General features: G+C 75.0%; 51 protein-coding genes and 1 tRNA gene. 24 read left to right on the top strand and 28 right to left on the bottom strand.

Translation table 11 applies throughout. From position 1 onward, the window contains the following. The first annotated feature begins 143 nt into the window (after positions 1–143). Positions 144–2,297: an ATP-binding domain-containing protein gene (locus tag AB0469_RS26575; RefSeq protein WP_366454064.1), complete on the top strand. Its 2,154-nt coding sequence runs from the start codon at positions 144–146 to the stop codon at positions 2,295–2,297. Between the two features lie 58 nt (positions 2,298–2,355). On the opposite strand, the gene AB0469_RS26580 is transcribed toward AB0469_RS26575, so the two are convergent. Continuing rightward, entirely contained in the window at positions 2,356–3,027 is a 672-nt protein-coding gene (locus tag AB0469_RS26580; RefSeq protein ID WP_366453963.1) for a hypothetical protein, read from the bottom strand. A 47-nt stretch (positions 3,028–3,074) separates the two neighbouring features. Here AB0469_RS26580 and AB0469_RS26585 point away from each other — a divergent pair, with 47 nt between their 5' ends. Next, positions 3,075–3,263: a DUF5703 family protein gene (locus AB0469_RS26585; RefSeq protein ID WP_045950166.1), complete on the top strand. Its 189-nt coding sequence runs from the start codon at positions 3,075–3,077 to the stop codon at positions 3,261–3,263. A gap of 96 nt (positions 3,264–3,359) precedes the next feature. Here AB0469_RS26585 and AB0469_RS26590 read toward each other — a convergent pair whose 3' ends face one another. The 3 genes from AB0469_RS26590 to AB0469_RS26600 all read right to left on the bottom strand — a co-directional run bounded on the left by AB0469_RS26590 (position 3,360) and on the right by AB0469_RS26600 (position 6,021). Beyond that, positions 3,360–4,175 (bottom strand): chaplin, encoded by an 816-nt coding sequence (locus AB0469_RS26590; RefSeq protein ID WP_366453964.1) that lies wholly within the window; start codon positions 4,173–4,175, stop codon positions 3,360–3,362. Between the two features lie 150 nt (positions 4,176–4,325). Next, a complete protein-coding gene (gene chpH / locus AB0469_RS26595; protein ID WP_366453965.1) occupies positions 4,326–4,559 on the bottom strand; it encodes a chaplin ChpH in 234 nt (77 codons plus the stop codon). Between the two features lie 136 nt (positions 4,560–4,695). After that, on the bottom strand, positions 4,696–6,021 hold the full coding sequence (locus AB0469_RS26600; protein ID WP_366453966.1) for a M20/M25/M40 family metallo-hydrolase: 1,326 nt from the start codon (positions 6,019–6,021) through the stop codon (positions 4,696–4,698). A 167-nt stretch (positions 6,022–6,188) separates the two neighbouring features. On the opposite strand from AB0469_RS26600, the gene AB0469_RS26605 reads away from it, so the two are divergent. Further along, positions 6,189–6,273 (top strand) — tRNA-Leu (locus tag AB0469_RS26605). A gap of 116 nt (positions 6,274–6,389) precedes the next feature. Here the strand turns inward: AB0469_RS26605 and AB0469_RS26610 are convergent. From AB0469_RS26610 to AB0469_RS26625, 4 genes are all read right to left on the bottom strand, one after another. Next, positions 6,390–7,829 (bottom strand): amino acid permease, encoded by a 1,440-nt coding sequence (locus AB0469_RS26610; RefSeq protein ID WP_366453967.1) that lies wholly within the window; start codon positions 7,827–7,829, stop codon positions 6,390–6,392. A 221-nt stretch (positions 7,830–8,050) separates the two neighbouring features. After that, positions 8,051–9,601: an APC family permease gene (locus AB0469_RS26615; protein WP_366453968.1), complete on the bottom strand. Its 1,551-nt coding sequence runs from the start codon at positions 9,599–9,601 to the stop codon at positions 8,051–8,053. A 39-nt stretch (positions 9,602–9,640) separates the two neighbouring features. Next, positions 9,641–10,588, bottom strand: coding sequence for a hypothetical protein (locus AB0469_RS26620; RefSeq protein WP_366453969.1), 948 nt, complete (start codon positions 10,586–10,588; stop codon positions 9,641–9,643). A 541-nt stretch (positions 10,589–11,129) separates the two neighbouring features. Beyond that, positions 11,130–12,785: an FAD-binding dehydrogenase gene (locus AB0469_RS26625; RefSeq protein WP_366453970.1), complete on the bottom strand. Its 1,656-nt coding sequence runs from the start codon at positions 12,783–12,785 to the stop codon at positions 11,130–11,132. A gap of 85 nt (positions 12,786–12,870) precedes the next feature. Between AB0469_RS26625 and AB0469_RS26630 the strand changes: the two genes are divergently transcribed. The 6 genes from AB0469_RS26630 to AB0469_RS26655 all read left to right on the top strand — a co-directional run bounded on the left by AB0469_RS26630 (position 12,871) and on the right by AB0469_RS26655 (position 17,505). Next, complete coding sequence (locus AB0469_RS26630) at positions 12,871–13,413, top strand: NUDIX domain-containing protein (protein WP_366453971.1); 543 nt, start codon at positions 12,871–12,873, stop codon at positions 13,411–13,413. Between the two features lie 20 nt (positions 13,414–13,433). Continuing rightward, the gene (locus AB0469_RS26635) at positions 13,434–13,832 is read left to right on the top strand and encodes a DUF202 domain-containing protein (protein ID WP_366453972.1); all 399 of its coding nucleotides are present in this window, start codon (positions 13,434–13,436) and stop codon (positions 13,830–13,832) included. After that, the gene (locus tag AB0469_RS26640) at positions 13,829–14,149 is read left to right on the top strand and encodes a DUF202 domain-containing protein (RefSeq protein ID WP_366453973.1); all 321 of its coding nucleotides are present in this window, start codon (positions 13,829–13,831) and stop codon (positions 14,147–14,149) included. The genes AB0469_RS26635 and AB0469_RS26640 overlap by 4 nt, the downstream gene beginning before the upstream one ends. Positions 14,150–14,234: 85 nt before the next feature. Continuing rightward, positions 14,235–15,143: an MBL fold metallo-hydrolase gene (locus AB0469_RS26645; RefSeq protein ID WP_366453974.1), complete on the top strand. Its 909-nt coding sequence runs from the start codon at positions 14,235–14,237 to the stop codon at positions 15,141–15,143. A 109-nt stretch (positions 15,144–15,252) separates the two neighbouring features. Continuing rightward, positions 15,253–16,278, top strand: coding sequence for a phosphotransferase family protein (locus AB0469_RS26650; RefSeq protein WP_366453975.1), 1,026 nt, complete (start codon positions 15,253–15,255; stop codon positions 16,276–16,278). A 12-nt stretch (positions 16,279–16,290) separates the two neighbouring features. Continuing rightward, complete coding sequence (locus tag AB0469_RS26655) at positions 16,291–17,505, top strand: acyl-CoA dehydrogenase family protein (protein WP_366453976.1); 1,215 nt, start codon at positions 16,291–16,293, stop codon at positions 17,503–17,505. 25 nt (positions 17,506–17,530) lie between these two features. Here AB0469_RS26655 and AB0469_RS26660 read toward each other — a convergent pair whose 3' ends face one another. Next, a complete protein-coding gene (locus AB0469_RS26660; protein WP_366453977.1) occupies positions 17,531–17,971 on the bottom strand; it encodes a MerR family transcriptional regulator in 441 nt (146 codons plus the stop codon). A gap of 79 nt (positions 17,972–18,050) precedes the next feature. Between AB0469_RS26660 and AB0469_RS26665 the strand changes: the two genes are divergently transcribed. Next, entirely contained in the window at positions 18,051–19,181 is a 1,131-nt protein-coding gene (locus tag AB0469_RS26665; RefSeq protein ID WP_366453978.1) for an alkene reductase, read from the top strand. Here AB0469_RS26665 and AB0469_RS26670 read toward each other — a convergent pair. The 3 genes from AB0469_RS26670 to AB0469_RS26680 are packed head-to-tail and all read right to left on the bottom strand — an operon-like array spanning position 19,178 to position 22,305. Beyond that, positions 19,178–19,789, bottom strand: coding sequence for a TetR/AcrR family transcriptional regulator (locus tag AB0469_RS26670; protein ID WP_366453979.1), 612 nt, complete (start codon positions 19,787–19,789; stop codon positions 19,178–19,180). The genes AB0469_RS26665 and AB0469_RS26670 overlap by 4 nt on opposite strands. Positions 19,790–19,825: 36 nt before the next feature. After that, on the bottom strand, positions 19,826–21,535 hold the full coding sequence (locus AB0469_RS26675) for an AMP-binding protein (protein WP_366453980.1): 1,710 nt from the start codon (positions 21,533–21,535) through the stop codon (positions 19,826–19,828). Continuing rightward, positions 21,532–22,305 (bottom strand): SDR family oxidoreductase, encoded by a 774-nt coding sequence (locus AB0469_RS26680; protein WP_366453981.1) that lies wholly within the window; start codon positions 22,303–22,305, stop codon positions 21,532–21,534. Before AB0469_RS26680 ends, AB0469_RS26675 begins: the two co-directional genes overlap by 4 nt. A 100-nt stretch (positions 22,306–22,405) precedes the next feature. On the opposite strand from AB0469_RS26680, the gene AB0469_RS26685 reads away from it, so the two are divergent. The 4 genes from AB0469_RS26685 to AB0469_RS26700 all read left to right on the top strand — a co-directional run bounded on the left by AB0469_RS26685 (position 22,406) and on the right by AB0469_RS26700 (position 26,746). Beyond that, on the top strand, positions 22,406–23,653 hold the full coding sequence (locus AB0469_RS26685) for a DUF1343 domain-containing protein (protein WP_366453982.1): 1,248 nt from the start codon (positions 22,406–22,408) through the stop codon (positions 23,651–23,653). A gap of 145 nt (positions 23,654–23,798) precedes the next feature. Then, the gene (locus tag AB0469_RS26690) at positions 23,799–25,118 is read left to right on the top strand and encodes a serine-threonine protein kinase (protein ID WP_366453983.1); all 1,320 of its coding nucleotides are present in this window, start codon (positions 23,799–23,801) and stop codon (positions 25,116–25,118) included. 159 nt (positions 25,119–25,277) lie between these two features. After that, the gene (locus AB0469_RS26695) at positions 25,278–25,877 is read left to right on the top strand and encodes a hypothetical protein (protein WP_366453984.1); all 600 of its coding nucleotides are present in this window, start codon (positions 25,278–25,280) and stop codon (positions 25,875–25,877) included. Next, positions 25,874–26,746, top strand: coding sequence for a 3-keto-5-aminohexanoate cleavage protein (locus tag AB0469_RS26700; protein ID WP_366453985.1), 873 nt, complete (start codon positions 25,874–25,876; stop codon positions 26,744–26,746). The genes AB0469_RS26695 and AB0469_RS26700 overlap by 4 nt, the downstream gene beginning before the upstream one ends. Here the strand turns inward: AB0469_RS26700 and soxR are convergent. Next, positions 26,721–27,170 carry a redox-sensitive transcriptional activator SoxR gene (gene soxR / locus AB0469_RS26705; RefSeq protein ID WP_366453987.1) on the bottom strand — a complete coding sequence of 150 codons (450 nt, stop codon included), beginning with the start codon at positions 27,168–27,170 and terminating at the stop codon, positions 26,721–26,723. The two genes, AB0469_RS26700 and soxR, sit on opposite strands and share 26 nt — an antisense overlap. Positions 27,171–27,282: 112 nt before the next feature. On the opposite strand from soxR, the gene AB0469_RS26710 reads away from it, so the two are divergent. Further along, on the top strand, positions 27,283–27,744 hold the full coding sequence (locus AB0469_RS26710) for a MaoC family dehydratase (protein WP_366453988.1): 462 nt from the start codon (positions 27,283–27,285) through the stop codon (positions 27,742–27,744). Here the strand turns inward: AB0469_RS26710 and AB0469_RS26715 are convergent. Both AB0469_RS26715 and AB0469_RS26720 read right to left on the bottom strand, forming a co-directional pair. Next, on the bottom strand, positions 27,735–28,379 hold the full coding sequence (locus tag AB0469_RS26715; protein ID WP_366453989.1) for a TetR/AcrR family transcriptional regulator: 645 nt from the start codon (positions 28,377–28,379) through the stop codon (positions 27,735–27,737). The genes AB0469_RS26710 and AB0469_RS26715 overlap by 10 nt on opposite strands. 82 nt (positions 28,380–28,461) lie before the next feature. Next, positions 28,462–29,616 carry an acyl-CoA dehydrogenase family protein gene (locus AB0469_RS26720; RefSeq protein WP_366453990.1) on the bottom strand — a complete coding sequence of 385 codons (1,155 nt, stop codon included), beginning with the start codon at positions 29,614–29,616 and terminating at the stop codon, positions 28,462–28,464. 76 nt (positions 29,617–29,692) lie between these two features. Between AB0469_RS26720 and AB0469_RS26725 the strand changes: the two genes are divergently transcribed. Beyond that, positions 29,693–30,376: a TetR/AcrR family transcriptional regulator gene (locus AB0469_RS26725; protein ID WP_366453991.1), complete on the top strand. Its 684-nt coding sequence runs from the start codon at positions 29,693–29,695 to the stop codon at positions 30,374–30,376. Between the two features lie 266 nt (positions 30,377–30,642). Here the strand turns inward: AB0469_RS26725 and AB0469_RS26730 are convergent, their stop codons facing one another. The 8 genes from AB0469_RS26730 to AB0469_RS26765 form a co-directional block, all read right to left on the bottom strand. Continuing rightward, positions 30,643–31,722: a Zn-dependent alcohol dehydrogenase gene (locus tag AB0469_RS26730; RefSeq protein WP_366453992.1), complete on the bottom strand. Its 1,080-nt coding sequence runs from the start codon at positions 31,720–31,722 to the stop codon at positions 30,643–30,645. Positions 31,723–31,790: 68 nt separating this feature from the next. Then, entirely contained in the window at positions 31,791–33,203 is a 1,413-nt protein-coding gene (locus AB0469_RS26735) for an aldehyde dehydrogenase family protein (protein ID WP_366453993.1), read from the bottom strand. Between the two features lie 106 nt (positions 33,204–33,309). Beyond that, entirely contained in the window at positions 33,310–34,770 is a 1,461-nt protein-coding gene (locus tag AB0469_RS26740; RefSeq protein WP_366453994.1) for a citrate:proton symporter, read from the bottom strand. A 73-nt stretch (positions 34,771–34,843) separates the two neighbouring features. Next, on the bottom strand, positions 34,844–37,087 hold the full coding sequence (locus AB0469_RS26745) for a molybdopterin oxidoreductase family protein (protein WP_366453995.1): 2,244 nt from the start codon (positions 37,085–37,087) through the stop codon (positions 34,844–34,846). A 153-nt stretch (positions 37,088–37,240) separates the two neighbouring features. Beyond that, positions 37,241–37,861 (bottom strand): TetR/AcrR family transcriptional regulator, encoded by a 621-nt coding sequence (locus AB0469_RS26750; RefSeq protein ID WP_366454065.1) that lies wholly within the window; start codon positions 37,859–37,861, stop codon positions 37,241–37,243. A gap of 20 nt (positions 37,862–37,881) precedes the next feature. Next, on the bottom strand, positions 37,882–39,186 hold the full coding sequence (locus AB0469_RS26755) for a hypothetical protein (protein ID WP_366454066.1): 1,305 nt from the start codon (positions 39,184–39,186) through the stop codon (positions 37,882–37,884). Between the two features lie 275 nt (positions 39,187–39,461). Continuing rightward, entirely contained in the window at positions 39,462–40,280 is an 819-nt protein-coding gene (locus tag AB0469_RS26760) for a hypothetical protein (protein WP_366454067.1), read from the bottom strand. Positions 40,281–40,372: 92 nt separating this feature from the next. Then, positions 40,373–42,520, bottom strand: a complete 2,148-nt coding sequence (locus tag AB0469_RS26765) for a right-handed parallel beta-helix repeat-containing protein (protein WP_366453996.1) — start codon at positions 42,518–42,520, stop codon at positions 40,373–40,375. A gap of 281 nt (positions 42,521–42,801) precedes the next feature. Here AB0469_RS26765 and hmgA point away from each other — a divergent pair, with 281 nt between their 5' ends. Then, complete coding sequence (gene hmgA, locus AB0469_RS26770) at positions 42,802–44,115, top strand: homogentisate 1,2-dioxygenase (RefSeq protein ID WP_366453997.1); 1,314 nt, start codon at positions 42,802–42,804, stop codon at positions 44,113–44,115. Positions 44,116–44,186: 71 nt separating this feature from the next. After that, a complete protein-coding gene (locus AB0469_RS26775; protein ID WP_366453998.1) occupies positions 44,187–44,936 on the top strand; it encodes a GntR family transcriptional regulator in 750 nt (249 codons plus the stop codon). A 21-nt stretch (positions 44,937–44,957) separates the two neighbouring features. Here AB0469_RS26775 and AB0469_RS26780 read toward each other — a convergent pair whose 3' ends face one another. Further along, on the bottom strand, positions 44,958–45,128 hold the full coding sequence (locus tag AB0469_RS26780) for a hypothetical protein (RefSeq protein WP_366453999.1): 171 nt from the start codon (positions 45,126–45,128) through the stop codon (positions 44,958–44,960). Positions 45,129–45,278: 150 nt separating this feature from the next. Here AB0469_RS26780 and AB0469_RS26785 point away from each other — a divergent pair, with 150 nt between their 5' ends. Next, positions 45,279–46,400: a type ISP restriction/modification enzyme gene (locus tag AB0469_RS26785; protein WP_366454068.1), complete on the top strand. Its 1,122-nt coding sequence runs from the start codon at positions 45,279–45,281 to the stop codon at positions 46,398–46,400. Between the two features lie 144 nt (positions 46,401–46,544). On the opposite strand, the gene AB0469_RS26790 is transcribed toward AB0469_RS26785, so the two are convergent. Continuing rightward, complete coding sequence (locus tag AB0469_RS26790) at positions 46,545–47,270, bottom strand: TetR/AcrR family transcriptional regulator C-terminal domain-containing protein (RefSeq protein WP_366454000.1); 726 nt, start codon at positions 47,268–47,270, stop codon at positions 46,545–46,547. A gap of 82 nt (positions 47,271–47,352) precedes the next feature. Between AB0469_RS26790 and AB0469_RS26795 the strand changes: the two genes are divergently transcribed. The 3 genes from AB0469_RS26795 to AB0469_RS26805 all read left to right on the top strand — a co-directional run bounded on the left by AB0469_RS26795 (position 47,353) and on the right by AB0469_RS26805 (position 50,376). After that, positions 47,353–48,327 (top strand): ATP-binding cassette domain-containing protein, encoded by a 975-nt coding sequence (locus AB0469_RS26795; protein ID WP_366454001.1) that lies wholly within the window; start codon positions 47,353–47,355, stop codon positions 48,325–48,327. After that, positions 48,324–49,112, top strand: coding sequence for an ABC transporter permease (locus tag AB0469_RS26800; protein ID WP_366454002.1), 789 nt, complete (start codon positions 48,324–48,326; stop codon positions 49,110–49,112). The genes AB0469_RS26795 and AB0469_RS26800 overlap by 4 nt, the downstream gene beginning before the upstream one ends. 67 nt (positions 49,113–49,179) lie before the next feature. Beyond that, entirely contained in the window at positions 49,180–50,376 is a 1,197-nt protein-coding gene (locus AB0469_RS26805) for a CaiB/BaiF CoA-transferase family protein (protein ID WP_366454003.1), read from the top strand. Positions 50,377–50,493: 117 nt separating this feature from the next. Here AB0469_RS26805 and AB0469_RS26810 read toward each other — a convergent pair whose 3' ends face one another. Then, a complete protein-coding gene (locus AB0469_RS26810; RefSeq protein ID WP_366454004.1) occupies positions 50,494–50,763 on the bottom strand; it encodes a hypothetical protein in 270 nt (89 codons plus the stop codon). 271 nt (positions 50,764–51,034) lie between these two features. Between AB0469_RS26810 and AB0469_RS26815 the strand changes: the two genes are divergently transcribed. Further along, entirely contained in the window at positions 51,035–52,717 is a 1,683-nt protein-coding gene (locus AB0469_RS26815; RefSeq protein ID WP_366454005.1) for a serine/threonine-protein kinase, read from the top strand. On the opposite strand, the gene AB0469_RS26820 is transcribed toward AB0469_RS26815, so the two are convergent. Further along, positions 52,687–53,487: an SGNH/GDSL hydrolase family protein gene (locus AB0469_RS26820; RefSeq protein WP_366454069.1), complete on the bottom strand. Its 801-nt coding sequence runs from the start codon at positions 53,485–53,487 to the stop codon at positions 52,687–52,689. The two genes, AB0469_RS26815 and AB0469_RS26820, sit on opposite strands and share 31 nt — an antisense overlap. A 197-nt stretch (positions 53,488–53,684) precedes the next feature. On the opposite strand from AB0469_RS26820, the gene AB0469_RS26825 reads away from it, so the two are divergent. Continuing rightward, on the top strand, positions 53,685–54,788 hold the full coding sequence (locus AB0469_RS26825; RefSeq protein WP_366454006.1) for a DUF5925 domain-containing protein: 1,104 nt from the start codon (positions 53,685–53,687) through the stop codon (positions 54,786–54,788). A gap of 210 nt (positions 54,789–54,998) precedes the next feature. Here AB0469_RS26825 and AB0469_RS26830 read toward each other — a convergent pair whose 3' ends face one another. Then, on the bottom strand, positions 54,999–55,388 hold the full coding sequence (locus AB0469_RS26830) for a GntR family transcriptional regulator (protein ID WP_366454007.1): 390 nt from the start codon (positions 55,386–55,388) through the stop codon (positions 54,999–55,001). Between the last annotated feature and the right edge of the window lie 13 nt (positions 55,389–55,401).

Below are 55,401 nucleotides of genomic sequence, written 5' to 3' on the forward strand. Positions count from 1 at the left end.
TGCCCGGCGAGACCGGGCCGGAGCCCCACGACGGCACGGACGGCGCGGACGGGCCGGGCACCGAGGGCGGCACGCCCGCCGAAGCCGGGACCGAGCCTGAGAACGACGTGTCCGACGCGAGCGAGGACGAGGCCCGGGACGGCATGCCCGGCGAGACCGGGCCGGAGCCCCACGACGGCACGGACGGCGCGGACGGGCCGGGCACCGAGGGCGGCACGCCCGCCGAAGCCGGGACCGAGGCCGAAGCCGGCGAGGCCGGGGCGGGCACCGAAGGCGGCCCGGCCGACGAAGCCGGGGACGGCGGGGCCGGAGTCGGGGACGGCGGGGCCGGAGTGGTGGCTTCGGGTTCAGGGGACGCCGGGGGCGAGGACGCGGCGCCCTCGGTCAGCGAGGCGCAGGCCGAGCTCGCCGCGCAGCGGGTCGAGCGGGAGCGGATCGCGCGCCGCAGGGCCGAGCGGGAGCACCCCGTCGACGCCGGCGGCAAGCTCAGCGGCACGGCCGCCGACCTGCTGGCCGCCGTACGGGCCGTGGAGAGCGGGGCCAAGGCGCCCGCGCTCACCTTCGACGAGGCTCCGTCCGCCCCGCGCCGGGCCGCCCCCGCTCCCCCGCCGGCGCCCCGCCCCCGGGCCGCCGAGCGCCCCGTCGGGGACGTCGGGGCGGTGCGGGCCGTCCTGGCGCGCGGCGGTGCCCCGGAGGCCCTGGCCGGACCGGCCGCCGAGGCCCTCGGGGAGGGCGCGGCCGAGCGGCTGTCCGAGGACCCCTGGCGGCTGCTGGCCGTCCCCGGGGTGCGCCCGACGCAGGCGGACGGTTTCGCGCAGGCCCTGCTGGGCCCCGCGGCCGGCCCCGGCGACGAGCGCCGCGGCGCGGCCCTGCTGGACTGGCTGCTGGCCCAGGCGGCCGAGCGGGGCCACACCGCCCTGGAGGCCCCGGTGCTGGAGAAGGCCCTGGCCCAGTACGGGGTGCCGGCCCCCGGCGCGGCCCTGGAGGCGGCGATCGGCGACGGCGCGGTGCTGGTGTTCCACGAACCGCTGGGCGAGCCCGTCGCCGAGGACGAGGAGCAGCCCGTCCGCGTGCTCGTCGGCCTGGAGGAGCACGCCCTGGCCGAGGAGAGCCTGGCCGACGGCCTGGCCCGGCTGGCGGCCACCTTCACGGGCCCCGCCGACTGGTCCCGGGCGGCCTCCGGGCCCGGCGCCGAGCTGGTCCGGGCGGTCGCCGCGGCCGGCCTGGTCACCCACACGGGCGGCGAGGCGGCCCGCGCCGAACCGCTGGCGCTGCTGGAGGCCGCCCGCGGCCTGGGCCTGCGCGCCGTACTGGCCGCGCACTCCCCCGCGCCGGGCGCCGTCGCCGTGGCGGAGCTGCTCGCGGGGACCGGGGCTCCCGGCCGGGACGCCGACGGCCGCTTCGAGCTGGACCTGCTCGTCGTCCTGGACGCCCCGCAGCTGGACGTGGAGACGGCCGCGGCCCTGGTGGAGTCGGTGCCGGACGGGGCCCGGCTGGTGCTCTCCGGGGATCCCGGGGTGCTCGGCTCGGCGGGTCCCGGCCGGGTCTTCGCCGACGTGCTGGCGGCCCGCGCCTTCCCCCACGTCGTGTCCCGGACCCCGGACCCCGGCCCGATCGGCGAGCTGGTCTCGGGGATCGGCGTCGGGGAGCTGAACCAGGTGGACGCCCCCGGCAAGGAGGTGGTGATCGTGCCGGTGCGGGACGCGGGCGAGGCCGTGCACCGCACCGTGCAGCTGGTGGCCGACTCGGTGCCGCGCGCCTTCGGCGTGCCCGCGGAGGCCGTGCAGGTCGTCACCCCGGGCCACGGCGGCCCGGCGGGGACCCGGGCGCTGAACGCGGCCCTCAAGGAGCGCCTCAACCCCGGACCGGGCCGCTTCGGCGGCTTCGACCCGGGCGACCGGGTGGTCCACGTACCCGCGCCCGGAAGGGCCCTGCCGGCCCGGGTGGTGTCGGCCGACGCCGAGGGGCTGCACCTGGACGCGGCCGGCGCGCGGATCGTCGTACCGAAGGACCGGGTGGAGTCGCGGGTGCGGCACGGCTGGGCGGTGACGGCGCACCAGGCCGTCGGCTCGCGCTGGCCGGCGGTGGTCGTCGTACTGCCGGGGGACGCGGCGCAGGCCCTGTCCCGGGACTGGGTGTACACGGCGTTCGGGCGGGCCGAACGGCACCTGTCCGTGGTGCACGGCGTCGAGCAGGCGCTGGCGCACGCGGTGGCCCAGGTGCCGCCCAAGCCGCGCACGACCCGTCTGACGGGCCTGCTGCGGGCCCTGGCGGCCGCCCAGCACGAGCAGGCGTAGGGGAAGGGGACGCGCCAGCCGCCCGCGCCCCGTGCGGGCACGGGCGGCTGGCGCGTCCTCAGGCCGGGGTCAGCCCGGACGGAGCGGCGGGGCGCTCCTCTCCGTCGGCGTCGTCGTCCTCGAAGTAGTCCCCGTCCTCGTCGAAGACGGAGCTCACGTCGAACCGGTGCAGGACGTCCTGCGGATCGGTCTGCCCGAAGGGCGAGCCGAGCCAGTCCCCCGGTTCCGCGGCTTCCTCCAACGCGGCGATCCAGAGGGTGGAGTCGCCCTCCTCCAGGCCGAACTCCTTGGACCGGGAGGCGATCTCGTCGGCCTCGTACTCCCCGAAGAGCACCCCGAGCGCCCCGCCCGTGCCGCCGTCGTCGATGAGTTCGGCGTCGCGGTCGTGCGCGGCGACGCGCTCGGCCTGGGCGATCAGCCGGGCCGGTTCGACGACGGCGTAGTCGCGGCGGATGAGCACGCTGAACGCGGCGGGCTCGGCGGGTCCGGTGTAGCGGGCCCCGGTCTCGGGGGTGGGGATCTCGAAGGGGGTCACCTCGTCGTAGCGGTCGTAGAGGAGTTCGTCGTACTCCTCGGCGGCGGCGGCGAGTTCGTTGAACGCGGCGTAGACGGCCGGGTCCTCGTCCCCGATCCTGCTCTCGACCGCGGCGAGGTGACGGTCGAGAGCGGCCTTGACCGCCTCGGCGGCGGCGCGTACCTCGGCAACAGTGGGCAGAGCGGCATCAGACATAGTGCAGACGCTATCCGTAGCGGGCCGGTGCCCGCACAATAGATGCGATGCCGGAATACGAATTCGTCGACGTGTACGTGCCCCGCGGGACCCCCCGCAAGGAGGCGACCCGCCTGCTGACCGACCATGCGGAGTACGGGCATTGGGAGCTCGACCGCCTGACCCTGTACCGGGACGGCAGCCGCCGCGCGCGGCTGCGCCGCCGGATCATCCGCCAGGTCAGAGCGACCTGGTGACCGCGGCGCCGGCGGACGCGGCCGGCGGCTCGGGCCGCGGGCCGTGAACGCGGCCGCGCGGGCCCCGGTGGCCGGGGCCCGCGCGGTGGGGGTGCGTCAGGCGGCGTTGCGCGCGCGCCGGTAGAGCACGGTGCCGGCCAGCAGCAGTCCGCCCGCCAGCGGGAGTCCGGCCGTCATGGCACCGCCGGCGCCGGTCTCGGCGAGCCCCGCGCCCGGCGTACCGGTGGAGCGGCCGGCCGGGGTGGTGGTGCCGCTCGTGCCGGAGCCGGCGGTACCCGGGGTACCGGTGCCGGGCGTGCCCGTGCCCGTGCCGGGGCCGCCCGGGGTGCCCGGGGTGTGCCCGCCCGGGGTGCCCGGTGTCTGACCGCCCGGCGTGCCGGGGTTCCCGCCGCCCGGGGTGCCCGTCCCCGGGTTCCCGGGCGTGTGCCCGCCGGGGGTGCCGGGGTTCCCGCCGCCCGGGGTGTGCCCGCCCGGAGTGCCGGGGTTCCCGCCCCCCGGGGTGTGCCCGCCCGGAGTGCCGGGGTTGCCCGGGGTGCCGCCGCCGGGGTGCCCGGGGTGGTCCGGCTCGTCGTCGTCGCAGTCCTCGTCGCCCCCACCGGGGTTGCCGGGGTGGCCCGGGGTGCCCGGGTGTCCGGGGTGGCCCGGGTGCTGCGGCCCGGCCGAAGCGTTGGCGCAGCGGTTCCCGAAGGCGGGGTTCAGACCGCCCACCACCGTCACGCTGTTGCCGCAGGCGTTCACCGGCACGTCCACCGGCGCCTGCACGTTGTTCCCGGACAGGAGGCCCGGGGAGTTCGCGGCGTGCCCGGAGGCACCGGAGTCCGCCTGGGCGTAGCCGCCGCCGAGTGCGAGGACGCCCCCCGCCGCCGCCATCGTGATCAGCGTCTTCCTCGTGACCTGTACCGGTCGTCGCATCTGTTCTCGTCCCCTGGTGTGTGCGTTCGCGCGGCGCACAGGCTGTACGGGCTCCCCCGCCTGCCACGCCGGCCCGTCTGGATCCGGGCCCTGATGCCCGGCGGCCCCGGAGCGCTGGATTGCGCTCCGGGGCCAGAACTTTCAGAAGCGTCAGGCGTTGACGCAGGTGTTGCCGAAGGCCGGGTTCAGCAGCGCGATCACGTTCACGGTGTTGCCGCAGACGTTGACCGGCACGTGCACGGGAACCTGGACGACGTTGCCGGACAGGACACCGGGGGAGCCGATGGCCGCACCCTGGGCGCCCGCGTCGGCGGCGGCGAGACCGGCACCCGCGAGAACGAGACCACCGGTGGCAGCCGCAGCGGCGACAACCTTCTTGAGCATTGTTCCTCCTAGTAGGCAATGCGGTCCCAGCCGCGGACCGCACCACCTGTAACGAGGAGGGATCACCGGGGCTACGAGCGTATGAGCGCATTCACTCTTCTCAGTGGAATGCGCACACCTTCCCGATTCCCCGGAGTTAGGCGTTGTCGATGAAGCGGTCGAGCACCCGTACGCCGAACTTGAGGCCGTCGACCGGGACCCGCTCGTCCACGCCGTGGAACATGCCCGCGAAGTCCAGCTCCGGCGGCAGCTGGAGCGGCGCGAAGCCGAAGCAGCGGATGCCGAGGTCGTCGAAGGACTTGGCGTCCGTGCCGCCGGAGAGCATGTACGGGACGGCGCGCGCGATCGGGTCCTCGGCCCTGAGGGCGCCCTGCATGGCGTCCACGAGCCGGCCGTCGAAGTCCGTCTCCAGGGCCTTGTCCGCGTGCACGTCCTCCCGCTTCACGCGCGGGCCGAGGATCCGGTCGAGGTCCGCGAAGAACTCGTCCTCGTAGCCCGGCAGGAAACGGCCGTCCACGTGCGCGGTGGCCTGGCCGGGGATGACGTTGACCTTGTAGCCGGCGCCGAGCATCGTCGGGGCGGCCGAGTTGCGCAGCGTCGCCCCGACCATCTTGGCGATCCCGCCGAGCTTGGCGAGGGTGGCGTCCATGTCCTCGGGGTCGAGCGGGGTTCCGAGCGCGTCCGAGAGTTCGTCGAGGAAGGACCGGACGGTCTTGGTGACGCGGACCGGCCAGGTGTGGCGGCCGAGGCGTCCGACGGCCTCGCACAGCTCCGTGATCGCGTTGTCGTTGTTGGTCATGGAGCCGTGGCCCGCGGTGCCCTCCACCGTGAGCCGCATCCAGTGCATGCCCTTCTGGGCGGTCTCGACCAGGTAGAGGCGGAGGTTCTCGTTCACGGTGAAGGAGAAGCCGCCCACCTCGCCGATGGCCTCGGTGACGCCCTCGAAGAGCCCCGGGTGCTTGTCCACGAGGTGCCGGGCGCCGTACGTGCCGCCCGCCTCCTCGTCCGCGAGGAACGCGAGCACGATGTCGCGGGGGGGCTTGCGCCCGCTGCGCATGCGGTCGCGGACGACGGCCAGCGTCATCGCGTCCATGTCCTTCATGTCGACCGCGCCGCGGCCCCAGACGCAGCCGTCGGCGATCTCGCCCGAGAAGGGGTCGTACGTCCAGTCGGCGGCGTTGGCGGGGACCACGTCGGTGTGCCCGTGGATCAGCAGCGCCGGCCGCGAGGGGTCCTCGCCCTCGATGCGCGCCACGGTCGAGGCGCGGCCCTTGTGCGATTCGAAGATCTGGGGCTCCAGCCCGACCTCGGCGAGCTTCTCGGCGACCCACTCGGCCGCCTTGCGCTCGCCGGGGCCCGAGTGGTCCCCGTAGTTGCTGGTGTCGATCCGGATGAGGTCCCGGCAGAGGTCGACGACCTCGTCCTGGCCCGAGACGGTCTTGCCCGCGCCCGATGCGCTCACGCTGTTTCCTCCCGTAGATCACGTACCGGCTGGCTCCCATCCTCCCGCCCGGGGGCGCTCTCCCCAAGGGCCGTCCACCGGCCGGAGGGGGTGTGATCGGGGACCCCGGACTGTTTGGTAATGTTTTCCACGTCGGAACGGCCGCGAGGCCGGGACGCACACACCCGGTCCGGGTGGCGGAATGGCAGACGCGCTAGCTTGAGGTGCTAGTGCCCTTTATCGGGCGTGGGGGTTCAAGTCCCCCCTCGGACACACGGTGAGAAGGACCCCGCTTCGGCGGGGTCTTTCTTCGTTTCCCCGGGGAACGGCGAAGGGCCCCCGGGCGGGCCGGAGCCCGTCCCGGGGGCCCCTGGGGCCCGTGGAGGACGTCAGTCGCGCGCGGCGGCGATCTCGTTCACCCGGCGGCGGACCAGGAACCAGCCGCCGACCAGGGCCGCGGCGATGCCCGGGAGAATCATCACCGTGGTGCGGCCGACACCCCCGTCGCACCACATCAGCACCAGGACGGCCACCAGGAAGACCAGGGTGACGATCTGCGTGTACGGCGCCCAGGGCAGCTTGTACCCGGGGCGCTCGACGAGGCCGTCCTGCGCGCGGCGCCAGAAGAACAGCGAGCAGATCATGACCATGGCCCAGGTGCCGAGGATGCCGATGGAGGCCAGGTTGAGGACGATCTCGAAGGCCTCGCCGGGCATCCAGTAGTTCAGACCGACGCCGGCGACGCCGAAGGCGGCGGTGAACAGGACGCCGCCGTAGGGGACCTTGCCCTTGTTCATGACGCCGGTGAACTTCGGGGCGGAGCCGGAGAGCGCCATCGAGCGCAGGATCCGGCCGGTGGAGTAGAGGCCGGAGTTCAGGCTGGACAGGGCAGCCGTCAGGACGACCAGGTTCATGATGCCCGCGGCACCGGGCACGCCCAGCTTGTCGAAGACCGTGACGAAGGGGCTCTGGTCGCCCGAGTACTCCGTGTACGGGAGCAGCAGGGCGAGCAGGACCACGGAGCCGACGTAGAAGAGGCCCACGCGCCACATGATCGAGTTGATCGCCTTCGGCATGATCTTCTCGGGGTTCTCGGTCTCGCCGGCGGCGACGCCGCAGAGCTCGACGGAGGCGTACGCGAAGACCACGCCCTGGATGACCAGGAGCATCGGGAGCACGCCGGACGGGAAGATGCCGCCGTGGTCGGTGATGTTGGCCAGGCCCGGGGTGTTGCCGCCGATGTCGTGGCTGGTGGCGACGAGGTAGATGCCGACGATCAGGAAGATCGCCAGGGCGGCGACCTTGACCAGGGAGAACCAGAACTCCATCTCGCCGAAGTACTTCACCGAGATCAGGTTCGCGGTGAGGACCACGGCCAGGGCGATGAAGGCGAGCACCCACTGGGGGATGTCGGTGAACATCGACCAGAAGTGCGCGTAGGTCGCGGCGGCGGTGATGTCGGCCACGGTGGTGGTCGACCAGTTGAGGAAGTACAGCCAGCCCGCCGTGTAGGCGCCCTTCTCCCCCATGAACTCGCGCGCGTACGAGACGAAGGCGCCGGAGGAGGGGCGGTAGAGGACGAGCTCGCCGAGGGCCCGGACGACGAAGAAGGCGAAGACGCCGCACACCGCGTAGGCGATGGCGAGGGACGGGCCGGCACCGGCGAGGCGGCCGCCGGCACCGAGGAACAGGCCGGTGCCTATCGCCCCGCCGATCGCGATCATGTTGATGTGGCGGGACTTGAGGTCCTTGCTGTACCCCTCGTCACCTGCGTCGACATGGCGGGAGGACGCCTCGGCGGGGGCCTCGGTCAAGGTGCGGTCACTCATATACGACTTCGCCTTCGTGGGTCGGACAGGCAGGTCCGGGGGCCGCGCGCGGGGGAGCTGGGTGGTGTCCCCCCGTATCGCGGTTCCGGTGATTTTGTCGCCATAGGAGACCACGAGCCTCCGCAACCGCAAAAATCGGCCACCGAACGCGGAAGCCCCCGGTGACCATGGAAACGGTCTCCGGGGGCTTCGGGAGGGTACGGATATGAGGCTCGGCGCCGTCAGGCGCCCGGATCGGCCTCGGCGGCCTGGTCGAGGCGGAAGGCCTCGTTGCCCAGCCCGATCCGGGCGTGTGCCTCGGGCCGGCGGGCCTTGAGCACCAGCCCGTGGACCAGCCCGGCCACCGCGGCCGCGCCGATGATCGCGGGCAGCGCCCAGCTGAGCGCGGAGCCCTTCTCGGCGCCGACCAGGACGGCGAAGTCCTTGACGGTGTAGACGGCGATGCCGACCAGGGCCAGGCCGGCCAGGCCCGCCGCGACGAGCCTCCAGATCTGGGCGCCGGCGGCACCCCGGCGGACGAAGAAGGCGATGACGGCGAAGGAGGACGCGGCCATCAGGACGGTCACGCCGAGGGCGCCGACGCTGCCCATCCAGGTGAACAGGTGCAGGACGGGGGCGGTGGGGTCACCGGCCGGGGAGCCGTCGGTGAGGGCGAAGGCGAGGACGACGAGGGCGGCGACCACGGTCTGGAGCAGGGATCCGGTGGCGGGGGCTCCGGTGCCGGGGTTGGTGCGGCCGAAGCGGGCGGGGAGCAGGCCCTCGCGGCCCATGGCGAAGGCGTAGCGGGCGACGACGTTGTGGAAGCTGAGCATGGCGGCGAGCATGCCGGTGACGAAGAGCACGTGCAGGACGTCGGTGAAGCCGGCGCCGAGGCGGCTGCGGGTGAGGTCGAAGAGCAGGGCGGGGCCGGCGTCGGCGGCCGCCCTGGTGATCTGTGCAGGCCCGGTGGCGACGCTGAGGGCCCAGGCGCTGAGGGCGAAGAAGAGCGCGACGAAGCCGACGGCGAGGAACATCACCCGGGAGACGACGATGTGCGGCTTGCTGGTCTCTTCGGCGTAGACCGGGGACTGCTCGAAGCCGACGAAGGCGGCGATGCAGAAGCACAGGGCGGTGCCCAGGCCGGCGCCGCCGAGGCCGGCGGGGTCGAAGGCGCTCAGGGAGAGGCCTTCGGGGCCGGGCTTGCCGAGGGCGGCGAGGTCGAAGACGACGACGAGGGCGCACTCGATGAGCAGCAGGACGCCGAGCACCTTGGCGTTGAGGTCGATCTTCAGCCAGCCGAGGGCGCCGGTGGCGGCGACGGCGAGCAGGGCGGGGATCCACCAGGCGATCCCGGTGTGCAGGTAGGTGGAGAGGAGTCCGGAGATCTCGAAGCCGAGGATGCCGTAGACGCCGACCTGCATGGCGCTGTAGGCGACGAGGGCGACGAGCGAGGCGCAGGCTCCGGCGGTGGGCCCGAGGCCTCGGGCTATGTAGGCGTAGAAGGCGCCGGCGTTGTGGACGTGGCGGCTCATCTCGGCGTAGCCGATGCCGAAGAGGGCCAGGACGACGCCGAGGATCACGAAGAGCAGCGGCTGGCCGACGATGCCCATGACCCCGAAGATCGTGGGCATGACCCCGGCGACGACCATCAGGGGGGCACTGGCGGCCAGGACGGAGAGCAGCAGCCCGGCGGTGCCGAGGCGGCCCGCGCGCAGGGCGCGGTCCTGGCCCTTGAAGGTGCGGATCTCGGCCTCGGTGGCGGCGGCCGTCACGGTGGATCTGCCCGTCGGCATGGCAGGGTCCTTTCGGGGGCGACTGGTCGGGGGCGGGGGTCAGGCCGTGCCGAGCGCGGCGCTGCGCGCGGCGAGGAAGGCCTTGGTGGGGTCGCGGTCCGGATAGGACCAGGGGGCGCGGGTGGCGTGGGCGCCGATGCGGTGGAAGAGGGCGGCGGCTTCGGCGGGGCGCCCTTCGCAGAGCTTGGCGTGGGCGAGGAAGTTGAGGTCGACCCGGTTGCGCGGGTGGTCCTCGCGCTCCCACTCCAGCCACCAGTCGAAGGCGGAGCGCAGCACCTGGCGGGCGCGGCGGCCGGTCCAGTGCTCGACGGCGTCCTCGGGGGCGGAGCGGCCCCGGGCGGCGGCGAGGACGCGGTAGCGCTCGGCGTGGGCGATGACGGGGAGCACGGCGAGCGGGGAGTCGGCAGGGGCCTCCTCGGCGGCCCAGGCGGCGAAGTCGTAGACCTCGTGGAGCGGGTCGCGGCCGGCGGCGGGGTCGCGTTCGGCGAGCCGGGCGACCATGAGGTGGTGGGCGTGGTGGTGCTCGCGGTGGCGGGCCCGGACCTGGTCGAAATGGCGGCTGAAGTCCTCGTCGGGGCCGAAGGCGCGGGAGAGCATGAGCAGGCCGAGCCAGGGGGTGGGGTCGGCCGGGAGCAGGGCGGCGGCGCGGCGGCAGGCCTCGTCGGCGGCCCGGGGGGTGCCCTTGCCGCGCAGGGCGGCGTGGACGGCGGCGCAGGCGAGGAGGGTGGCGGCGTCGGCGCTGCCGGGTTCGGCGAGGAGCCACTCGCGGGCCCAGGCGAGGGCGGAGGGGGTCTCGGCGAGGACGGTGACGCGGTGGCCGCGGCGGTCCCAGTCGTCGCCGGTGGCCGCCAGCAGGCTGCGCGCCCTGGCCCACCGGCCCTGGGTGAACTGGCCGCGCACGGCGACGAGCTCGGTGTCGCAGAGGGCCGGGTCGAAGAGCTGGGCGTCCCGCTTGCGGGCGCGGCCGAGGGGCGGCGGCGGGGACATCCGCGAGTTCCCTCCAGGGCGCGGGCGCGGGTGGACGACGTACGGGGTGGACGGCGTACGGGGGTACGGGTGGACGGCGTACGGAGGTGCGGGTGCGGACGTGCGCGTGCGTGCATGCGGTGCGGGCGGTGCCGGTGGTGATGGTGCGCGCGGCGTGCGGGGCGCGGCCCGATCGCTCCGGTGGTCAGTCCGGATGATCACTCACAGCAAACCGGTACGCACAGCTCCGAGTCAAGGTCCGGACCGCCGCGTGGCCGGAATCAACTGGTGTGCGAAGCGGGCAAGTTGGGGCGCATGCGGCGGTTCGAAATACGGGTGTGGGGGGTGGGGCCGGTGCACAGGGTGGCGCCGTGACGGGCCCTGACCGCCTGGTGGCGGCGGTGTCGCGCGGGACGATCCCCCTGCGCCCGCCCTTCCTCCCCCGTCCGTCGCCGGGAGGGCCCCCGGTTCCCGGGACTCCGCCCCCGGCCCCTCCACGGGCGCCCGGCGCCCGTCGCCTCGAACGCCCGCGGGGCTGAAACCAGCCCCGCGCGGCCGGGGATCAGGACACCGCGCGGGCCGCCGCGCGGCCCGCGGCCCGGCCCGAGAAGAGACAGCCGCCCAGGAAGGTGCCCTCCAGGGCGCGGTAGCCGTGGACGCCCCCGCCGCCGAAGCCCGCCGCCTCGCCCGCCGCGTACACCCCGGGCAGCGGTTCGCCGGAGGGGGTCAGGACGCGGGAGGACAGGTCGGTCTCCAGGCCGCCGAGGGACTTGCGGGTCAGGACCGAGAGGCGGACGGCGATCAGCGGGCCGGCCTTCGGGTCCAGGATCCGGTGCGGGGCGGCGGTGCGGATCAGCCGGTCGCCGAGGTACCGGCGGGCCCCGTGGATGGCCGTGACCTGGAGGTCCTTGGTGAAGGGGTTGGCGATCTCCCGGTCGCGGGCGGTGATCTCGCGGCGGACGGTGGCCTCGTCGAGCAGGTCCAGGCCGGTGACCTCGTTCATCCCGCGGACCAGGGCCGGCAGGTCTCGTTCGACGACGAAGTCGGCGCCGCGGTCCATGAAGGCCTTGACCGGCCCGGGTACGGCCTGCCGGGCGCGGTTGACCACCTCGCGGACGGAGCGGCCCGTCAGGTCGGGGTTCTGCTCGGAGCCGGAGAGGCCGAACTCCTTGCCGATGATGCGCTGGTTGAGCACGAACCAGGTGTGGTCGTGCCCGGTGCGCATGATGTGGTCGAGCGTGCCGAGCGTGTCGAAGCCGGGGAAGAGGGGTACGGGCAGCCGCCGGCCCGTGGCGTCCAGCCACAGGGAGGACGGGCCCGGCAGGATGCGGATGCCGTGGCGGGCCCAGATCGGGTCCCAGTTCCCGATGCCCTCGGTGTAGTGCCACATCCGGTCCTTGTTGATGTGGCTGGCCCCCGCCTTCTCCGCGATCCCGAGCATCAGCCCGTCCACGTGGGCCGGGACCCCGGAGAGCATCCGGGCGGGCGGGGTGCCCAGGCGGGCCGGCCACTGGGCGCGCACCAGGTCGTGGTTGCCTCCGATGCCCCCGGTGGTGACGATCACCGCCTGGGCCCGCAGGCTGAAGGAGCCGGTGCTCTCGCGGCCGCTGGCGGTGCCCCGTACGGCGTCCGAGGGCGCCAGGACCTCGCCGGTGACGGTGTCCACCGCGCCGGCGGTCGACGCCAGGCCGGTGACCCGGTGGCGGAAGCGCAGGCTCACCAGGCCGCGGGCGGCCCCGGCGCGGACCCGCCGCTCGAAGGGCTCGACCAGGCCGGGTCCGGTGCCCCAGGTGATGTGGAAGCGGGGGACGGAGTTGCCGTGGCCGTTGGCGTCGTAGCCGCCGCGCTCCGCCCAGCCGACGACGGGGAAGAAGCGCACCCCCTGGGCGTGCAGCCACGGCCGCTTCTCGCCGGCCGCGAAGTCGACGTAGGCCTCGGCCCAGCGGCGCGGCCAGGCGTCCTCCTCCCGGTCGAAGCCGGCGGTTCCCAGCCAGTCCTGGAGGGCGAGGGCGCGGTTGTCCCGGATCCGCATCCGGCGCTGTTCGGGCGAGTCCACGAAGAACAGCCCGCCGAAGGACCAGTGCGCCTGGCCGCCGATCGACTGCTCGGGCTCCTGGTCGAGGAGGATCACCCTGCGTCCCGCGTCGACGAGCTCGGCGGTGGCGGCGAGGCCCGCGAGGCCCGCTCCGATCACGATCACGTCGGCGTCGTAGCCCATGCGTCTGCCCGTCCTCCGGTCGGTGGTGGGGCAGATCCTTGGCTACGGAGCGGTAACCCGTCAACAGCGGTGGTTGGATGGACGGGTGGGTGCCGCAGATGAAGTACTGGACGTGGTGGACCGCGACGACCGGGTGACCGGGCGGGCCCCGCGGGGCGAGGTGTACGCCCGGGGACTCCTCCACCGGTGCGTGTTCGTGCAGGTCACGGACGAGCTCGGGCGGGTCTTCGTGCACCGCCGGACCGCCTCGAAACTGGTGTTCCCGGCGCACTACGACATGTTCGTGGGCGGGGTGCTGGGAGCCGGGGAGGACTACCCCGGGGCCGCGCTGCGGGAGGCCGAGGAGGAGCTGGGGGTGAGCGGGCTGGAGCAGCCTGCGCCGCTGTTCAAGTTCCTCTACGAGGGTCCCGGCGGAGCCTGGTGGTCGTACGTGCACGAGGTGCGGTGCGCGCTGCCGGTGGCCCCCCAGGAGTCCGAGGTCGGCTGGCACGCCTGGCTGCCGCCCGGGGAGCTGGAGCGGCGGGTCTCGGACGGGGGGTGGCCGTGGGTGCCGGACGGGCTGGAGGCGTACCGGCGGCTGCGCGCCTTCCGGGAGGACACGTCCCGGCCGCCCGCGCCCCGCGCGTGAAGGGGACGTAAATTGGACAGGTGATCGACTTCGTCAAGGACGTGCGCCTCTGGTTCGCACCGCAGCGGCTGCGCGGCGAAGGCGAGACCCCGGACTACCGCTTCTCCCTGGCCAACGAGCGGACCTTCCTGGCCTGGATCCGGACCGCGCTGGCCCTGGTGGGCGGCGGGTTCGCGGTGGACCAGTTCCTGCCCGACCTGCGCTGGGGGGTGCGGGTCGGGATGTCGCTCGCCCTGCTGGGGGTGGGGGCCGCCTGCGCGCTGCGGGCGGTGCACCACTGGGTGCGGTGCGAGCGGGCGATGCGGCGGGGCGAGGACCTGCCGCTGTCGCCGTTCCCGGTGCTGCTGAGCCTGGGGGTGGGGCTGGTCGCGGTGGCGATGGTGGTGGTCGTGCTGATGGGCTGGACGGACCGGCCGTGACCCGGCCCGGTACGGCCGCCCGGGACGCCGGGCTCCAGCCGGAGCGGACCCGGCTGGCATGGCGGCGCACCACCCTGGCCTGCTCGGTCACCGCCGTGCTCGCACTGCGGCAGGCGCTGCACGGGACCGGGTCGCCGCTGGAGGTCACCGGTGCGTCCCTGATCGCGCTGATCTGGGTGGCGTTCCTGTGGGTGGCGCACCGGCGGATCCGGCAGCTCGCGGCCGCCCGGCCGCCGGTGCTGTCGCACGGGGTGGCGGCGGGGGCGGTGGCCTGCACGGTGGCGCTGGCCGTGTTCGCGATGACCGTGATCGTCTGACGCCTCCCGAACCCCGCCCCGCGCCGGGCCCGGACCGGCTGGCAGGATGCCGACCACCTGTCACACCGACCCGGGGAGAGCACCCATGACCGTCGAGAAGCCGTACGCAGTCCAGCCCGCGGCCGGGGTGTACGCCTACGTCCAGCCGGACGGCGGCTGGTGCCTGAACAACGCCGGCTGGGTCAGCGACGGCGGGCAGACCCTGCTGGTCGACACGGCCGCCACGGAGCGGCGGGCGCTGGCCCTGCGCGAGGCGGTCCTGGCGGCCGGGTCGCCGCTGCCCCGCACGGTGGTCAACACCCACCACCACGGCGACCACACCTACGGCAACGCCGCCTTCGCGCCGGCCCTGATCGTGGGCCACGACAACGCGCGGGCCGAGCAGCTCGCCGCCGGGCACCAGCTGGAGCTCATCTGGCCCGCGACCGACTTCGGCGCGATAGAGATCACCCCGCCGGACCTCACGTACAACGACCGGCTGACGCTGCACGTCGGGGAGACCGAGGTGCGGGTCCTGCACCCGGGCGTGGCGCACACCACCGGCGACTCGGTCGTGTGGCTGCCCGCGCAGGGGGTGGTGTTCACCGGGGACCTGGTCTTCGCCGGCGGCACCCCGTTCCTGGCGATGGGCTCACTGGCCGGCTCGCTGCGGGCACTGGAGCTGCTGCGCTCGCTGGACGCGGAGACGGTCGTCCCGGGGCACGGGCCCCTGACCGGCCCGGCGGCGTACGCGGCCACCGAGCGCTACCTGCGGTACGTGGGGGAGCTGGCGCGCGACGGCCGGGACCGGGGGCAGACCCCGCTGGAGACCGCGCGCGGCGCCGACCTCGGGGAGTTCGCGGCCTGGCGGGAGAGCGAGCGGCTGGTGGCGAACCTGCACCGGGCGTACGCGGAGCTGGCCGGGGAGCCGGAGGGCGCCCCGCTGGACATCATGGCGGTGCTGCGGGACATGACGGTGATGAACGGGGGCACGCCCATCCTGTGCCACGCCTGACGACCCGGGCCGGAAGGGTTCTTCCGGCCCGCCCTATGGACGGCATACCGACTGGTCGGCATGATGGCTCGGGACACCCGTCGACCCGACTTCGTACGGAGGCGCGCCCATGACCCCAGCCGACCCCCGAGGCCTCGATCTGGAGCGGCTGCGCGACCACCTCGACGCCGCGCGCCCCGGGCTCGTGTCCGGGCCGCTGACCGGCCGGCTGATCGAGGGGGGCCGGTCGAACCTCACGTACGCGGTCACCGACGGCCGGGCCCGCTGGGTGGTGCGCCGCCCGCCCCTCGGCCACGTCCTGGCCACCGCGCACGACATGCGGCGCGAGCACCGCGTGATCGCCGCCCTGCACGGGACGGCCGTGCCGGTGCCCGAACCGCTGCTGCTGTGCGAGGACGAGGAGGTGCTGGGGGCGCCGTTCTACGTCATGGAGCACGTGGACGGAGTGCCCTACCGGACGGCCGCCCAGCTCGCGGAGCTCGGCCCGGAGCGCACCCGGCGGGCGGTGCTCGGCCTGGTGGACACCCTCGTCGACCTGCACGCGGTGGAGCCGCAGGCCGTGGGCCTCGGCGACTTCGGCCGGCCGGAGGGCTTCCTCGACCGGCAGCTGCGCCGCTGGGGCAAGCAGCTCGCGGCCTCGCGCGGCCGGGAGCTCGCCGGGATCGACGCCCTGCACGAGGCCCTGGGCCGGGCGCTGCCCGGCTCCCCCGCCCCGACCGTGGTGCACGGGGACTTCCGGCTGGACAACGTACTGATCGGCGGGCCGGACGACACGATCCGCGCGGTGCTGGACTGGGAGATGTCCACGCTGGGCGATCCGCTGACCGACCTCGGTTTGCTGGTGATGTACAGCTCGGACCTGGGCCTGGAGGACTCCCCCGTCAGTACGACGAGCCGCGCGCCCGGGCACCCGGCGCCCGCCGAGCTGATCGGGCGGTACGCCGCCCGCTCGGGGCGCGACACCGGGGCGATCGCCTGGTACACGGCCTTCGCCTGGTTCAAGCTCGCGGTGATCCTCGAGGGCATCCACTACCGCTACACGCTCGGCCAGACCGTCGGCGCGGGCTTCGACCGGATCGGCGAGCTGGTCCCGGTCTTCATCGCACACGGTCTGACCACCCTCCAGGAAGGCTGAGGAGCCGCGCAGATGGACTTCGCATTCGACACCCGGACCGAGGAACTCCGCGGGCGGCTGCTCGCGTTCATGGAGGAGTACGTCCACCCGGCGGAAGCCGTCGCCGCCGGGCAGCGCGCGCGGCTGGCCTCGCCCTGGGACGCCCCGGCCGTCTTCGGCGAGCTGAAGGCCGAGGCGCGCCGCCAGGGGCTGTGGAACCTCTTCCTGCCCGACCCGGAGTACGGGGCCGGGCTGACCAACCTCCAGTACGCCCCGCTCGCCGAGATCACCGGCCGCAGCCCGCACCTGGCGCCGATGGCCACCAACTGCGCGGCCCCGGACACCGGGAACATGGAGCTGCTCGCCCAGTTCGGCAGCGAGCGGCAGAAGAAGCAGTGGCTGGAGCCGCTGCTGGACGGGGAGATCCGCTCCGCGTTCGCGATGACCGAGCCCGAGGTGGCCTCCTCGGACGCGACGAACGTCGAGACCCGCATCGAGCGCGACGGCGACGCGTACGTGGTCACCGGGCGCAAGTGGTACATCTCCGGGGCGATGAACCCGGACTGCAAGGTCTTCATCGTGATGGGCAAGACCGATCCGGACGGCGCCGATCCGCGCCGCCAGCAGTCGATGGTCCTGGTCCCGCGCGACACCCCGGGCGTGGAGGTGCGCCGGGCGATGACGGTGTACGGGTACGCGGACCACGACCACGGCGGGCACGCCGAGGTGGTCTTCGACGGGGCCCGGGTGCCGGCGGAGAACCTGATCGGCGAGGAGGGCGCCGGCTTCGCCATCGCCCAGGCCCGGCTCGGCCCGGGCCGGATCCACCACTGCATGCGGCTGATCGGCATGGCGGAGCGGGCCGTCGAGCTGATGTGCCGGCGCGCGGTGGGGCGCACGGCCTTCGGGAAGGAGCTGGCCGCGCAGGGGGTCGTGCAGAACTGGATCGCGGACGCCCGGGTCACCATCGAACAGCTGCGGCTGCTGGTGCTGAAGACGGCCTGGCTGATGGACACGGTCGGCAACCGCGGCGCGCACACCGAGATCCAGGCCATCAAGATCGCCACCCCGCGCGCGGTGGTGGGGATCCTGGACCAGGCGGTGCAGCTGCACGGCGCGGGCGGGGTCAGCCAGGACTTCCCGCTGGCCGAGCTGTGGGCGGCGGCGCGCACCCTGCGGCTGGCGGACGGCCCGGACGAGGTCCACCAGCGCTCCCTGGCCCACCGCGAGCTGAAGCGCTACCGCTAGGCCGTCTCTTGCGGGTCAGGCCCGATCAGCCCGCGGCGTCCGGCGCGGTGCCAGGCGCCGCGGGCCCGGCCTGATCCGGGAGACGCGGCCCGGGCGGCGTCCACGGCGTCCGGCCGGAGGCGGCCTCGATGACCTCGTCCAGCACCTCACGGGAGCGGACGAGGTCGCCGATCATCCGGTCGATCCGGTCCCGTTCGCCGGCCAGCTCGGCGACCAGGGCGGGGGTGGCCCGCACCGACGGGCCGCCGTCCTCGTCCCGCATGCAGGGCAGGATCTGCGCGATCTTGGAGCTGTGCAGCCCCGCCGCGTACAGCTCCTGGATGCGGATCACCCGGTCGACGGCCCGCTCGGGGAACTCCCGGTGTCCGCCGGGCGTCCGGTCGGACGCGAGGAGGCCCTGCTGCTCGTAGTAGCGCAGCGAGCGCTCACCGACCCCGGTGCGCGCCGCCAGTTCACCGATCCGCATGGTCACCTCGGGAGGTCGTCGGGGGCCGGGCCGTTGCGGCCTTGAATCTGACACAGGTGTCAGGTTCTACGGTACCGCCATGACGCAGACACGACAGACCCTCGCCGCCGGATCCCGCCTCTTCTCCGCCGCCCGACTGGGCTCCCTCGACCTCCCGAACCGCCTGGTGATGGCCCCGCTCACCCGCAACCGCGCGGGGGCCGACGGGGTGCCGGGGGAGCTCATGGCCACCCACTACGCGCAGCGCGCCTCGGCCGGGCTGATCATCGCCGAGGCCACCACCCCGAACGCCGTCGGCCAGACCTACCCGCACATCCCCGGCATCCACACCGCGGCGCAGGCGGCCGGGTGGCGCCGGGTCACCGGGGCCGTGCGGGCCGCCGGCGGGCGGATGTTCCTCCAGCTCCAGCACGGCGGCCGGATCGGCCACCCCGACACCAGCGGACACGTCCCGCTGGCACCGTCCGCCGTCCCGCTCCCCGAGCCCCTGCACACCTCCGCCGGGCTCCAGGACCCGGTCACGCCGCGCGCGATGACCGAGGAGGACATCCGGTCCACCGTCGCCGACTTCGCCCGGGCCGCCCGCACCGCCGTGGCGGCCGGTTTCGAGGGCGTGGAGGTGCACGCGGCGAACGGCCTCCTCCTCCACCAGTTCCTGGCGCCCAACACCAACCTGCGCACCGACGCCTGGGGCGGGTCGGCCGAGGGGCGGATCCGGTTCGCGGTCGAGGTGGTCCGGGCCGTCACCGAGGCCGTCGGCCCGGAGCGGGTCGGCGTGCGGATCTCCCCCGGGGTGGAGGTGAACGGTGTGCAGGAGCCCGACGCCGAGGAGCTCTACCCGCTGCTCCTCGCGGCCCTCGCGGAGCTGGAGCCGGTCTACCTGCACGTGGAGTACGCCGACCAGGAGCGGCCCGGCTTCGCGGGGCTCCGCGCGGCCTGGCCGGGCACGCTGATCGCCAACCCGAGGCTCTCCCGCGAGGAGGTCGCCGCCGACGGGGGCGCGGCGCGGGGCGAACGGCTGCTGGCGGCGGGCGCCGACCTGGTGGCCCTGGGGCGGGGCTTCATCGCCAACCCCGACCTGGTGGAACGCCTGCGCACGGGCGCGCCGCTCAACGATCTCCGCCCGGAGTTCCTGATGCACGTGCACGGCCCCGAGGGCTACAACGACTACCCCGCGCTGGCCCCCTCCGCCCCGGCCGCCGCGGCCTAGGGACGCAGGGAGCGGAGCAGCAGGTCGGCGAGGTGGTCGGCCACCTGGTGCGGGGTGAGCGGGCCGTCGGCCCGGTACCAGGTGGAGAGGTGGTGCACGGAGCCGAAGTAGTAGTCCACCACCAGGTCGGCGGGGGTGGCCGTGGAGAACACCCCGGCGCGCATGCCCTCCTCGACCAGCGCGCGGAACCGCTCGTGGTAGCGCCGGCGTTCGGCGCGGACCTGCTTGTACTTCTCCGGGCTGAGCTGGTGCATCGACCGGAAGAAGATCATCGCGTCGTCGAGGTTCTCGATCGTGGTGACGACGACGTCCGCGGCCGCGGCCCGCAGCCGCTCCTCGACGGGGGCGTCGGATCCGGCCACGGCGTCGAGGCGCTGCTGCTGGAGGCGCAGCATGCGCGCGTACACCTCGTGGAGCAGGTCGTCCTTGGAGCCGAAGTAGTGGTAGAGGGCGCCCTTGGTGACCCCGGCCGCCTCGACGATCTCCTGGACGGAGGTGCGGTCGTAACCGCGCTCGGCGAACAGCCTGGTGGCGACGGCCAGGAGCCGCTGCGGCACCGGGGTGTCGCGGTCGCCGTCCCGGGGCCCCGCGGTGTTCGTGGCGGCCATGGTGCTCGCCTTCCTCTCCTGATCCTCCGACTGTTTTCAGCCGCGCTCGCGCAGTTCTCGTCGCAGGATCTTGCCACTGGTGGTCTGGGGAAGAACAGGCAGGATCTCGACCCGGCGCGGGTACTTGTAGGCGGCGAGGCGCTCGGCGCAGTACGCGGCGAGTTCGGCCGGCTCGGCGCGGGCTCCGGGGCGCAGGCTCACGTACGCCTTGACGGTCTCCCCGCGGTAGGCGTCGGGGACCCCGACCACGGCCGCGTCCCGGACGGCGGGATGGGTGTGGAGCACGTCCTCGACCTCGCGCGGCCAGACCTTGAACCCCGAGGCGCTGATCATGTCCTTCTTGCGGTCGACGACGTAGAGCCAGCCGTCGGCGTCCATGAACCCGACGTCCCCGGTGCGCAGTTCGCCGTCCGGGAAGGCCCTGGCGGTCTCCTCGGGCAGCCCCCAGTAGCCGGGCACGACCTGCGGCCCGCGGACGGCTATCTCGCCGGTCTCCCCGAGCGGCAGCTCGGCGCCGTGCTCGTCGAGGATCCGTACGAGGGTCTGCGCGCCCGGCACCCCGACGGACAGGGTCCCGCTGCCGGGGTCGACGGGGGCCTCGCGGTGCGCGGGGACGGAGGCGCAGGGGGCGGTGCACTCGGTGAGGCCGTAGCCGTTGCGCAGGTAGAACCCGAAGTCCGCGCGGAGGCGTGCGACGAGGGCGGGCGGGACCGGGGCGCCGCCGGAGGAGACCACCTGGAACGGGGCGAAGTGCTCGCGGGTGGCGGCGGGGTGAGCGGCCAGCGCGGTGAAGGCGGTGGCGGGCCCGATGGTGTAGGCGGGGCGGTGCTCCAGGAAGGCGTCGAGGACGGTCCCGGCGTCGAAGCGGCGGGTGAGGACGAGGGTGCCGGCGTTGACGAGGCAGGCGGCGAGCTCGCAGACCAGTCCGGTGATGTGGAACAGCGGCGCGAGCACGAAGTACCCGGCCCCCTCGGGGACGGGGTGCCCGGTGACCTGGCGGACGGCGTTGTAGGTGATCGCCCCGTGCGGGTTCATGGCGCCCTTGGGGGTTCCTGACGTGCCGGAGGTGTAGCTGATGAGCGCGGTGTCACCGGCGCCGAGCCCGGGGTCGGCCGGTGCGGGGTGGCCCTGCCGGGCCACGGCGAGCAGGTCGGCGCGGACCTGCGGCTCCGGCTCCTGCTCCGGCTCCTGCTCCTGCTCCGCCGGGGATGCGGCCGGGGCCGGGAGGACCCGCGGGTCGTTCCGGGTCTGGAAGTCCGCGGGGCGGGCCGTCAGGACGGTCCGGACGGCGGTCCCCCGGACGGCCCCTCCCAGGTACCCGGCCCACGCCCCGTCCTCGCACACCAGCGCGACCGCCGCGGAGTCGTCCAGCACGTGCCGCGTCTCGGCGGACTTGTACATCGGGTTGACCGGGACGACCACCGCCCCCGCCTTCCAGACGGCCAGCACGGCCAGCACGAAGTGCGGGGTGTTCTGCAGCATCACCGCGACCCGGTCGCCCCGCCGGACCCCCCGCCCCGCGAGGTACCCGGCCAGCGAGTCGGAGAGCGCGTCGGCCTCGGCGTACCCGACCCGCCCGTCGAAGTACGCGAGCGCGACCCGCTCCGGCGCCCGCGCCACGGCGTCGCGGAAGGCGTCCAGCACGCTGGCCGGCGGCGCCACCGGCGCCAGCTGGGCGGCGCTCAGCCGGCGCAGCCACGGCCGGGCGGCGTACGGGGATCCGCCGGCGGAGGAGCGGTCCGTCACGAGGACTCCCACTTCCGCTGGAGGTGGTTCATGGCGCCCAGCCACCGCTCCGGGTCGCCGGCGCGCCCGGCGTAGTAGTCCGCCACCTCGGGGTGCGGGAGGATCAAGAACCGGCCCTTCTCCATGCCGTCGAACAGGGCGTCCGCGACCGCTTCCGGCTCGATCGCGGTCGGCGCCAGGACGAGCTCGCCCGCCGAGCCCGCGGCGGTCAGCATGTCGGTGCGCACGCCCTGCGGGCAGATGGCATGGACCTGCACGCCCCGGTGGCGGTAGGTCAGCGAGAGCCATTCCGCGAAGGCGAGGGCACCGTGCTTGGTGACACTGTACGGCGCCGCCCCGATCATCGTGAGCAGTCCGGCGGCGGAGACCGTGGACACGAAGCGCCCGCCGCCCCGCTCCAGCCAGTCGGGCAGCAGCGCCCGGGCGGCGCGCACGTGGGCCATGACGTTGACGTCCCAGGCCGCCTCCCAGACGGCCTCCTCGGCGAAGGCGTCGCCGCCCGAGGCGAGTCCGGCGTTGGCGCAGTACACGTCCACCCGCCCGCCGAGCGCCTCACGGGCCTCCCCGACGATCGCGGAGGCGTCGCCCGGCACGGCGAGGGCGCGGTCGCCGATGGCGGCGGCCACGGCGGAGGCCCGGGCCGGGTCGAGGTCGTTGACGACGACGGTGGCCCCCTCGGCGGCGAAGCGGTGGGCGAGGGCCGCGCCGATGCCGCCCCCCGCGCCGGTGACGACGACTCGCTGGTCCTGGTACGCGCTCACGGGGATCACCTTTCGCCGCCGGCCGCCGGGCCCGCGGGGCACCGGATCCCGGGCAGACTAACCAGTCGGTATGTCGAGGCGGAAGGGGTACGCGCCCCAGCATGGCGGGATGGCGCTGTCACGACGCGGACTGATGGGACTGGCGGGGGCCGCAGGGGCCGCGGGTGCGGTCGGGGCGGGGACGCCCGCCGGCCCCCGGCCGTCCGGCCGGGTCCGCACCGGCTTCGAACGGCTGGCCGCCGGCGGGTACGCGGAGCTCGCCGGCCGGCGGGTCGGGGTGGTCACCAACCCCACCGGGATCACCGCCGACGCCCGCCACCTGGTCGACGTGATGCACGCCGACGCACGGGTGGACCTGGTGGCGGTGTTCGGGCCGGAGCACGGCTTCCGGGGCACCGCGCAGGCGGGCGGCTCCGAGGGGGCCGCCCGCGATCCGGCGACGGGGCTGCCCGTGTACGACACGTACGGCAGGAGCGGGCGGCGGCTCGCGGACCTCTTCACCGCGGCGGGGATCGACACGCTGGTCTTCGACGTCCAGGACGTCGGGGCGCGCTTCTACACCTACGTCTGGACCCTCTACGACTGCATGCGCGCGGCCGCGACGGCCGGCAAGGAGGTCGTGGTCCTGGACCGGCCCAACCCGGTCGGCGGGCTCCGGGCCGCCGGGCCCGTACTGGAACGGCCGTACGCGAGCTTCGTGGGCCGCGAGCCGATCGCGCTCGCGCACGGGATGACGGTGGCCGAGCTGGCCCGGCTGTTCCACGGGGAGTTCCTCGGCGGCGCCGGGCCCCGGCTGCGGACGGTGCCGATGACGGGCTGGCGGCGGGGCTCGTTCTTCGGGGAGACCGGGCTGCCGTGGGTGCCGCCGAGCCCCAACGTGCCCACCCCGGACACGGCGCTCGTCTACGCCGGCACCTGCCTGTTCGAGGGCACCAACCTGTCCGAGGGCCGGGGCACGACCACCCCCTTCGAGCTGGTCGGCGCGGAGGGCGTCGACCGGCGGTGGGCGGAGGCGGCGAACGGGCTGGGGCTGGCGGGGGTGTGGTTCCGGGAGGCCTGGTTCACCCCGGCCTCCTCCAAGCACGCGGGGAGGGTGTGCGGCGGGATCCGGCTGGTCGTGCACGACCGGGAGGCCTTCGATCCGGTGCGGGCGGGGATCGGACTGCTGGTCACGGCTCGGCGGGCGTGGAGCGGGTTCGGCTGGCGGGCGGACCGCTGGATCGACCGGCTGACCGGGTCGGACCGGGTGCGGACGCTGGTGGACGCGGGGGCGGGGGTGGAGGAGGTCGCGGGCGACTGGGCGGCGGGGCTGGCGCGGTTCGCAGCGGTGCGGGAGGAGTACCTGCTCTACCCGTGACCGGACCCGGACCGGTGCTTCCGGGTGCCGCCCGGTGCCGCCACGGGTCCCGAGCGGACCGGTGCCGTCGCGGGTCTGGCCGTCGCGGCCCCGCGGCGGGATGCTGCGACCGACCCGGAGCAGGGCTCGGCGGAAGGGGTGCGTCATGGCGGACGGCGGAGCGGGGATCGGGGTCGGGCCGTACCAGGAGCTGACCTTCGACGCCCAGGGGGACGTGGACCCGGCCACGCGGGCCGCGGTGGCCCGGATGGAGGCGACCGACCTGCTGGTCTTCGCCCACGGGTGGAACAGCGACCGCTCCACGGCGACCCGGCTGTACGACAGCTTCTTCGCCCCCTTCCCCGGACTGGTGGGGTCGGGGGTGCGGCTGGGCTACGTGGGCGTGGTGTGGCCCTCGATGCGGTTCTCCGACGAGCCGATACCGGACTTCGATCCGCACGGCGCGCTCGCGGGTGCCCCCGCCGGCCCCGCCCTGGACGCGGCGACCCGCGGGGCACTGGACGGGTTCTGGCCCGGACGCGGCCCGGAACTGGACCGGATCGCCGCGCTGCTGGAGGAACGGCCCGACGCTGGGGCCGCGTTCACCGAGTTCGCGGCGCTGGTGCGGGAGCTCGTGGGCGCGGGGCCGGCGGGTCCGCCGGCGGTCGCGCCCCCCGGTGTGCCGGACGTCTTCTCCCTGGACGCGGTGGCGGTGTGCCGCGCCCTGACCGCCGCCCTGGCCGAGGCGGGCGCGGCCCCGGGGGAGGACCCGGCGGGCCCCGCGCCGGACGGGGCCCGCGCGGACTTCGGGCCGGGCGACGGGCTGCGCGCCCTGTGGGGCGGCGCCAAGGAGCTGCTGCGCCAGGCGACGTACTACGAGATGAAGAGACGGGCCGGGGTGGTCGGCGAGCACGGGCTGGGACCGGTGCTGACGGACCTCGCGGCACGCCGGCCCGCCCTGCGCTTCCACCTCATCGGCCACAGCTTCGGGGCGCGGGTGGTGTCGTTCTCCCTGCGCGCCGTGCCCGAGGGGGCGCGCCACGTGAAGTCGCTGACGCTGCTCCAGGGGGCCTTCTCCCACTACGCGTTCAGCGACCGGCTCCCCCACGACCCGGGGCGCGGCGGAGTCCTGCGCGGGCTCCAGCGCCGGGTGGACGGACCGGTGGTGGCCTGCCATTCCTCCCACGACTCGGCGCTCGGTGTGTTCTATCCGCTGGCCTCCCGGACGGCGGGGGATTCGGCCGGTCTGCTCGGCTTCGACGAACGGTGGGGCGCGATCGGGCACGACGGGGTGCAGGCGGTGCCCGGCACCCTGCGGATGGCCCTGGACAGGGCCCTGAGCGGGGGGCTTCCGGGGTCCGGCTGCGTCAGCGTGGACGCGGGTTCCGTGGTCCGCCGCGGCGGCCCCCCGTCGGGGGCGCACAGCGACATCTGCCACGAGGAGCTGGCCCGGATCGTGGTCGGCGCGGGGCGCATGGGGCGCTGACTTCCGGCCATGTGCCACCCGCACGCCTCGACCGCCCCCGCATGCGCCCGCACCCCCTCGGGCATGTTGGGCACATCGGGGCGGGCTGCTTCGTTCTACGCGGTAGCGCGGGGCGGGACGGGTGAAGACAGGCGGGGGTACGGCGGAGGTGAAGGTACGGTGGCGGGTTTTCGGAGTCTGGCCTACCAGGTGCGTGACGCGCGCAACGACCGGGCCCTGCGGCGCCATTCGCTGCGCCGCTGCCTGGAGCGGTTCGCGCCCTACGGGCACCGGGCGACGTGGTGGCACCTGTGCGACCGGCACGGGATCGCCCCGGAGGACCGGGGCGCGGATCCGCTGCGGCTGGTCGCGGCGCTGGAGGAGCTGGAGGACGCGCGGGCGGTCTGGCTGGAGTACGAGAAGCAGTTCGCGGAGCGGCGCAGACGCGAGAAGCACGACGGGGTGCGGCAGCCGGAGTGGGCCTGGGGCGGCAGCGGGGACGCCGTGGTGCGGTGCGCCGATCCGGGCGTACGGCCGGAGGGGACGCTCGGCGAGGTGCTGAGACGGCTGGTGCGGGCTTTGGAGTCGGAGCCGGGGACGGCGTGCCCGGTCTGCGGCGAACGCGAACTGCGCTGGTCTCCCGCGCTGTCGGGGCCGGCGGCGTGGGGCGGGGCCTGGGCATGGGACGGGCCGGTGTGCGGGGGCTGCGGGATCGTGGTGCCGCGGCCGGCGCTGGCGGACGCGGCGGTGGTGCATCCGGCATCGGCGGACGCGGCATGAGCGGGGCGGAACCCGGGAGCGGGGCGGGGCCCGGGAGCGGGGCGGGACCCGGCCGCGGGGCGGGCGGGGGCGACCGGCCGGACGGGGACCGCGCCGCCGGTGACGGCCCCGACGCGGTCGGGGACGGGCGGGGTCCCGCGGTGCAGGCCGCGCTGAACGGCTCGCGCGGCGCCGGCGACGGGGGCGCGGTGCCGTTGTCCCCGGCGGATCTGGCGGAGTCGGCGCTGGCCGCGGTCGCGGCCGGTGCCGCCGAGGTGCTGGTGCATCCCAGGACCCCGTGCGGGCGGGAGAGCCTCTCGCCCCGGGTGGTCGGGCCGCTGCTGACGGAGTTGCGCGGCGCGGGGGTCCGCGTACCGCTGTCGGTGCCGGCGGGTGTGGCGGCCGAGCCGGATCCGGCGGGGCGGCTGGAGCGGGTGCGTTCCTGGAGCGTGCTGCCGGACCGCGCGGCGGTGCCGTTCGCGGACGCGGGCGCACGGGAGCTGGGGCGGGCCCTGCTGGAGCGCGGGGTGGCGGTGGACGCCGTGGTCCCGCTGGGCGGCGCGGCCGGGGCGGAGCCGCTGGCGCGCTTCCTGGCGTGGAGCCCGCCGGTGCACGGGAGGGTCCGGCTGGTCGTCGAGCTGGCGGAGGACGACCCGGCGCTGGTGGCCGGGCTGCGCCGGCTGCCGCCGGTGCCGGTCGTGCTGTACGGGCGGGAGGACGCGGCCTGGCCCGTGATGCGGCTGGCCGCGCGGTGCGGCGCCGGCGTGCGGATCGGCGCGGCGGAGGTGCTGGTCCTGCCCGACGGCCGGCCGGCGCGCTCGAACGCCGAACTCGTCTCGGCCGCCGTGCGGTTGTGGCGGGGCGCTAGGACGACAGCCGGGAGCCGGTGAGGTTCTCGCCGAAGGCGTCGTCCGGGTTGGACAGCGCGCAGTTCTTCAGCGAGAGGCAGCCGCAGCCGATGCAGTCCGACAAGTGGTCGCGCAGGCGGCTGAGTTGGCTGATCCGCCGGTCGAGCTCGGTGCGCCAGTTCTCGGACAGCCGGGCCCAGTCCTCCCGGGTGGGGGTCCGCTCCTCGGGCAGCTCGGACAGCGCGTCGCGGATGTGGGCGAGGGGGATCCCGACGCGCTGGGCGGCGCGCACGAACGCCACCCGGCGCAGCGTCTCGCGGGTGTAGCGCCGCTGGTTGCCGGGGGTGCGGCGGCTGCTGATCAGGCCCTTGGTCTCGTAGAAGTGCAGGGCGGAGACGGCCGCCCCGCTGCGCGCGGACAGCTGGCCGACGGTGAGTTCGTGGACTTTCTCGGGAATCTGCGGCACGTGTCCGAGGGTAGTCGCAGGTCCGTTGACAGGGGCGCGGGGCCCCAGCATGCTGAGCAAGCGCTTATTCACAGCTTGCAGGGCCGGATCCAGTGGAAGACAGGGGCAGGGCATGGCCGAACCGAGGATCTTCACGTCCGCCGAGGAGCTGCACGCCGCGATCGGCGAACCGCTCGGGCCGAGCGGGTGGCTGGAGGTGGACCAGAAGCGGATCGACCTCTTCGCGGACGCGACCGGCGACCACCAGTGGATCCACGTGGACCCGGAACGGGCCGCCGCCGGACCCTTCGGCTCCACCATCGCGCACGGCTATCTGACGCTGTCCCTGCTGCCCAGCCTGGTGCCGCAGGTCATGCGGGTCGAGGGCATGCGAATGGGCATCAACTACGGCCTGGGCAAGGTGCGTTTCCCGGCGCCGGTACCGGTCGGCTCGCGGCTGCGCGCCACCGCCGTGATCACCGAGGTCACGGAGGCGGGCGGCGGCGTGCAGGTCGCGGCGACCGTGACGGTCGGGCGCGAGGGCGGCGAGAAGCCGGTGTGCGTGGCGGAGTCGCTGTCCCGCTACTACTTCTGAGCGGGCCCGCCGGCCGGGCGCGCGCCCACCATCCGCAGGACGAGGTCGGCGTAGAGGGCGCCGACCTCGTCGGGCGTGCGCCGTCCGTCGGCGTTGAACCAGCGGGCCACGTCGATGCACAGGGACAGCACGGCGAGGGTGGTGCCCGGGACGTCGGGGACGTCGAACTCCCCCGCCCGCACGCCCTCCGTGAGGATGCGCCGCACGGCGGCGTCGCTGAGGCGGCGCAGGGCGACGATCTCGGAGCGGTGCTCCGGGGCGAGGGCGTCGAGCTCGTACTGGACCACCCGCGCGGTGGTGTGGTGCGCGGCGTGCCAGCGCACGAAGGACCGTACGGCGGCGTCGAGCCGCTCGGCCGCCGCCCCCGGGCCGGAGGCGGCGGTCTCCAGGATCTCCAGGGCCTTGTCGTGGCCGATGCGGCTGATCCGGTGGAGGAGCTCTTCCTTGGTCTTGTAGTGGATGTAGAGGGCCGCGGGGCTCATGCCGGCGCGTCCCGCGATGTCGCGGGTGGTGGTCGCGTGGTAGCCGCGCTCCGCGAAGGCCTCGACGGCGGCCACGAGCAGGCGCCGCGCGGCGTCCGGGGTGACCTCCGACCACGCCTGGTAGCCGTCGGTGGTCTCCGCCGCGCTGTCCATCGCTCACCTCTCCGCCCTGTAGGAATGGAACAGCTTACCGGAGGGTGAGCAAGCGCTTAGGAACCCTGTGCGGGCCCTGCGCTCAGAAGGCGGAGACCCCGGTGCGGGCCCGGCCGATGAGCAGCTTCTGGATCTGGCTGGTGCCCTCGTAGAGGGTCATGACGCGGGCGTCGCGCAGCAGCTTCCCGGCCGGGTACTCGTCGATGTAGCCGTAGCCGCCGTGTACCTGCAGGGCGTTGGAGGCGGCGCGCACGGCGGCCTCGGAGGCGAAGAGCTTGGCGGTGGAGGCCTCGGTGGCGAAGGGGCGTCCCCGGTCGACCAGGTCGGCGACCCGCCAGGTGAGCAGCCGGGCCGCGTCCACGTCGACGGAGATGTCGGCGATCAGTTCCTGGACCAGCTGGTGGTGGGCGATCGGCTTGCCGAACTGCTCGCGCTGCGCCGCGTACGAGACGGCCGCGTCCAGGGCCGCCTGGGCGATGCCGACGCAGCCGGCGGCGACCGACATCCGGCCCTTGGCGAGGGCCGACATGGCGACGGAGAAGCCCTTGCCCTCGGGCCCGAGCATCGCGGAGGCGGGGACGCGGACGCCGTCGAGGGTCAGCTCGGCGGTGGCCTGGCCGCGCAGGCCGAGCTTGCCGTGTACCTCCCGGCGGGTCAGGCCGGGGGTGTCGGCGGGGACGAGGAAGGCGGAGATCCCGCGGTGGCCGGGCGTGGCGGGGTCGGTCCGGGCGAACAGCAGGACCACGTCGGCCCAGGTGCCGTTGGTGATGAACATCTTGCTGCCGCTGATGGCGTACGAGTCCCCCTCGCGGACGGCGCGGGTGGTGAGGGCGGCCGCGTCGGAGCCGGTGCCGGGTTCGGTCAGGCCGAAGCAGCCGAGCGCCGCGCCGGAGCAGAGGCGGGGCAGCCAGGTGCGCTTCTGCTCCTCGGTCCCCCAGGCGGCGACGGTCTTGGCGACGAGCCCGAGGGAGACGGAGACGATGCCGCGCACGGCGGAGTCCCCGCGACCGAGCTCCTCGGTGACCAGCACGTAGGAGAGGTGGTCGCCGCCGGAGCCGCCGTACTCCTCCGGGACGGTCAGGCCGAGGAAGCCGAGGTCACCGAGCTTCTTCACGATCGACCGGTCCACGCTCTCGGCGCGGTCCCACGCGGCGGCGTACGGGGACACCTCACGGTCGGTGAACGCGCGGGCGAGGCGGCGCACGGCCTCCTGCTCCTCGCTGAGCTCCAGGTTCACAGGATCCCTCCGGGGCGTGGGCAGGGTTTAACTAGCAGCGCTAGTTTATGGCGGGGCAGGGCCTACTATGTGGCGCATGGCCAGACCGCGCAAGCCCCTCCTCAGCAGAGACCGCATCGTCGAGGCGGCGGGGGAGCTGGTGGACGCGGAGGGGCTGGAGGCGGTCTCGACGCGGCGGCTGGCGGCCGCGCTCGGGGTGAGCGGCCCGTCCCTCTACAACCACTTCCGGACGAAGGACGAGATCCTGGAGGCGGTGGCGGACGCGGTGAGCGCCCGGGTCGACCTGTCGATGTTCGACGGCGCCGGCGCCGGCGCGGACGGGGAGGCGGCGGGGGAACCGGACTGGCGGGGGGCGCTGCACGCCTGGGCCCACTCCTACCGGGACGCCCTGGCCGACCACCCGAACATCGTGCCGGTACTGGCCCGGGGCCCGGGCCGCCGCCCGGCGGGGCTCCGCCTGGCGGACGCGGTGTTCGGCGCCATGACGGCGGCGGGCTGGCCCCCGGCCCACGCGACCCGGATCGGCGCCCTGATGCGGTACTTCATCCTGGGCTCGGCGGTGGCCTCCTTCGCCGGGGGCTTCGTGGACGACGAGACGGCGTACGACCCGGCGGACTACCCGCACCTGGGCCAGGCCCACCTCCTGGCGGACCGCAGGCGCGAGGTGGACGAGGGCGCGTTCGAGACGGGCCTCACGGCCCTCCTGGACGGCCTGGCCCTCCAGTACGAGGCCCTTCGCCCCGCCCCACCGGCCCCCTGACGAGGCCCGGCCACCCACCCACGCCCGGGCCCACGCCCACGCTGCGCCGGCGCATGCGCCTGCGCCAACGCCCGCACCCACGCCTGAGCCTGCGCTGCGGCGACGCCCGTGTCGGCGCCCACCACCCGCACCCACGCCTGAGCCTGCGCTGCGGCGACGCCCGCGCCCTGCGCCCGCGCCCTGCGCCGACGTCGGCGCCCACCGCCCGCACCGACGCCTGAGCCCACGCCTGTGCCCGCACCCTCGCGCGGCTGCGCCCTCGCCGGCTAGAACACGACCAGCGACCGGCCGCCCTTGCCCGCGACCATCGCCTCGAACGCGGCCGGAATCCCCTCCAGCCCGATCCGGTCGGTGACCATCGCCCCGAGGTCGAGCCGCCCGGCCCGCACGTGCTCGGCGATCACCGGTAGGTCCCGCGCCGGGTCGCTGTTCCCGTACACGCACCCGCTGAGCGTCCGCGCGAAGTGGAAGATCTCCAGCGCGTGGAAGGAAACCCGCTGCTCCTTCCCGCCGATGCCGACGACCGTCGTCCGCCCGCCCCGCCGGGTCGAGTCCCAGGCCGCCCGGATGGTCTCCGCCCGCCCCACGCACTCCACGGCGACGTCGGCCCCCCGCCCGCCGGTCAGCGCGCGGACCTCCTTCGCGGTGGTCTCGGAGGCGAGCACGAACGCGGTGGCCCCGGCGGCCCGCGCCAGCTCCTCCTTGGCCGGGGAGACGTCGACCGCCACGACCGGCCCCGCCCCGGCGATCCGCGCCGCCTGGAGGGCCGCGAGCCCGACCCCGCCGACGCCGAACACCGCCACCGACTCCCCCGGCCGGACCTGCGCGCTGTGGTGCACGGCCCCGTAGCCGGTCAGCACCGCGCAGCCCAGCAGCGCGGCCTCCTGGAGCGGGATCCCGGCGGGCGCGGGCAGCACGCAGTTCGCCGCGACGACGGTCTCCTCGGCGAACGCGGCGACGTTCAGCCCGGGGTGCAGTTCCACGCCCCGGGCGTCATGGGCGTGGACCGCCCCGACCCCGGACAGGGCCTTGGCGCAGAGCCAGACCTCGCCGATCCCGCAGTGGTGGCATTCCCCGCAGGACGGAGCCCAGTTGAGCACCACCCCGTCGCCCGGGGCGACATGGGTCACGCCCTCCCCGACGGCGAGGACCGTCCCCGCGCCCTCGTGGCCGAGGACCGCGGGAACGGGCACCCGCATGGTGCCGTCGGCGAGGGAGAGGTCGGAGTGGCAGACGCCGGCCGCGGCGAGCCGGACCCGGACCTGTCCGGGTCCGGGATCGGGCAGCACGATCTCCCGTATCTCCAGCGGGGCTCCGACGGCGGGCAGGATGGCGGCGCGGACCATGGTCGTCGTCTCCGTCTCGTGTGTGCGGGGGCTCGGTCGCCGGGGTTCGGACCCGGCCCGGGACGTGCTCAGAACTGCAGGGACTTGGTCTGGAGGTACTCCCCCAGGCCGTGCGGGCCCAGCTCGCGGCCGACACCCGACTGCTTGTAGCCGCCGAAGGGCGCGAGCACGTTGAAGCGGCCGCCGTTGATGTCCACCTGCCCGGTGTCCATCCGGCGGGCGAACGCCACCGCCGTATCGGCGTCCGCGGCCCACACCGCGCCGCCCAGGCCGTAGACGGTGCTGTTGGCGATCCGCAGGGCCTCGTCCTCGTCCTCGTAGGAGAGGATCGCCAGCACGGGGCCGAAGATCTCCTCCTGGGCGATGGTCATGTCGGGGGTGACGTCGGCGAAGACGGTCGGGGCGACGAAGTACCCGTGCTCGTGGGGCGCGTCGAGGCCGCCCGCGACCAGGCGCGCGCCTTCCTCGACGCCCTTGCCGATGTACCCGCGCACCCGGTCGCGCTGGGTGGCGTTGACGACCGGCCCGAGGCGGGTGCCCGGGTCGCGGGGGTCGCCCGAGGGGTACTTGGCGACGGTGGCGGCCGCGAGGGCGACGGCTTCCTCGTACTGGTCCCGGTGGACGAGCATGCGGGTGAGCGCGTTGCAGCTCTGGCCGGTGTTGTTCATGACGTGTCCGACGCCCGCCGCGACGGCCTTGGCCAGGTCGGCCCCGGGCAGGATGACGTTCGCCGACTTGCCGCCGAGTTCGAGGGCGACGCGCTTGACGGCGGCGCCGGCGATGGCGCCGATCTTCCGGCCGACGGCGGTCGAGCCGGTGAAGGAGACGAGGTCGACCCCCTCGTGCTCGGCGAGCGCCTGGCCGGCGACCGGGCCGGTACCGGTGACGAGGTTGAAGACCCCGGCCGGGATGCCCGCCTCGTGCACGGCCTCGGCGAAGAGCTGTGCGGTCAGCGGGGTGTCCTCGGCCGGCTTGAGGACGATGGTGCAGCCGGCGGCGAGAGCGGGTGCCACCTTGGCAACGACCTGGTGCAGGGGATAGTTCCAGGGCGTGATCGCCCCGACCACCCCGACCGGCTCCAGGAACACGGTGGAGTTGCCGAGCCGCTCCTCGAAGGCGTACGAGGCGGCCAGCTCCGCGTACGAGGAGGCGACCGCGACGGGCGCGCCGACGTGGACGGCCTCCGCGAAGCCGATCGGGGAGCCGAGTTCGGCGGTGATGGTCTCCGCGAACTCGGCCTTGCGGGCGACGAGCACGTCCCGCAGGGCCCCGATCAGCGCGGCCCGCTCGGCCGCGGGGGTGGCCGCCCAGCCCGGGAAGGCCGCGCGGGCGGCCCGTACGGCCGCGTCCACGTCCTCGGCGCTGCCGGCGGGGACGCCGGCGATGATCTGCTCGTCGGCCGGGTTGACGACCTCGATGCGGCCGGATCCGGCGGCGGGCCGCCACTCCCCGCCGATGTACATCCCGTCGTGGGCCTTCATCGCATTCCTCCCGAGCACGCACGAGCGCGTAGACGCGCGGACCTGACGTCGCGACCACCCTACAAACTAGCGGCGGTAGTTTTCGGACGGCCAGGGGTCGCGCGGGTCAGATGATGCCGAAAAGCATCCCCGCGCCCAGGACGACGAGGGAGGTCAGGGCCGCCCATTTCACGGTGAACCGGGTGTGGTCGCCGAACTCGACCCCGGCCATGCCGACCAGGACGTAGACGGCCGGAACCAGCGGGCTGGACATGTGCAGGGCCTGGCCGACCAGGGCGGCGCGGGCGATCTCGAGCGGGGCGACCCCGTGGGCGGCGCCCGCCTCGGCCAGGACCGGCAGGACGCCGAAGTAGAAGCCGTCGTTCGACATGAAGTAGGTGAGGGGCAGGCTCAGCAGGCCGGTGACCAGGGCCATGTGCGGCCCCATGCCGTCGGGGATCGCGCCGACCAGCCAGTCGGCCATGTGCTTGACCATGCCGGTGCCGGAGAGGACGCCGGTGAACACGGCGGCGGCGAAGACCATCCCGGCGACGTTGAGGACGTTGTCGGCGTGGGCGGCGATCCGGGCCTTCTGGTCGGGCATGTGCGGGAAGTTCACCGTCAGGGCGAGCGCGGCGCCGAGGAGGAAGAGCACCGGGATGGGCAGCAGCTCCATGATCATCGCGGTGAGCAGGGCGGCGGTGAGGGCCGCGTTGAACCAGTAGAGGCGCGGGCGCAGGGTCGGCCGGCGCGGGTCCAGGCCCTGGATGTCCTCGGGCGAGGGGGCGGGGGCGGAGCCGCCGGCCTCGGGGGCGGGCGCGGGGGCCGTGTCCGTACCGGCGCCGCTGCCACCGCCGGTGCGGGAGCCGCCGGCTGCGGCCTTCGCCCCGGATCCGGCCGCGACCAGGGTCCCGGACCCCGCCCCGGCCTCGACGTCGGACTCCTCCGCGGCCGGGTCCCCGGGCAGGGCCAGGGAGCCGACGCGGCGGCGCTCGCGCAGACCCAGTGCGTAGGCCAGGACGAACACGAAGACCAGGCCGACGGCCAGGGCCGGGATCATCGGGACGAAGATGTCCGCCGCGTCGAGCTTGAGCGCGGTGGCGGCGCGGGCGGTGGGGCCGCCCCAGGGCAGGGTGTTCATGACGCCGTTGGCGGTCGCGGCGACACCGGTCATGACCACCAGGCTGAGGCCGAGCCGCTTGTAGAGCGGGTACATGGCCGAGACGGTGATCATGAAGGTGGTCGACCCGTCGCCGTCGAGGGAGACGACCGCCGCGAGGACGGCCGTGCCGACCACCACCCGCATGGGGTCGGCCTTGCAGAACCGCAGGATGGCCCGGACGACCGGGTCGAAGAGGCCGACGTCGATCATCAGACCGAAGTAGACGATGGCGAACATCAGCATGGCCGCGGTCGGCGCGAGCTTGCCGACCCCGTCGATGACGTAGTCCCCCAGGTGCGCGCCCTTGCCGGCGAACACGCAGAAGAGCGCGGGGATGAGGACGAGCGCCGCGATGGGCGACATTTTCTTCAGCATGATCAGGACCAGGAACGTCGCGATCATGGCGAAGCCGAGGAAGGTCAGCATGCAGGGAAGGTAGGTGCCGCCTCCTGGGGCCAACAAGACGTCCGAGCGTGAGCAATACGAGCAAAACCCCAGCTCAGGGCAGGGGTGTCAGGGTGACGGGGAAGCCGTTGAGCACCGCGGTGCCCGACAGCGGGTCGAGGCGGCTGCCGTCGAGGAGCTGGTTGACGTTGACCCCCGGCTCGGCGCCGGCCACCGCGAGCCGGGTGCCGCCGCGGTCGTGGCCCCAGCCGTGCGGGAGGCTGACCACGCCGGTGCGGACGGCGTCGGTGACCTCCACCGGGACGTCCACGCTGCCGCCGTCGGCGGTGACCCGGGCCCGGCCGCCGTCGGCGAGGCCCAGGCGGTCGGCGTCCCGGGGGTGGACCTGGAGGGTGCAGCGGTTGGAACCTCCGACGAGGGCCGGGACGTTGTGCAGCCAGCTGTTGTTGGACCGCAGGTGGCGGCGGCCCACGAGCACCAGGGCGGCGGGGCGTTCGGCGAGCGCCGCGCGCAGCCGGGGGAGCTCGGCCGCGATCGGGGCCGGCAGCAGCTCGATCCTGCCGCTGCGGGTCCTCAGCAGGCCGGGGAGCCGGGGCCGCAGCGGGCCCAGGTCGATGCCGTGCGGGTGCGCGAGGAGCCGTTCCAGGCTGAGCCCGCCCTCCGCCGCCTCGGGGCCGGCGGCGCCGAACAGGTCGCCGTACGGGCCGAGTCGGAGCATCAGGTCGAGTCTGCGCTCGGGCCCGTTCTCGCCCGTGAGCAGTCCCGCGAGGCGTTCCGGGTCGCTTCCGTGCAGGGGGGAGTGCCGGTCGGCGGTCTCCTTCGCGAGGGCGGCCCGGATCGCCATGTCGTCGACGGCGGAGGGCTCGGCGGAGCCGTGCGTGCCGGAGACGGCGAGGACGAGGCGGGCGAGGATCTCGCACTCGTCGAGCCGGTCCCTCTCCAGGGGGACGGCGGGCCGGGTGTAGCGGACCTGGTTGCGGACGGCGAACCCGTTGAAGGCGAAGTCGTGGTGCGCGCTCTGGGAGGGCGGCGGCGGGGGCAGGACGACGTGGGCGTGGCGGGAGGTCTCGTTCAGGTAGGGGTCGACGCTCACCATGAAGTCGAGCCCGGCCAGGGCCGCGTCGAGCCGCCGGCCGTCGGGGGCGGACAGCACGGGGTTGGCGGCGATGGCGATCAGGGCGCGGACGCGCCCCTCCCCCGGCGTTTCGATCTCCTCGGCCAGGGCGGCGGTGGGCAGCTCGCTCTTGACCTCGGGGTGCCCGCTGACCCTGCTGTGCCAGCGGCCGAGCGCGAACCCCCTGCCGGGCCCGGCGGGACGGGGCCGCGGGCCGGTGGCGGGGAGCGGGAAGAGGGCCCCGCCGGGGCGGTCGAGGTTGCCGGTGAGGACGTTCAGCACGTCGACGAGCCAGCTCGCGAGCGTCCCGTACTCCACGGTGCAGCTGCCGATCCGCCCGTAGACGGCGGCGGTCGGCGAGGCCGCGAGCTCCCGGGCGAGGGTGCGGATCTCCCCGGCCGGCAGGTCGCAGGCGGGGGCGACGGCCTCGGGAGTGAAACGGGCGAGGGCGTCGGCGAGTTCCCCGAGTCCTTCGGTGTGCTGCGCGAGCGGGCCCGGCTCGGCGAGCTTCTCCTCCAGGAGGGTGTGCGCGAGCGCCGCCAGCAACAGGGCGTCGCTGCCGGGGCGCGGCGCGAGGTGCCGGTCGGCGAGCCGGGCGGTGCGGGTGCGGCGCGGGTCGACGACGACGAGGGTGCCGCCCCTGGACCGCAGGGCCTTGAGCCGGCCGGGGAAGTCGGGGGCGGTGCACAGGGAGCCGTTGGACTCGACGGGGTTGGCGCCGATCAGCAGGAGGAAGTCCGTGCGGTCCAGGTCGGGCACCGGGATGGCGAAGGGGTCGCCGAACAGGAGCCCGCTGGAGACGTGCTTGGGCATCTGGTCGAGGGTGCTGGCGGTGAAGAGGTTGCGGGTGCCCAGGGCGCCGAGGAGCATCGGCGGGTAGAGGGCGCCGGCCATGGTGTGGACGTTGGGGTTGCCGAGGACGACGCCCACGGACTGGGCGCCGTGCTCCCGGACGAGGGCGGGGACGGCAGCGGCGACGGCCTCGAACGCCTCCTCCCAGCTCGCTTCCCGCAGCTGTCCGCCGCGCCGGACGAGGGGGGTGCGCAGCCGGTCGGGGTCGGCGTCCAGGGCGCCGAAGGCCGCTCCCTTGGGGCAGACGAAGCCGCGGCTGAAGACGTCGTCGCGGTCGCCGCGGGCGCCGGTGACGGTGGTGCCCTCGATGGTGAGGGTGAGGCCGCAGGTGGCCTCGCAGAGGGGGCAGATACGCGGGGCGGTGCGGGGCATGGACCCTCCTGGGTGCGGCAGGCGGCGACGCGGACCGGCGGAACCGGCGGGGCGCGGCGCGGGCCCGCGGGCGCCCCGAGCATACCGACCGGTAGGGAGGGTGGGGAGGGGGTTGCGGCAGCCCGTTCGGCCCCGCCGGGCGGGGCGGCCGGGTCAGTCCAGGACGCGGGCCAGGTAGGCGTGCATCATCGCCCGGGTCTCGTCGATGATCCCGGGGTCCCCGGCCGGGTCGGACCGGAAGGCCAGCTGGACGAGGGCGTCGGTCGCCTCGACGGCCACCAGGACAGCCCGTTCGAGGGCCGGGTCGGGGGTGAGCCCGAGGTGGGCGCACAGGAGTCCGGTGAGGCGGGCCGCGACCTGGTGGTTGGGGTCGGCGGCGGGGCCCTCCGCGGGCGGGGCGGGCACCCCGAAGTCGACCAGGGCGAAGCCGGGGACGGTGCGTTTCATGGCCAGGTACTCGTCGAGCACGGCGTCGACGACGGGCCGCCAGTGGGCGGCGGGGAGCAGGGCGAGCCGCGCGGTGACGCCCTCGGCGTAGCGGTCGAGGTTGCGCCGGGCCAGGGCGGCGGCCATCGCCCGCTTGTTGCCGAAGAAGCGGTAGACCGAGCCGATGGGGACGCCGGCGCGCAGGGCGACGGCGCGGGTGCTGAGGTTCTCGTACCCGGTCTCGTCGAGGAGTTCGGCGCAGGCGTCGAGGATCCGGGCGAGACGGTCGGCGCTGCGCTGCTGGACGGGGGTCCGGCGCAGGGGGTGGGCGGGAGGCACGGGATCCATCATGCCCTTCCTGGCGGCGCTCAGTTCAAGAGGAGGGTGAGCCCGCCGATCGTGTACGTGATCATCAGCGCCAGCAGGGGCAGTTGTCCGGCGACGGCCCTGGCGGGCGGGAAGAGGCGTACGGAGCGGTCGTGGGCGGCGATCACACCGAGTACGTGCCCGGCGACGACGGCGACGACCTGGAGGGCGGCGAGGCCGCCGGGACCCAAGGGGGGACTGGGCTCGGAGGCGTTGTCAGTGCCCAGTGCCATGCTTACTGTGCGTGGTCCTTCGGTGACGAGGAGGGAGAAGTAGTGGGCGATGAGATAGCCGAGGGCGATCGGCACGAGTGAGTGCGCGAAGGCGGTCAGCGGGCGGGGGTGCGGGCCGCTGACGAGGCGGGTGGCTCCTGCGCACAGGCAGTACAGGGTGGCGACGAGGGCGATGGAGGCGAGCAGTCCGAGCGTGGCCGCGGCGGTGCGGCCGAGGGGGGAGGTCTGAGTGGCGTTGATCCAGGAGGGGTTGTCGGAGAAGCCGTCGTAGGCGGTGGAGCCGAGCAGGACGCAGACGGTGGCGACGAGTCCGGGCCGCTCGGGCGTCGCGTCGAGTCCGTGGAAGGGGTTGCGCAGGACGAGGCGGCCGTCGTCGCGGCGGCCCAGGGGGGAGAGCCGGGACAGGAGGTCGGAGTAGGCCTCGAAGGCGTCGGCGCCGGTGAACCAGCCCTCGCCGAAGCGGGCGGCGAGCAGCAGGTGCACGGCGGCGTAGCAGGTGAGGGCGGTCAGGAGGGAGGTGGTGGATGCGGGATCCGGTGAGACCAGTTCGAGCCAGGTGAAGGCGAACAGTCCGGCGGCGGCGGGCCATTGGCCGAGTCCGGGCGGCAGGGGGCGGCCGGCTCCCGGCGGGCGGTGGCGGGCCCGGCTGAGGAGGCGGTGCAGGGTGCGGAGCGGGTTGAGCAGGCGCCAGACGGGGCCGAGGAGGAGGGAGGCGGGCACGAGTCCGACCCACAGCAGGACGTAGACGGCGCCCGGAGCGGGGTTGCGGGCGGGGTCGTCGGGACCGAGGAGGAGGTGGAGGAGCACGGCGAGGGCTGCGGCGAGACCCAGCCCGCGCAGGGCGGTGCGGGTGGCCGGCGCGTCGGCCGCCCGCTGGAGCCCGGCGGGCAGGGCGAGTCCGGAGCGGTCGCCGCGGAAGCGGGAGGCGGACCAGAGCAGCCCGAGTGCGAGGAAGGAGACGAAGAGCGCGGCGAAGGCGCCGGCGAAGGCGTAGAAGGGGGAGATCGGCAGGTCGTGCTGGGAGCCGATCCCGTGCGCGAGGAGGGTCGAGGGGTCGGCCGGGTGGAGGACCACGCCCTGGCCGCCCCCGGGGCCCGGCCCCGGCAGCACGCCCGGACCGGCCGCACCCGGACCGCCCGCACCGGACGCGGCCGCGAGGGACCCAGCCGGGTCAGGCCCGGCCGGGAGGGACCCAGCCGGGAGGGGCCCGGCCGGGAGGGGCCCGGCCGGGAGGGGCCCGGCCGGAACGGGACCGGCCGTCAGGGCCTCCGCCCAGCCGGGGCCGGGGCCCCGGCCGGCCCCGTGCGGGAGCGCCGTCGGGAGGGCCGTCCCTGCCGTGTGGCCCGGGGTCATCGGACGAGGAGTTGGGTCAGGACGAGTCCGGACTCGTGGGTCTCGACCTCGAAGAGGCCCGTGCGGTCGGCCGTCAGGACCAGGGTGGCCTCCTGGCCCGCCGGCAGGGCGAGTTCCTTGTCGTAGCCGTGGACGTGCAGGGTGTCGGCGCGGTCGCTGGTGACGCGCAGGGCTATCCGCTCGCCGCGCTTGAGCTCGGTGCGGCCGGTGGGCGGGGACACCTTGCCGCCGCGGACGGTGAGGGTGACGGTCCGGTCGGCCTCGGGGGCCTGCGGGGGCGCCGGGGAGCCGGTCGGGGCGGGTGCGGGGTGGCCGTGGGCGTCCTGGCCCGGGGGGCCCGCGGTCAGCTGCACCGCCGACTCGACCGGCTTGCCGGCGACGGCCCAGGCGGTGTGGTCGTCCGCGTAGAGGCGGACGGTCAGGGTGTGCGGGCCCTGGGGCACCTGCGCCGCGGGCAGGTGGAACCAGGGGCCGTACACGCGGGCCAGCTTGTGGCCGTCGAGTTCCAGGTGGGCGTGGCCGGCGCCGGGGAGGGCGGCGCCGCCGGTGCTGTCGGGGGTGAAGCGGAAGCCGGTCACGGCCAGCTGGAGGTTCCACCCGTCCTCGGAGTCGGGGCGGGCGGTGAGCCGTACCTCCGGTGCGCCCTGGGCGGGGACCTCGCGCAGGCGGTGCCCGCTGCCGTCCTGGGCGTCGAGCAGGGTGCCGGCCTCACCGGAGGCCTGCTGGTGGGTGGTGCCGGGTTTGTGGTGGGTGGTGGCCCGGCCGCCGCAGCCGGTGGCGGCGCCGCCCACGAGCACCAGGAGCAGGGCGGCCAGCGCGGCCGTGCGGGCGGGGCGGCGGCGCGGGCGGGCCCGGCGGGCGGCGGCCCGGCAGGTGTGGCACGGGATGCGGGGCTCGGCGGGGTCGGTCACTGCGGGTCTCCGGGGGTCGGGCCGGGGCGGGGGGCCGCGGTGTCGCGGGCCGGGGCGGGGCCTGCCGGGACGGGGATGCGGTCACCGGCCGGGCCGCCGCCGGGGCCGGCGGGGCGGGCCGGGGCGGCCGGGCCGGCGGGGCGGGCGGAGGCCACGACGGCCCACAGCACCCACACCACCGCCACCAGGGCCCGTATCCAGGCGGGGCTCAGCGGGATCCAGGGGATCATCAGGACGGCCTTGTCGAAGGCGTCGAGCAGGGTCAGGGCGCCCAGGAGCAGGGTGAGGCGGGCCAGCCAGGGGCGTGCGGGGCGCAGGGCCAGGCCGGTGCCGGTCCACCACAGGCCGAGGAGGAGCAGGGCCAGGGCCGGGACGGGGGTGTGGGTCAGGGACGTCGTGGAGCCGGCGACGTCCAGGGCCAGGCCCGCCAGGCCCGCCACGGCGGCCGCCGTGCCCAGCCGCGAGCGGCGCAGGCGGCGCCCCCACAGGACCCCGCCGACCAGCAGCAGGACCGCCGCCACCGCCAGGGCGATCTGGGTCTCCACCCGCTCCAGGCCCCGGGCGCCGTACCAGTCGCAGCCGGCGGGGAGCTTGCGGGCCTGGACGTTGTAGTCGGCGCAGACCAGCAGCTGGGTCAGCTTGACCGGTTCGCCCACGAGCCGGGCCGAGGAGCCGCTGACCTGGCCGCGTTCCTTCCCGCACTGCGGGAGGGTGCCCGGGGTGGAGCCGTCGGGGCCGTCCTGCCAGCAGTTCCCGCGGCCCTGGCCGTCCCACCACACGTCGCTGCCGTTGGGGCGGGAGGCGCCGGACCGGTCCTTGCCCAGGACGTTGCCCGCGTACCGGTTGTGGTGGGAGGTGTCGGTCTGCTTGGACCACTTCTCCTCACCGCGGATGAAGGCCGGCACGGCGCTGAGGAAGAACCCTGCGCGCCGGTGCCCGTAGACCCAGTTGTCCTCGTAGACGTTCCAGTTGCCGCCGGCGGTGATGATGCCGGTGCCGGGCGGCATGGAGATCTGCGGACACACCACGCCCTGCTCGTAGCCGCGCTCGACGGGCGGCTTGGCGCAGGTGCCGTCCGCGACGTAGTGGTAGTAGTCGGCGTTGTTGTCGTGGATCAGGTTGCGCTCGAAGCGGGCGTGGTTCTGCGGGAGGCCGGGGTGGCCGGGGAAGGCGCTGTCCATCGACGCGCCGCCCATGTTCTGGTCGAACTCGTTGTCGTGCACCCAGACCGAGTCCCCGGCGGTGCCGGAGTAGCCGACCATGTTGTGGTGGCTGCGGCAGCCGGTGATCTCGATGGAGTAGCGGGGCACGTCGTAGCCGCGGCCGTCGTTGATGTCGGACGCGCTGCCGGGGTAGATGCCGGAGTCGCCGTTGCCGTAGGACTCGCAGTTCTTGTAGAGCCCGTGGTCGCTGGCGAAGGTCAGGAAGCCGTACTCGTCGTTCCAGCGGGTCAGTACGTCGTCGATGGCGAAGCCGTCGGCCGCGAGCACGTACAGGGAGTTGAAGGTGGTGCGCTGCGCGGTGAAGTTGCGGAAGTAGACGCCGTCGGACTTGTCGGCGCGGATGGCGTTCAGCTTCTGGTACTTGGCGTCGATGACGACGTCCGTGCGGGCGGCCCCGGTCCCCTCGATCTGGAGGTCCTTCTTGCCGAGGATCGCGACGAGGTTCTGGTTGTGGCGGCACTGCTCCTGCTGCTCGTACGACAGGATCTGGTAGCCGAGCGCGGAGTTGGGGGCCTTCAGGTGCGCGCACTCCCCCGCGGGCTTGGGGAGGGAGGGCTCCTCCTCGTAGAGGCCGGGGAGGAGCGCGATGTTCATCCCGGGCCGGTCGACGGCGTCCACGGCCTCCTGGAGGTGGCGGTACCCGCTCGTCGCGCAGCGCTCGTAGAGGGTGAGGTTGCGCTGTCTGAGCTGTTCGGGGAAGCCGGCGATGCGGCGTTCGAAGTCGGCCCGGTCGGTCTTGCAGACCAGCAGGTCGGGCTCTGCGGCGCGGTAGCGCGGTACGGATCCGGAGCCGTCGGGGAGAGCGACGGGGCGCTCCTCGTGCGCGCGTGCTGCGGGCGCGGCGGCGAGGAGGGACAGGAGCGCGAGGAGGGCGGCGAGGAGCGCCGCCGGCACGGCAGGGAACCTGCGGGTCCACGACATGCGCGAGAGAGTAGAGCAATGTTCACCTTTTCGGATCCCCCCGTGCACGATCCCGGCGGGCGGTGACCGGATCGTTGTGCGGCCCCGCAGGCCGCCGGGCACACGGCCGCCTCCCGCCCCCGGCGCGCCCCGGACGATCCCCCGGCCGGGCCCCGGACGATCCCCCGGCCGGGCCCCGGGCGATCCCCGGCCGGGCCCTGGCCGGAAAGACGGCGTTGACGTGCGGCGCGCGGAATCCTACTGTCGACCATAGGATTCCTTCGACGGAGCGGGAGCAGCCCATGAGTGAGCAGGCCAGGAAGACGGCGCAGGCGCTGGAGTACCTCACCGGCTTCGGCAACGAGCACAGCTCGGAGGCCGTGCCCGGCGCTCTCCCGGACGGCCGCAACTCCCCCCAGCGCGCCCCCCTCGGCCTCTACGCCGAGCAGCTCAGCGGCAGCGCCTTCACCGAGCCGCGCCGCCACAACCGCCGCTCCTGGCTCTACCGCATCCGCCCCTCCGCCGCACACCCGGCCTTCACCCGCGTCGACAACGGCGCCCTGCGCACCGGGCCCTTCACCGAGACCGTCGCGGACCCCAACCGGCTGCGCTGGAACCCGCTGCCCGACCCGGCCCCCGGCACCGACTTCCTGGCCGGCCTGTGGACCCTCGGCGGCAACGGCGACGCCACCCAGCGCACCGGCATGGCCGTCCACCTCTACTGCGCCAACGCGGACATGACCGACCGCGTGTTCAGCGACTCGGACGGCGAGCTGCTGATCGTCCCCGAGCGCGGCGGCCTGCTGCTGCGCACCGAGCTGGGCCTGCTGAGCGCCGGGCCCGGCGAGGTGGCGCTGATCCCGCGCGGCGTCCGCTTCCGCGTCGAGCTGCTGGACGGCGACGCCCGCGGCTACGTCTGCGAGAACTACGGCCAGCCCTTCGAGCTGCCGGACCTGGGGCCGATCGGCGCCAACGGCCTGGCCGCCGCCCGCGACTTCCGGGCGCCGGCGGCCGCGTACGAGGACAGCGAGCGCCCGACCGAGGTGGTCAACAAGTTCTGCGGCAACCTCTGGGCCGCGACCTACGACCACTCCCCGCTCGACGTGGTCGCCTGGCACGGCACGCACGTCCCGTACGTCTACGACCTGCGGAAGTTCAACGTCATCGGGTCCATCAGCCACGACCACCCCGACCCGTCCATCTTCACGGTCCTGACCTCGCCCTCCGACACCCCGGGCCTGGCGGGCGTGGACTTCGTGGTGTTCGCCCCGCGCTGGCTGGTGGGCGAGGACACCTTCCGCCCTCCGTACTTCCACCGGAACGTGATGAGCGAGTACATGGGCCTGATCGAGGGGGCCTACGACGCCAAGGCCGAGGGCTTCGTCCCCGGCGGCGGCTCGCTGCACAACATGATGTCCGCGCACGGACCCGACCGGGAGACCTTCGACCGGGCCAGCGCCGCCGAACTCAAGCCGCAGAAGATCGACGACGGCCTGGCCTTCATGTTCGAGACCCGCTGGCCGATCACCGCCACCGCCCAGGCGGCCGGCGCGGACCACCTCCAGCGCGGATACGACGACGTCTGGGCGGGTCTGGAGCGCCACTTCCGCGCCTAGTATTCGCCCTGCCCCCGCACCGCTCCGCCGGCCGCCCCGGCTGCGGAGCCAGCCCGTACGGAGAACCACCCGTGACCGCGTTCGCACCCGACTCCCTGGTACTGAACCGGAAGCTGCCGCTCTGGTACCAGGTGTCACAGTCGCTGCGCGCCTCGATACTCGGCCGCACCCCGGACGCCTCGCTGCGCCTGCCGACCGAGGAACAGCTCGCCGAGCACTACGGGGTGAGCGTGCTGACGATGCGCCAGGCGCTCAAGGAGCTGGAGGGCGAGGGCCTCATCAGCCGGCACCGGCGGCGCGGAACCTTCATCGAGCCGGGCGCCCGCCGCAGCGCCCCGGTGCGGCTGCTCGGGTCGGTCGACGCGATCGTGGCCCAGCAGTCGGGCGAGCGGACGACGGTTCTCGGCCATGAGCGGACGCCGGTGTCCGGGGAGCTGCTGGAGCACTTCCCGGACCTGGCGGAGGTGGTCACGTACCGCCGTCTGCGGCGCGACGGCCAGAGCGGGGAGCCCACGAACTGGGCGGAGAACGCGGTGCGCCCCGAGCTCGCCGAGGCGGTGGACCTCGCCGACCTGGAGCGCTGGCCGATGACCAAGGTGCTGCGCGACGTCGTCGGCGTGCGGATCAGCCGGATCACGGACACCGTCGAGGCCCGCCTGGCCGACCCGGAGACGGCCGAACTGCTCCAGGTGCCGCTGCTGAGCCCGATCCTGCACTACACGGGCGTGACGTACGGGGAGGACGGGCGGGTGGCCGACGTGGCCCGGATCCGCTACCGGGGCGACCGGTTCTCCTTCACGGTCACCGTCGACGCGCCCTGAGCGGCGCCCCGGGGGCGCGCGCTACTTCTGCTGCTCGTTCTCCTCGGTGAGGCGCTCCCCCTCGGCCTGCGACGGGGTGGTGCGCATCGTCTGGGGGTGGTGGCGCTGTTCCTTCTGCTTCTCGTCCATGTCCTCGTCGAGCCGCTCGCCCTCGGCCTGCGAGGGGGTCGAATACTCGTCGTACTGACTCATGGCCGACTCCTCGGTCGGTACGGATGCGTACGTACGTGACGGACGCGTACACAAGGAGCGTAACCCTTCGGCCAGGACACGGCCCGGCCCCGGCGGCCCGTCGCTACCATCGGCCGGGTGAGCGACGACGTACCGCTGCTGGACGATCTGATGCCCTGGTCCGTGAGCGGCCTGCGCCTGGGCCGCGCCTGGGTCGCGGCCCCCGATCCGGCGACGCTGCGCGCCCGCTGGACGGCCCTGACCGGGGCCGAAGGGCCGGAGCGCGAGGCGCTGTTCCGCCCGAGCCGGATCCGTACGCCCTCGGCCGGCGCGGCCGCCCTGCCGGGGCAGCGCTCGGCCACCGCCCGCTTCGCGGACGACCCCGGCCCCTTCCCGGACCCCGTACGGGTGCTCCGCGCACCCTTCGACGAGCAGTGGCTGCTGCCGGACCAGCGGCTGATCGACGCGGCCCGCCCCGAGCTGTGGCGGGTCCTGGACGCGCAGCAGCTGTTCCTGCTGGAGGCCCCCGGCCCGCTGGTCACCGCCCACCTCCCGGCCGGCCGGCTCGGCCGGATCCGCCCGCTGCACCGGCGCCCGGGCGGCGCCGAACCGAACCTCGCGCCGGGCCTGCCCGCCCTGCTGGGCGCACGCCACGGCGGCTGGGCCGCCCCGGAGGACGTGCTGTGCTGGATCCTCGCCGCCGGGCGCCCCGGACCCCTGGGGTACGAGGTCCCGCTCCCCGCCGACCCCGAGCGCTGGCGGGCCGGGCTGGAACTGGGCCACCGGCTGCTCGCCGCCCAGCTGCGCGGGGCCCGCGGCGGGGAGCCGCCCCGGCTGCCGGGCGGGCGGCGCCCGTACGTCCGGGCGGCGGTGACGGCCTGGCCGCGGGAGCTCGCGTACGACGCGGAGACCGAGACGCTGTCGGTCGGGGACGGGGCCGTCTCCCCCGTCCCGGCGGGGGCCTGGGAGTACGAGGCGCAGGGCGTGCGGGTACTGGAGTCCTGGTTCGCCGCCCGCACCGCGCACCGGGATCCGGGGGTGCGGGGCCTGGAGGGGTTCGGGCCGGCCGAGTGGCCGCAGGCCTGGACGTCGGAGCTGCTCGCGCTGGTGACGACCCTGGCGCTGCTGGCCGATCTGGCGCCGGAGCGGGCGGCGTTCGCGCCCGGCCCGCTGCTCCCCGCCGCCGAGCTGGCGGCCGCCGGGGTGCTGCCGCCGCCGCGCTGGTCGCGCCGTCCGGCGTCGGTGCTGGACCACCAGGAGGAGGGCCCGGGCGGGCAGTTCGCGCTCCTCTGAGGACGGGCCGCGGGTGCCGTGCGACGGCCTGCGGCGCCCTCCCTCCGGCCACCGCCGGGAGGTGCCCCCGGGGGCTGCGCCCCCGGACCCCCGCGCCTCACACGCCGACCGGGCGGGCAGGCCCGGCGGGCCCCCGCCCGCGCCCTATGCCCCCCACGCCCCCAGCAGGCGGGTCAGCGAGCGGTCGAAGACGGCGTCCATGTCCAGGCCGGCCCCCGGGACCGGGCCTCCCGCCGTGAGGACGGCCGTCAGGTGCGGGTACTCCCCCGTCGCCAGCCGGGAGCCGAGCCAGGCCGTGCGGACGCTCTGCTCGGCGCTCTCGCTCCAGGGCAGTGAGCGGGCCCGTTCCGCCATGGCCAGCTCCCCCGCCACGAAGGTGGCCACGCTGCCGTTGACCGCGGCGACCAGCTCCAGCTTCTCGCCCCCGGACACCTCCAGCGGCTCCAGGCAGGCCAGGCTGTGCTCGAGGTAGCGCAGGGCGTGCGGGCTGAAGCCGTAGACCGGGCTCAGCAGCCGGGGCAGCCACGGGTGGCGGTGCATCAGGGCCCGGCCCTGGCGGGCCAGGGCGAGCAGGTCGGCCCGCCAGTCGCCGGTCGGCGGGGTCAGCTCGTACTCGGCGCTGACGGCGTCGACCATCAGCTCGTACAGGTCCTCCTTGCGCGGGACGTAGTTGTACAGGGACATCGTCCCGGCCCCGATCCCGGCGGCCACGCGCCGCATGGAGACCGCCTCGACCCCCTCGGCGTCGGCGATCCGGACCGCCTCGGCCGCGATCGAGTCACGGCTGTGCGCGGGCCGGGGCCCGCGGCCGGCCCGCTGCGGGCGGGCCCAGATCACTTCGGGTTCAGCGGGACGCCCGCCGGCTGCCATCGGTCACATCACCTCGTCGTCTCGCGACCCTTGCCCCCATCTTAGTTACGTACACCGTACGGAGTGAGGTAGGGTGCGGCGCATGACGACTACGTACGCTGTACTTAGTGAAGGTCTGGAGAAGTCCTACGGCGAGGTCCGGGCCCTGAGCGGGCTGGACCTGGCCGTCCCGGAGGGCACCGTCTGCGGACTGCTGGGCCCCAACGGCGCGGGCAAGACCACCGCCGTACGGATCCTCACCACGCTCACCCCGCCCACCGCCGGGCGCGCCCGGGTCGCGGGCCACGACGTCGCCCGCGACCCGGGCGCCGTGCGCCGCCGCATCGGGGTCACCGGCCAGTACGCCTCCGTCGACGGGGACCTGACGGGCCGGGAGAACCTCCGGCTCTTCGCCCGCCTCGCCGGACTGCGCGGGCGCGCCGGGCGCGAGCGCGCCGACGGGCTGCTGGAGCGCTTCGGGCTCACCGAGGCCGCCGACCGGGTCGTCTCGACCTGGTCGGGCGGCATGCGGCGGCGGCTGGACCTGGCCGCCGGGCTGATCACCCGCCCCCGCGTGCTGTTCCTCGACGAGCCCACCACCGGCCTGGATCCGGCGGCCCGCGAGCAGATCTGGACGGCGGTGCGGGCCCTGGCCGACGAGGGCACCACCGTGCTGCTCACCACCCAGTACCTGGAGGAGGCCGACCGGCTCGCGGACGACATCGTGCTCGTCGACCGCGGCCGGGCCGTCGCCACCGGCACGCCCGCCGCCCTCAAGTCCCGGATCGGCGCCCGCGCCGAGGTCGCCGTCGCCGAGCCGCCCGCCCTCGCCGGCGCGGCCGTGGTCCTCGACCGGCTCACCCGCGGCCGGCCCGCCCTGGACGAGGAGCGCCTGACCGTCGGCGTGACCGTCCTGGACCCCGCGCTCACCCTGCCCCGGATCATCCGCGAGCTCGACGCCGCCGGGATCCCGGTGACCGACGCGAGCCTGCGCCCGCCCACCCTCGACGAGGTGTTCCTGCGCCTCACCCGGATCCCCTCCGCCGCTCCCGCGGCCGACAAGGAGAACGCGGCATGACCACCCTGCTCCCGGACGGCGGCGCCGTCCTCGCCCGCCAGCTGCAGAAGGCCCGGCACGCCCCGGCCCTGCTGGTCCTGATGCAGACCATGCCGGTGACGATGCTGCTGTTCTTCGGCTACGTCTTCGGCAGCGCGCTCGCCATGCCCGGCGCCGAGTACCGGGAGTTCCTGGTGCCCGGGCTGCTCGCCGCCACCGCCGCGAACGGCCTGATGACCGGCATGTTCACCGCCGCGCAGGACGCCCACCGCGGGGTGATGGACCGTTTCCGCACCCTGCCGATGAGCCGGGGCGCCGTCCCGCTGGGACAGACGGCCGCCGACCTCCTCACCACGGCGGTGTCGATGGTCCCGCTGATGCTGGTGGGACTGGCGATGGGCTGGCGGGTGGAGAACGGGCTGCCCGGCGCGCTGGGGGCGCTCGGCGTCCTGCTGCTGTTCCGCTTCGCCTCCGCCTGGGCGGGCACGTACCTGGGGCTGGTGAGCCGCAGCGAGGAGGCCGCCGGCCAGCTGGGCAGCGCCACGTTCGTGCTGCCCATGCTGTCCAGCGCCTACCTGCCGACGGCGGGCCTGCCCGGCTGGCTGAGGACGGTCGCGGAGTGGAACCCGATCAGCTCCGTCGCCACCGCCGTGCGGGCGCTGTGCGGGAACGCGGGCGGCACGGCCGCGCCGGGCGCGGCCTGGCCCGCGGCGCACCCGGTGGCGGGGGCGGTGGTGTGGTCGCTGCTGCTCCTGGCCCTGTTCGCGCCGCTCGCCACGCGCCGGTTCGCCCGCGGCCAGGGCTGAGCACGCGCACGGGAGGGCCACGGGAGGGGGGTGACAGACCCCACCCCCACCCGGTAGGCAGGGGCCCATGGCTACCGAACCCCTCCCCTTGGCCGGCCTCACCGTCGTCGCCGTCGAACAGGCCGTCTCCGCCCCCTTCGCCACCCGCCAGCTCGCCGATCTCGGCGCCAGGGTGATCAAGGTGGAGCGGCCCGACGGCGGCGACTTCGCGCGCGGCTACGACACCGCCGCCCGCGGCCTGGCCTCGCACTTCGTCTGGGCCAACCGGGGCAAGGAGTCCCTCTGCCTGGACCTGAAGGACCCGCGCGGCCTGGAGGTGCTGCACGCCCTGCTGGAGGGAGCCGACGTGTTCGTCCAGAACCTGGCGCAGGGGGCCGCCGCCCGCCTGGGGATCGACGCGGCCGCGCTGTGCGCCCGCTACCCGCGGCTGGTGGCCGTGGACATCTCCGGCTACGGCGACGGGGGCCCGTACGCCCACAAGCGCGCCTACGACATGCTCGTGCAGTGCGAGGCGGGGCTGGTCTCGGTGACCGGGACGCCCGAGCGGCCCGTGAAGGCGGGCATCCCGGCCGCCGACATCGCGGCCGCCATGTACGCGTTCTCCGGGGTGCTCGCGGCCCTGCTGCGGCGCGGGACCACCGGGCGCGGCGGGCCGGTGGAGATCTCGATGCTGGAGTCGCTCGCCGAGTGGATGGGACATCCGCTGCACCACACGATGCACGGCGGGGAACAGCCCGTACGGACGGGCCTGGCGCACGCCGTGATCGCGCCGTACGACGCCTACGCGACGGCGGACGGGGACCGGGTCCTGCTGTCGGTGCAGAACGACCGCGAGTGGCGCCGGCTCGCCCGCGAGGTGCTGGAGCGGCCGGAGCTGGCCGAGGACCCGCGGTACGCGACCAACGCGGCCCGCACCCGGGGGCGGGAGGACACCGACGCGGTGGTGGCCGGGGTGCTGGGCAAGCTGCCGGCCGGGGAGGCCGTGGAGCGGCTGGAGGCGGCCGGGATCGCCTGTGCGCGGCTCAACTCGGTGGCACAGCTGGCCGGTCACCCGCAGCTGTCCGCGCGGGACCGCTGGCGTGAGGTGGATTCGCCGGCGGGCCCGCTGCGGGCGCTGCTGCCGCCGATCGGACTGCCGGGGGGCGCGGAGGCGCGGATGGGAGCGGTGCCCGCGCTCGGCGAGCACACCGACGCCCTGCTGCGCGCCCTGGGGATGACGGACGCGCGGATCGCGGAACTGCGCGGGGACGGTGTGGTCGCCTGAGGCCTGGGCGCCGGGGGATCCGGCGCGGTGCGCGCCGGAGGACGCCGGATGGAGGGGACGGGGCCGGGGTGCAGCCGGACGGGCCGGCTGCGCTACGGGGACGGTCGCTGGGGACGGTTACGCGCGACGGCTGCCGAAGAGGGTGCGCCGCAGCCTGCGCAGCGGCGCGAACAGCGCGACGCGCGCGCTCCGGCTCCGCTGGACGTGGGTGTGGTCGCGCGAGGTGAGCTCGCGCATCAGCAGGGTCGCCTCGGCCACTTCGTGGCGCGGGGCGGCGGGTCCGCCCAGCACCGCGAGATGGCGGTCGAGGCGCGAGCTGACCGCGCTGCTCCCGCAGGTGATGGCAGGCACGCGGGGCGGCCTGCTGCGCATTGCTATCTGTTCCATGTCTCTCCCCACCCGTACGAGGGCACCCGGCCCGGGCAGGGTAACCCTATCGCCTGCGCAATGTCCTCGGGTATCCCGGTGGTGTGAATTACCCCTGTGAGTACGGGTAGTTGACGATTACTCAGCGGAGTCGACCGTCACTCTCCGTACGAAGCGCGGCACTTGGCGACACGCTCCGTGAGGGCTGCACGGAGTGCCGTCACGACGGGGGCCACCGGAGGCCCGCTGCGCTAACTTGGAGTGATCACCCGGTGACGCAGGGGGGAATCACGTGCGTGCGAACGATGGCGGGGAGTCCGGGCGTGTCATCGCCGGCCGGTACCGGCTGCTCGGGCCACTGGGCCGCGGCGGCATGGGCGTCGTGTGGCGCGCCCGGGACGAGGTGCTGGCGCGGGAGGTCGCGGTCAAGGAGGTCCGGGCACCCGCCGGACTGGACCCGGCCGAGGTCGCGCGGCAGTACCGGCGGCTGGAGCGGGAGGCCTGGGCCGCGGCCCGGGTCTCGCACCGCGGGGTCGTGACGGTCTACGACGTGGCCACCGAGGACGGCCGGCCCTGGATCGTGATGGAGCTGGTGCGCGGGCTCTCGCTGGCGGAGGTGCTGGAGGGCGAGGGCCCGATGACCCCGCAGCGGACCGCGCACCTCGGCGAGCAGGTGCTCGCGGCGCTGCGCTCGGCGCACGGGGCGGGGGTGCTGCACCGGGACGTGAAACCCGCCAACGTACTGGTCGCCAATGACGGGCGGGTGGTACTGGGCGACTTCGGGATCGCGAGCCTGTCGGGCTCCTCGCCGATCACCATGACGGGCGAGGTGGTCGGCTCTCCCGAATACCTGGCCCCGGAACGGGCGTTGGGGCACGAGCCCGGCCCGGAGTCGGACCTGTGGTCGCTCGGGGTGATGCTGTACGCGGCCGTGGAGGGGGTCTCGCCCTTCCTGCGGGACAGCCCGGTGGCCACGCTGGAGGCCGTGGTGGACGGGGAGTTGCCCCCGCCCCGGCGGGCCGGCCCGCTGGCGCCGGTGCTGGAGGGGCTGCTGCGCAAGGACCCTGCGGCGCGGCTGCCCGCGGCGGAGGCGGCCCGGATGCTGCGGATCGTCGGCGCGGGCGGCGCCGTCCGGGACCCGGGCGGGCCGGTGTGGGACCCCGGGGCGCCGACGGTGGTGGCGGCGCCGTACGAGGGTGCCCACGGAGGGCCGTACGGCGGGGCCCCGGCTCCGGCGGCTCCGGCTCCCGCTCCCGCCTTCGCGCAGCCGTCGGGGCACGGCGGGGCCGGGGCGGTGCTGGCCGTCGCGGTCGTGGTGCTGCTGGGAGTGCTCGTGCTGCTGGTGTGGCTGCTGGTGCGCGACACCGGGGGCGGGAGCGGGAGCGGTGCGGGCGGGCCCGCCGGGAGTCCGGCCGGCCCGGAGCGGCCCTCGGCGTCCGCGCCGGCTTCCGCGTCCCCGCCGCCGTCCCCGCCGGCGTCCACGGGGCCCGCGCAGAACGTCACCCTGTACGTGCACACCCTGCGCGCCGCGTATGCCGGCAGCTGCCCGCCGCCGGCGACCGGTGTGCCGGCGTTCACCGCGACCATCGAGGTGGCCGTGACGCCCGCCGTGGTGGAGTACCGCTGGGCCCGGCTCGACGGGTCGACGTCCGCGACGCCGTGGCAGAGCATCACGTACGAGGCGGGCGGGGCGCGGACCCGTCAGATCGACCACGACGAGCCCGTGGGCCGGGCGGGCGGGGACGTGCAGGACGCGGTGCGGCTGGAGGTGCGCGCCCCGCAGCTGAAGACCTCGGCCTGGCTGGAGTTCTCCGTGGCCTGCGAGAAGGGGGCCCCGACGGGCGGGGCCTCCTCGCCCGCTCCCGCGAGCCCCTCGGGCCCGGCCGCCGGGACGCCGGCGCCGACCTCCGGGTCGGCGCCGGCGGGGAGCCCGGCGGCCGTCCCTCAGGCCTTGCCGCTGAACACCGGGAGGTAGCCGCCGGACTGTCCGGCGGCGGTGGGGTGGTACGACTCGCCGATGTTGGTCCAGTTGACGCTGTGCAGCCACGCGTCCCCGGAGCAGATCTCGTGGCCGGTGAAGGCCCCGGCGACCGGGGCGAAGGCGAACCCGTGGTCGGCGGCGCGCTTGGCGATGGCGGCGTTGAGGTAGTCGGACGCCCCGTTGATGGCGGAGCGCTCGCCCTCGGTGAGTCCGGCGATGCAGCTGCCGTTCAGCTTGTAGAACCGGGGATAGCCGAGCACGACCACCTTGGCGGAGGGCGCACGGCCGCGGATGGCGTCGTAGACCTGGTCGAGCTGGCCGGGGAGGGTGGAGTCGACGTACGCCTTGGCCTGGTTGACGCGGTTGACACAGGTGGACTCGGACTGCAGGACGCAGGTCGTCATGACGTCCGAGAACCCGGCGTCGTTGCCGCCGATGGTGATGCTGACCAGGTCGGTGCCGGAGTTGAGCGGGCCGAGCTGGCCGGAGAGGACGTCACCCGTCCGGGCACCCGAACAGGCGGTGAAGGAGAAGGTCTGCGGGGAGTGGGCGGCGGCCCACAGGGCCGGGTAGGCGCGGTTGGTGCGCTTGCAGTTGCCGCTGGCGCTGTCGTAGTTCCCGGCGCCGACGCCGGAGGAGTACGAGTCGCCGAGGGCGACGTAGCCGAAGTCGGCCTGGGCGGAGGCCTGTCCGGCGCCGAACAGGGCGGCGCCCGCGGCGAGGACCAGTGAGGAGGCGAGGGAGGCGAGGCGCGACATTCTCATGCTCATGTGTGCGGCTCCTTGTGGGGGTTGCTCCTCAGTCGTTGGTACAAGCAGCCGGGGATGGCCGGAAGTGTTCATGCCAAGAATTTTCGGGGCGGGGTTGGCGTCGGAATCTTCACGTCCGATGCGTTTGAAGGGGGAACCCGGCCACCCGATCCGGCGAAACACGGGTGCGGGAGCACAGTTCGTGCCGGATCATGGGCGCCATGCCAGCAGACCCGCATGACGCGCTGCCGATCCGGCTCCACGTGGACGACAGTGACTCTCCGTCGGACGTCGTCGACGCGCTCTTCCTCGGCCGGTTCGCCACCGGCGAGCAGCCGTACGCGCACAGCGTCACCATCGAGCGGGTGAAGGCGGAGGCCACGCTGCTGCCCCCGCGGGCCACCGTGCTCCGCTCGGCGCGCGACACCGACCGCAGCGCCACGCTCGCCGAGGGCGAGGGCTGGACGGTACTGGTCTCCCGCTGGAGCCGGGGCGCGGACGTGACCGTCACCGCCGTCAGCGACGAACTCGCGCAGCGGGTGCTCGGCGAGGCCACGGACGGGGCCCAGGACGAGCCCGAACCGCAGCCGGACAACGTCACGATGGGCTTCTGGTACGTCTCCCCGCGCCGGGGTCCGTACCGGACGACCCGGCAGATCTCCGCCGGCACCTGGGCGGAGGTGCGGCCCAACTACACGGCGCCGGTGGCGGCGGCGATGGACCGGCTGATGAAGGTCACCCCGGACGACGTCGCGGGACGGCTGCTGCTGCTGCACGGGCCGCCGGGGACCGGGAAGACCTCGGCGCTGCGGACGCTGGCGCGGTCGTGGCGGGACTGGTGCCAGGTGGACTGCGTCCTGGACCCGGAGCGGCTGTTCAACGACGTCGGCTACCTGATGGACATCGCGATCGGCGAGGACGAGGGCACCGCGAAGGGGCGGTGGCGGCTGCTGCTGCTGGAGGACTGCGACGAGCTGATCCGCGGGGAGGCCCGGCACACGGCGGGACAGGCGCTGTCACGGCTGCTGAACCTGACGGACGGGCTGCTGGGGCAGGGCCGGAACGTGCTGGTCGGGGTCACGACCAACGAGGACCTGGAGCGGCTGCACCCGGCGGTGGTCCGGCCGGGGCGGTGCCTGGCCCGCATCGAGGTCGGGCGGCTGACGCACCGGGAGGCGGTGGAGTGGCTCGGCACGGAGGAGGGGGTGTCCCGGGAGGGGGCGACCCTGGCGGAGCTCTTCGCCCTCCGGCGGGGGACGGGGCCGGCGGCGGTCCTGCCGGCGCAGCCGCAGTCGGAGGCGGGGCTGTACCTCTGACGCGCCGCTCGCGCGGCTCGGCGCCGGGGCGCCTCCCCGGCTTCGCGGCGCTGCGCCGGACTCCGTCCGGCGGGCGGCCGGGCGGGGCCCTGGTCTCGGTCCGGCCTTCGGGTGCGGGTCGTTGCCGCTGCGCGAAATCCAGCCCCGCCGGCGTTCGAGGCGCGGGGGTCCGGGGGCGGAGCCCCCGGGAACGGGCGCCGCGCAGCGGAGCTAACGGGCGGCGTAGCGGGCCCGGAGCGCGGCCGTCGCCGCCGCCACCGCCTCCGCCTCCGTGAGGCCCAGCCGGTGGGCCCGCTCCGCGAACGCCTGCGCGGCGAGGGCGGCCTCCCGCGAGGAGCCCTCCGCCGCCGCGACGAACGTCCCGTTGCGGCCCCGCGTCTCGATCACCCCGTCGGCCTCCAGCGCCCGGTACGCCTTCGCGACCGTGTTCGCGGCCAGGCCCAGCTCCTCCGCGAGCCCCCGTACCGTCGGCAGTTTGAAGCCCGCCGGAAGCCGGCCCGACCGGGCCTGGTCCGCGATCTGCGCGCGCAGCTGTTCGTACGGGGCCGCCGAGCCGGCCGCGCCGTCGATCCTGATCCTGAGGGGGTTGGTCGAGGTCACGCGCCGATTGTAA

The organism is Streptomyces sp. NPDC093801 (assembly GCF_040701585.1).
Lineage (GTDB): Bacteria > Actinomycetota > Actinomycetes > Streptomycetales > Streptomycetaceae > Streptomyces.

Bases quoted from the DNA above. Each gene is read 5' to 3' on its own strand.
- AB0469_RS26585 (WP_045950166.1), top strand. From the start codon at position 3,075: ATGCCGGAATACGAATTCGTCGACGTGTACGTGCCCCGCGGGACCCCC.
- AB0469_RS26590 (WP_366453964.1), bottom strand. From the start codon at position 4,175: ATGCGACGACCGGTACAGGTCACGAGGAAGACGCTGATCACGATGGCG.
- AB0469_RS26805 (WP_366454003.1), top strand. From the start codon at position 49,180: ATGGCTACCGAACCCCTCCCCTTGGCCGGCCTCACCGTCGTCGCCGTC.
- AB0469_RS26825 (WP_366454006.1), top strand. From the start codon at position 53,685: ATGGGCGCCATGCCAGCAGACCCGCATGACGCGCTGCCGATCCGGCTC.
- AB0469_RS26765 (WP_366453996.1), bottom strand. From the start codon at position 42,520: ATGTCGTGGACCCGCAGGTTCCCTGCCGTGCCGGCGGCGCTCCTCGCC.
- AB0469_RS26730 (WP_366453992.1), bottom strand. From the start codon at position 31,722: ATGGTCCGCGCCGCCATCCTGCCCGCCGTCGGAGCCCCGCTGGAGATA.
- AB0469_RS26725 (WP_366453991.1), top strand. From the start codon at position 29,693: ATGGCCAGACCGCGCAAGCCCCTCCTCAGCAGAGACCGCATCGTCGAG.
- AB0469_RS26610 (WP_366453967.1), bottom strand. From the start codon at position 7,829: ATGAGTGACCGCACCTTGACCGAGGCCCCCGCCGAGGCGTCCTCCCGC.
- AB0469_RS26795 (WP_366454001.1), top strand. From the start codon at position 47,353: ATGACGACTACGTACGCTGTACTTAGTGAAGGTCTGGAGAAGTCCTAC.
- AB0469_RS26575 (WP_366454064.1), top strand. From the start codon at position 144: ATGCCCGGCGAGACCGGGCCGGAGCCCCACGACGGCACGGACGGCGCG.
- AB0469_RS26655 (WP_366453976.1), top strand. From the start codon at position 16,291: ATGGACTTCGCATTCGACACCCGGACCGAGGAACTCCGCGGGCGGCTG.
- AB0469_RS26740 (WP_366453994.1), bottom strand. From the start codon at position 34,770: ATGCTGACCTTCCTCGGCTTCGCCATGATCGCGACGTTCCTGGTCCTG.
- AB0469_RS26625 (WP_366453970.1), bottom strand. From the start codon at position 12,785: ATGGGCTACGACGCCGACGTGATCGTGATCGGAGCGGGCCTCGCGGGC.
- AB0469_RS26800 (WP_366454002.1), top strand. From the start codon at position 48,324: ATGACCACCCTGCTCCCGGACGGCGGCGCCGTCCTCGCCCGCCAGCTG.
- AB0469_RS26810 (WP_366454004.1), bottom strand. From the start codon at position 50,763: ATGGAACAGATAGCAATGCGCAGCAGGCCGCCCCGCGTGCCTGCCATC.
- AB0469_RS26790 (WP_366454000.1), bottom strand. From the start codon at position 47,270: ATGGCAGCCGGCGGGCGTCCCGCTGAACCCGAAGTGATCTGGGCCCGC.
- AB0469_RS26665 (WP_366453978.1), top strand. From the start codon at position 18,051: ATGACGCAGACACGACAGACCCTCGCCGCCGGATCCCGCCTCTTCTCC.
- AB0469_RS26735 (WP_366453993.1), bottom strand. From the start codon at position 33,203: ATGAAGGCCCACGACGGGATGTACATCGGCGGGGAGTGGCGGCCCGCC.
- AB0469_RS26670 (WP_366453979.1), bottom strand. From the start codon at position 19,789: ATGGCCGCCACGAACACCGCGGGGCCCCGGGACGGCGACCGCGACACC.
- AB0469_RS26620 (WP_366453969.1), bottom strand. From the start codon at position 10,588: ATGTCCCCGCCGCCGCCCCTCGGCCGCGCCCGCAAGCGGGACGCCCAG.
- AB0469_RS26615 (WP_366453968.1), bottom strand. From the start codon at position 9,601: ATGCCGACGGGCAGATCCACCGTGACGGCCGCCGCCACCGAGGCCGAG.
- AB0469_RS26700 (WP_366453985.1), top strand. From the start codon at position 25,874: ATGAGCGGGGCGGAACCCGGGAGCGGGGCGGGGCCCGGGAGCGGGGCG.
- AB0469_RS26780 (WP_366453999.1), bottom strand. From the start codon at position 45,128: ATGAGTCAGTACGACGAGTATTCGACCCCCTCGCAGGCCGAGGGCGAG.
- AB0469_RS26750 (WP_366454065.1), bottom strand. From the start codon at position 37,861: ATGGATCCCGTGCCTCCCGCCCACCCCCTGCGCCGGACCCCCGTCCAG.
- AB0469_RS26715 (WP_366453989.1), bottom strand. From the start codon at position 28,379: ATGGACAGCGCGGCGGAGACCACCGACGGCTACCAGGCGTGGTCGGAG.
- chpH (WP_366453965.1), bottom strand. From the start codon at position 4,559: ATGCTCAAGAAGGTTGTCGCCGCTGCGGCTGCCACCGGTGGTCTCGTT.
- AB0469_RS26650 (WP_366453975.1), top strand. From the start codon at position 15,253: ATGACCCCAGCCGACCCCCGAGGCCTCGATCTGGAGCGGCTGCGCGAC.
- AB0469_RS26685 (WP_366453982.1), top strand. From the start codon at position 22,406: ATGGCGCTGTCACGACGCGGACTGATGGGACTGGCGGGGGCCGCAGGG.
- AB0469_RS26745 (WP_366453995.1), bottom strand. From the start codon at position 37,087: ATGCCCCGCACCGCCCCGCGTATCTGCCCCCTCTGCGAGGCCACCTGC.
- hmgA (WP_366453997.1), top strand. From the start codon at position 42,802: ATGAGTGAGCAGGCCAGGAAGACGGCGCAGGCGCTGGAGTACCTCACC.
- AB0469_RS26645 (WP_366453974.1), top strand. From the start codon at position 14,235: ATGACCGTCGAGAAGCCGTACGCAGTCCAGCCCGCGGCCGGGGTGTAC.
- AB0469_RS26580 (WP_366453963.1), bottom strand. From the start codon at position 3,027: ATGTCTGATGCCGCTCTGCCCACTGTTGCCGAGGTACGCGCCGCCGCC.
- AB0469_RS26785 (WP_366454068.1), top strand. From the start codon at position 45,279: ATGCCCTGGTCCGTGAGCGGCCTGCGCCTGGGCCGCGCCTGGGTCGCG.
- AB0469_RS26820 (WP_366454069.1), bottom strand. From the start codon at position 53,487: ATGAGAATGTCGCGCCTCGCCTCCCTCGCCTCCTCACTGGTCCTCGCC.
- AB0469_RS26710 (WP_366453988.1), top strand. From the start codon at position 27,283: ATGGCCGAACCGAGGATCTTCACGTCCGCCGAGGAGCTGCACGCCGCG.
- AB0469_RS26660 (WP_366453977.1), bottom strand. From the start codon at position 17,971: ATGCGGATCGGTGAACTGGCGGCGCGCACCGGGGTCGGTGAGCGCTCG.
- AB0469_RS26690 (WP_366453983.1), top strand. From the start codon at position 23,799: ATGGCGGACGGCGGAGCGGGGATCGGGGTCGGGCCGTACCAGGAGCTG.